The sequence below is a fragment of the Nitrospirota bacterium genome, assembly GCA_016178585.1.
Lineage (GTDB): Bacteria > Nitrospirota > Nitrospiria > JACQBW01 > JACQBW01 > JACOTA01.
This window is the reverse complement of sequence record JACOTA010000032.1, coordinates 1-53,180: the sequence shown is the minus strand read 5'-3', so window position 1 is coordinate 53,180 and position 53,180 is coordinate 1. Positions and strand designations below refer to the sequence as shown.

Here is a 53,180-nt window from a genome sequence, read left to right as displayed (position 1 = left end):
CCTTCTTTCACGACCTGCGCGTCCCCTTCACCAATAACCAGTCAGAGCAAGATATCCGAATGATCAAGGTGCGTCAGAAAATATCCGGATGCTTCCGAACCTTACAAGGCGCAAAAAACTTTGCCCGCATCAGAAGCTACCTATCCACAGCTCGTAAAAACGGCTGGAACCTCTTGCAATCCATTTCCCAGTCCATGACAGGTCAACCGTACTTGCCTGAAATGCTTTTTCCTCCCTGACACTCCTGAGTAGTTACAAAAAAATTTTCTTGCTGATTACAAATAAGAGATGCTTAACGATCAAATTCAAGTCTTAATTTTCCGCAGGAATGGTAACCCTTCAGTGAAGGGTGGGCATTGACGAAAGTGCCTGGTATGCCATGGATGGAGACTTCGATGAATTTTGCTTATCAACCTTAATGTCATCATCTAGAGATGAGGATAAATTCATCGGCGTCGGAGAACAGAGTTAGAAAGCTGTCATTGCGAACAAAGTGAAGCAATCTCAAGACTTTACGATAAGATTGCCACGCACCCTTCGGTGCTCGCAATGACATGATTAATAAGTGGGTGCGAAGTCTATCGCTGGTCTTGGGTGGAATGTATTGATTTTTTAACTCATTCAGGTTATGGTGATCAGGAGGAATATCTGCATAAAACCGGTACCCGGGCGATTTTAGAAAGAATGCTCCAAAATCTGATAGCCGTTTACTCCCGCAACAATCAGTCATCTGCCGTTTCTTTTATGACCGAACTCATTGAAATCCTTCACCGGCCCTGATCAATGGAAGCTCCTTCGTTATTTCTTAAAAAAATTCTAACCTTTCAAAAAAATGGAAAGGTTCTTGATCTCGCCATGGGCAGGGGAAGAAATTCATTTTTTTTAGCCCAGAATGGCTACGAAATCGACGGGATTGAACTTTCCAAAGAATCCATTGCCGAGTGTCAAAGAAAAATTGAAATAACCCATTTACCCGTTAAAATAATCGAAGCCGACCTCGAAAAGACGGCACTTCCTGAAAATACCTATGATCTGGTGATCTGTTTTTTTTATTTACAAAGAGATTTATTCCCGCAAATCAAGGCGGCATTGAAAAAAAACGGGTTTGTGGTTTATGAAACTTTTCTGATTGACCAGCATCTCCAGCATGGTTCTCCCCGGCGCGTAGAATTTTGTTTGGGGCATAATGAATTATTAAATTTTTTTAGAGATTTCAGGGTTCATTTCTACGAAGAAGGTAAAGGGGAAGGGGACAAAATTACGGCCAGAATTATTGCCCAAAAAAATTAATTTTTTTGTATTGATTTCAATCATAATCCCACATTATAATGACTTCATATTCTTCTTTATTTTCCTAAAAAGAAGAGTGACCCCTTGAAATTAAGTTATCGTCGTTTAGTAAATGGAGGATCAGAAAGATGGCTTTATATATTACCGATGAGTGTATTTCCTGTTCAGCCTGTTTGCCTGAATGTCCTAATGAGGCAATTTTTGAAAATCGCGCTGAGTCGGAAGCCAAAGGACATCCGGTAACTCCCGGACATGGAGAAAATGGTGATATTTATGTAATTTCACATGAGCTGTGTACGGAGTGCGTTGGATTTCATGACCAGCCCAAATGTGCGGAAGTTTGTCCGATTGACAATTGCTGCATTTTGGATCCCGCGCATCCGGAAAGCAAAGAAGACCTTTTAGCAAAAAAAGATCGGCTCCATCCCGAAGAAGCCGCTCATTAAAGTATTTTAAAACATCCTTTAGGATAAAAAAGGAGGAGAAAACTCCTCCTTTTTTATTTGGGTTTTAAGGGGGTCTTCCGGATTATCCCTGCAGAATCTTCAGAATGCCTTTTGTTAAAGTCCTAAAAACGTCTAATCTTCCCCCCGGCGGTAAAAAAATCATTGAAATTAACGGACTGGAAATTGCGCTTTTCAACATTTTGAATCAGGTTTATGCGATTTCAAACATCTGCCCGCATAATGGAGGTTCGCTTGGAGAGGGGATGTTGTTTGGCCAGACGCTTCTTTGCCCGCTTCATTTTTGGAAATTTAACGTCGTGACGGGAAAGTCCTCGAATCAGCCTGCCTATCGGGTTGAAACCTATCCGGTTAAAATAGAAGAGGAAACGATTTTTCTCGACCTGCCTGACGAAGACCCCGACGAAGAGTAGATTTTTGATCTGTTGAGAATGGGTCATATGCCCCGCACGGGACTTCCAGCATGGTATTGTTGAAGGTGGGTCGCAAGCCGCAGCCTTGAGGACGACTGAGGCGTACATAGTAGGTACGTTGAAAGAGGCCGAAAGGCGAGAACGCAGCAGAGGACTCTTTATCAACAAATCAGAGTTCCAATTCCATGTTCCAGTAGAGATAATCCCTCCACGACTCCGGCGTATGTTTTATTCCGATGGTAATGGTCAGAGAAGGACTCCACCTCGGCCGCTGAGGTTTCTTAATGAGTTTCATTCCCGCCTCCTCCGGAGTCCGCCCGCTTTTAATATGGTTGCACCTTATGCAGGCCGTGACGATATTTTCCCATGTTTTGCGGCCGTCTTTCGCGATCGGGATAACATGATCAAACGTTAATTCGTCTGACCTGCATTTTTTAGCGCAATACTGGCACGAATGTTTGTCACGGGTAAAAATATTAACTCGTGAAAATTTAACGACCCGGTGTTTATGGTTGGGATGAATCCGGTAAAGAAGGCGAACGACGGAGGGAAGTTTTATGGTCAGGGAAAAGGAATGGACCTCCCTATTGTATTCTTCAAGAACTTCTACTTTACCTTGAAAAAAGAGGACCAGGGCTTTTTTCCATGAAACGACCCGCAGAGGTTCATAGGTCGCGTTGAGAAGAAGTGTGTGTTCCATCCTGATTGAACTAAGTGAGTTCACCCTTTATTTTTTTCTTTCCTGTCATTTTGGTAAAACGGGAGTTCCGTGACGACGGCGGGTAGCTTTTTATCTTCATGATCAATTTCCACCGGAGTCCCCGTTTGGATAAACTGCCGCTGTACATAGGCCATGGCGATGACCTTTTGAAGCGAAGGAGAAAAGACGGCGCTCGTTACCGCTCCCAAAATCTTTTCACCTGATATTATTTTATCATCTTTTTGCGGAATGTCAGGGTGATTAACAAACAGCCCGACGAGAGACCGGTTGGTATGTCCTAAATAATGAAGCCGTGCAATCGTTTCCTGGCCGATATAACACCCCTTTGTGTAACTAAGGGCTTTGGCTTCTAAACCCGCCTCCTGAGGAAGAATCTCTTCTGAAAGTTCTTTTCCGTAAAGGGGAAGACCGGCTTCGATTCGAAGCGTTTCATAGGCTTCCATTCCAACCGGGACGATTCCATAGGGTTCTCCCGTCTTTAAAAGGGTCTCCCACACTGTTTCAAAATTTTGGAATGACGTAAGGATGTCAAACCCTTTTTCTCCGGACCATTCATGATGAATAATTTGAACTGGAACATCCCCTATTTTTGTGGAAAAAAAATGATAGGGGGGGAGAAGGGGAAAAGAATCTTGAACGAGGGATCTAAGAAGACTCTCGGTTTTTGGGCCTTGCACTGATAAAAGTCCTGTTTTTTCGGTCGCATCTCCAACCTGAGCATCTGTCCCAATTTTATAACGGTTCAAAATTTGGGCTGTTTTTTCTCTTAGCGCCGGTTGGACCACCAGCAGAAGGTGTTCGGGAAAATAAAAGACGATGGCTTCTGAAGCAACTTTCCCCTTTACCGTCGGAATAACGGTATAAAGCCCTTTTCCTTCAGAAAGTCCTTTGACGTCATTGGTCGTAAGTCCCTGAAGGAACTTCACTCTGTCGTTCCCTTTAATTTCAATTTTTCCATAGGAATTGAAATTAAAAAAACCCGCCCCGTTTCGAACCGCTTGATGTTCTTTCAATGGGTTGCTGTAATACGACGTCACTGTTCCCTGTGAAGGAATCGATTGTTCAGACGGGTTGGACATATTTTAAATCTACTTTCAATTCAAAGGTTTCAGGTTAAATTAGCTTGTTCTTTTATTTTTATCCAATCTTCCAAAGGGGTCTTTAAAAAAACAGAGGCCATTTCGGGATCAAATTGGGTTCCCGAATATGTTTTAATTTCTTCCAGGGCTCTTTCCATGGAGAGGGCTTTTCGGTAAGGCCGGTTTGAAGTCATGCAGTCAAATGTGTCACAAATCGAGAAAAGCCTGGCGCCTATGGGAATTTCCTCTTTTTTCAACCCTCTGGGGTAGCCGGTTCCGTCAAAACGTTCCTGGTGAGAAAGAACAATATCGGCACCCTCTTTAAGAAAAGAAATTTCTTTCAACATGGTGTAGCCAATTTGAGGATGTTTTTTCATTTCCACCCATTCCTCAGCGGTCAATTTTGCGGGTTTTAACAGAATGGCATCTGAAACCCCGATTTTACCGATGTCGTGGAGCAACGCCCCGTCCCCGATGAGAGGCATTAAACGACTATCCAGGCCTGCCTTTTGGGCAAGATGGAGGGTGTAATCCCTCACCCGTTTTGAATGACATTGGGTCTCGTGCTCGCGAGCATCGAGTGCGTTGACCAGAGCTTCAAGGGTTCCCTTATGGGAAATATCAACCACCTTTAAAGCATCGGTGAGCATGGCAGACTGGGTTTGAATCGCCTTCTCAATCGTCCGGAGGTAAATCCGTTCTTCGTTTTTTTTTCTTTGCGTCTCGATCGTTTTGAAAAGAGTTTCTCGTATCTCTTGGGCATGGAAGGGTTTGGTGATATAATCTGTCGCGCCAGCCTGGAACATTTTGGTGGCTGTTTTTGCGTCGGCCGAGGCTGTAATCATCACAAAGGCAAGATGCGGCTGACAGGGCAAAACCGATTTGATGAGCTGATAACCGTCTAACATCGGCATTCTGACATCGCACAAAACGACATCAAACGGTTCCTGATTCAGCAGCGTTATTGCATCAAACCCGTTTTTAACCGATTTGTAGGGATAGCCGAAGCTGTTGACAATACTTGTTAGAATTTCACGAATAGGTTCTTCATCATCTACGATTAAAATTCGCGGGACATCTTGAAAAGAGGGCCTGGACACAATCTACCTTTCTTAAAGGGATCTTAAAATAAAGCGGTTCAGAAGATTGCCGATCTCCAAATCGTTTAATCTTAAAAAGGGGTCGCCGGATGCGGAAAAAAGTTAAAAAATATATTTTAATTTATTTAGCGGTTAGTTTATCATTTCTAACCTATATTTTCTATTTAAAAATAATGATTACGACCAGGATTGAAGGTAAAAAATGGAACTTACCTTCGAAAGTTTATTCCGCCCCTTTTGGCCTTTATCCGGGACAAACGATTGAGGGGAGCCATATTTTCCCCAGGCTGGAACGTCTGGGTTATCATTTGAGTTCCGGGAAAATAAGCGTTAAAGGCGATTATTCCGTTCAAGGAGACCAGATCATCATTTATCTCCATGATTTTCCTTATCCGGAGGAACCCTTTCAAGGGTATGTTTTGCGATTAGAGGTCGACCGGGGAAAAATTTCCCGGATTTCTCGTTCTGATAACCTGGAAGATATCTATTTCCAGGAGATGGAACCGGAGTTGATTGCCGGATTTTTTGAAAATTCCTGGGAGGAGCGTATGCTCATAAAGCTTGACGAGATTCCTCCCTCGCTGGTCCAGGCGGTCATTGCCATCGAAGATGAACGGTTCTATCAGCATCATGGAATCGACGTAAAAAGTATTCTTCGCGCGTTTTTAACGAATATCCGATCGAATCAAATTGTCCAGGGGGGCAGTACCCTGACCCAGCAGTTGGTTAAAAATTTTTTTCTGAACCAGAAGAGAACCCTGACGAGAAAAATCAACGAAGCCCTCATGGCTCTGATTCTCGAGGCCCAATATTCCAAGAAGCAGATTCTGGAGACCTATCTGAATGAAATTTACTGGGGTCAAAAGGGTTCCGTCGGAATCTTTGGAATCGGAAAAGCGGCGCAGTTCTACTTTGCCAGGGACGTTAAAGATCTGACGCTTGGAGAATCGGCTCTTCTGGCCGGAATTATCCGCGCCCCAAATCACCTGGACCCCCATAAAAACTTTAAAAAAGCGGTTGAACGAAAAAACGTGGTCTTGAAAAAAATGCTGGACCTCCGCCTCATTTCAGGGGACGATTACCGAAAAGCCGTGAATGAAAAGATTCAGGTTCGGGAATCTCCTGAAGGAGGCCATTCCGCGCCGTTTTTCGCGGATCTTGTCCGCCAGCAGTTGTCCTCTAATTATTCCTCGTCCGTTTTAAATACCGATGGCTTAAGAATTTACACGACTCTGGATGTCGAAATGCAAAAAATGGCTGACGAAACGCTGAAAAAAAATTTGAATTTTCTGGAGAAAACTTATCCGCACCTCAAACATTCCGATCCTTCACGAGATCTGGAGGGATGCCTGATCGCCGTTTCTCCGCATACGGGTCATGTCGTTGCCCTGGTGGGAGGAAAGAACTATCAGATCAACCAGTTTAATCGGGCCACCCAGGCCCATCGCCAGCCCGGATCTATCTTCAAACCCCTTGTCTATTTAACTGCCTTTGAGCAGACGGTTAAAAAAGGTCCATCTCCGAATAGTATAACGCCGGCCACACTTTTGGACGACTCTCCGGTTACCCTGACACTGGACGACAAAAGCTGGTCCCCTCAAAACTACGACCAGACGTTTCACGGCCTGGTAACGGTGAGAAAAGCTCTCGAGAATTCCATGAATGTTCCCACGGTTAAACTTGCTTTAACGATTGGCCTCGACGCCATCATTCAAACGGCGAGAAGCCTCGGTATAGAAAGTCTTTTAAGGCCAAATCCGTCCCTTGCTTTAGGATCTTATGAAGTGACCCCTTTCGAAATAATTTCCGCTTACACCGTTCTCGCCAATCAGGGGATGAAAACGGAGCTGCAAACCATTAAAATGGTGACCGATTCAAATGGAAAGATTCTGGAAGGAAAAAACCTGGAGGTGACAGCGGCGGTTTCCCCTCAAGCGGCCTTTTTGGTAACTTATTTATTGAAAGGTGTTGTTGAAAATGGAACGGCCAAAAAAATCAGGGAATCAGGGTTCCAACGCCCGGCAGCGGGAAAAACGGGGACAACAAACGATTATAACGACGCGTGGTTTGTGGGTTACACCCCTGATTTGTTGACCCTGGTATGGGTAGGGTTTGACCAGGGTGAGAAGTTGAATTTAACGGGGGCCTCCGCAGCGCTTCCGATTTGGGTCGATTTTATGAAAGAGGCGCTGGAGGAGTTTCCCTATTCTGATTTTACTCTCCCGTCAAAGATTCGTTTTGAAAAAATCGTCCCCTCGACGGGACTTAAATGGGCGCCCGAATGCGGCCCGGAAGTCATTGAGGAGGCTTTTTTTGAGGGAACGGAACCGCTCCAATCTTGCCTGAACGATGGGAAGAAATAAAATGAAGAAAATACAATTGGCGGTGCTGATATTGGCCGCGAGTGTTTTTCTGTACTCAGGGTGCGCTCCTCTTCGGCACGAAACGCCTTCTCCGCCGCTTTCCTTCCCCCCTCCGGCACCTCCCCTTTCAGGGGAGGAAGGGGGGAGTGAATCTGAGACGCCCCGGCGGATGGCATCGCTTCATTTAACTGAAAAAGGAAAGAGTGAACTGGAACATGGCGATTTGAAAAAAGCGATGGACCGTTTTGAAAAAGCGATTGGATTGGACGCTCAGAATTCGGCCGCCTATTATTTCTTCGCAGAGGCAAGGTTTAAACAGAAGGAGCATTATCAATCTCTCACGCTGTTGGACCGGGCCGAGCAGATGTTGAATCAACAACCCGATTGGCTGGTGAAAGTCTATCTCCTTCAAGGAAAAAATTGGGAAGCGTTGGGGAATAAGAGGGAAGCGGTAAAAAAATATCAAAAAGTTCTTGCCATTGACCCGTCTCAACCAGAAGCCCTGGAGCGCTTAAAGTAATTCAGAGAAGGGGGAGTCTTCTCTGCTCGGGCTCCGAAGTTTATCCTCATCTCTAGAATTTTACATTATGGTGGGATAATCAAAACTTCGAAGAGGTCGCTGTTCAGGCTCCCCCTTCTCCGAATTACGACCTCTGGCGCGCCAAATTATTCCACTAAGCGATAATGATGATCCCCTTTATCTGCATAGTTCACTGCCCATCGAGCGCCGCCTTCAGATCCTGATGTTCAAATGCTGACGCCATGCGGTTGATCTCCCCTTTCGTGAGACCATACCGGGCGGCTTCGTCGCGCCATTTCGAGACGGCATTCCCTACCTGTGCCGCTATTTCGCGGGCTTTGGTGGCGTCGAGTTCGAAATACCCGGCAACTTCCATCGCCAAAGCGAGGGAGGCCGTGTTGTCATCCTCGTTGACCGCTGTGGTGAGGATTCGCGGCTTGATGTCGGTCGGCTGAGGGTTGAGGTCGTAGGCCGGTGAAAGGCGCCAGCCATCCGGACCTTCATAGAGAAACCCGTGATTGCGCAGGTGGTCGTCGGTATTGGAGATCAGAATATTGAAAACCATCCGCCGCCAAAGCGCCTCCATGTCCGCTTTCGGCGCAGCTCCGTGCTGGCGAAGCGCGTCCACGATTTCCAGATAGCTTCGTGTTTCGTTGTCTTTCGACCCCAGCATGCTCATGGCCGAGAGAAAGGGGATGCGCCGTGCGCCATCCCGGTCAAAACGCCGGAGCAGAAGCACAGGTTTGTTCCCCACGTTTTCGACGCGTCTCTCAGGCACCGCGATGCCGGCTTTTTTTGCCAGTGTGAGAGCCACCGCTTCCCACATCACTGTGTTGATTTCATCATCCCGGCGCGGAAACTTCGCAATCGCGAGATGTCCGTCCTTCTCCCTGACCGATGCCTTTGGCCGTGCGCCGCCAAGCGACGACCCCGGCGCAAACAGCAGGCGCAGATCTTCGTCGGTATCCTTCTCCTCCACGACGTGTTCCGCCGCCGAAAGCAGTTTCGGCAGTTCGACCAGCGGCGGTATGCGTTTGACGCCCTCCTCCCTCAGGAACGGTCCGCCTTCACGTTCGGCAAAGCGGAGCGCGCCTTGACGCGCCTCATCGTCCACCAGCAGCAGGTAGTCGATTTCCTGGAGCGTGCGCGGGGCTCCTCCCTCCCGTTCCGCGCGCCTGCGTTCCATGCGGCGCATCAGCGCCCGTCCCCAGCGGTCCGGCGCCGAGTCGCCGATAGCGCCGAACATCGGTGTATCGGTCGGCGTGTGAAATGGGCCGGGACCAAGCTTGAGGGCCGGTTCCAGAGAGAACCGCTCAGGATGTTCAAGCCAGGCCTGGTCGTATTCGAAGGTGGCGCTTTCCTTCCGCTTGCGCACGCGGGACCACAGTCGCCCCACGAGGCGGGGAACGCCATCCAGATCCACGTACACAAGAGCCTCTTTGTCCATCACTCTCCTCTGGTCCGCTTCTACTTCCGCGCTCCGCGAATTCGTTGCGGCAGTTGCTCCTCTACAAGCTGAAGGCCCACGGTGTCGTTTTTCGGATCGGCGAGGTCGGCGAGGCGCTCGACCATGCCCATCACAAAGAGGACCGTAGCATAGATTCCGATCGCAACGCCGGGATCGCCCTTTTCAATCTTGACCAGCGTTGTCCTGCTGATGGAGGCGCGCTGAGCCGCGATAGCCACAGGGATACGCCGCCGCCGCCGGGCGTCACGTATGTCGTGGCCCAGCTTGCGTAGCGCACGCCTGACCGGGATGGGCAGTATCACCGATGATCGACTCGTTCTCATATTTAGCGTCCATAATTATGGTCATTAAGTATTATAAGATATATTATTATGAACGTTAAGTCAATGGAAGCTTTCGTAGCAGATATTGGTCTTTGGCAACGATAGAGAAGCCCTGGATCATCTAAAGTAATTCAATGGGGTGTAGCCTGAACAGCGACCTCTTCGAAGTTTGGTCACCCTTCCTTAGTATCGTAAAAATAGCCGGTAAACTTCGGAGCCCGAGCAGAGAAGGCTGCACCCCATTGAATGACAAACTCTGAGCGTGACTCTTAGGGAATATAGCCTTTTCGCGCGGTGTTTTCGCCAATAGACTTGACCTGCATGAACTGCAGAAGATAATCCGGTCCACCGGCTTTCATTCCAACGCCCGAAAGTTGAAATCCCCCGAAAGGTTGCCTTCCGACGAGGGCGCCGGTTATCTTCCGGTTAAGATAAAGATTACCGACATGAAAATCAGATTTGGCCCTGGCGAGGTGGGAAGGTTTTCTTGAGTAGACGCCGCCCGTTAAAGCAAAGTTTGAATGGTTTGCAAGTGTGAGCGCCCGGTCGAAATTTTCTGCCTTAAAAATGGAGAGGACAGGTCCAAATATTTCCTCGGTTGCCAGGACAGAATCAGGGCGTACATCCTCGAAAATGACCGGCCCGATGAAGTAACCGGGAGATTCTTCCTTCCGATGGTATAAGACCGTGGCTTCCTTCAAGCCGATATTAATGTAAGATTGGATTTTGACCTTTGCCTTTTCATCGATGACCGGTCCCAAAAAAGTCGAGGGGGATTGAGGATCTCCTCTGACCAGGCCGTCTGTTGCTTCCACCAGCCGTTTGACAAAGTGATCGTAAACGGCCTGATGGACAATCAGCCTGGAACAGGCTGAGCATTTCTGCCCTTGAAACCCAAAGGCCGATTCAATCACCCCTAAAACAGCTTCGTCAAGGTTAGCGCTTTCGTCAATAATAATGGCATTTTTCCCGCCCATTTCCGCAATCACCTTTTTAAATTGTTTTTGTCCGGTCTGAAGACGAGAGGAAACTTCGAGGATGCGCCGCCCAACTTCGTTGGAGCCGGTAAACGTGATTAAGGGAATATCGGGATGCCCCGCCAGAAACTCCCCGATCTCTTTCCCTTCCCCGGGCAAAAACTGTAAAACGCCGGGAGGCACGCCTTCGGCAAGAAAGGCCTCGACGATCTTTGCTCCCAGAATCTGGCTTAATGAAGAGGGTTTAAAAATCACGCAATTTCCAGTGACCAGTCCCGCAGCCACCATTCCGGCAGCAAGGGCAAGGGGAAAATTCCAGGGAGGGATGGCGGCCATCACGCCGTAAGGGTGTAAAGAGAGGCTGTTTTCCTCCCCCGGGAACGAGAAAGCCGCCTTTCCAGATTTCGAAAAGGCGTCGAGCCGGATCATTTCATTGGCATAAAACGTCAAAAAATCAATTGCTTCGCAAACATCTCCATCGGCTTCCTTCCAGGTTTTTCCAATCTCCAGAATTTCCATCGCAATCAATTCATGGCGGATCTGTTGAAAATGCCGCGCGACCCTTAAAAGGAGCGCCGTCCGGAAAGAAGGAAGGGTCTGTTTCCAGGCGGAAAATGCCCGAAGGGCCGCTTCAACCGCCTGTTTCCCCTGCTCAAGGGATGCCTGGGAGACCCTTCCTAAAACCTGGGCATTCAATGACGGGTTTACGGCATTGAATGTCTTTCCGGTTGAAACTTTTTTTCCATTGAGGAGAAGCGGGTAAAGCGGGACTTCATGCTGAAGCCTGGAAACCATTTTTTTTAACCCATTTTGAACCTGATCACGGTTTTCCTGAATTGAAAAATCGAGTGGCGGTTCGTTTTTGAATCCGGCCGGAGGATCTGTTTTCAGAATTTCAGATTTTGCATTTAATTGAGGCGGGTTTAACAAATCCATTGACGCGGGCTTATCAGAAAAAGTTTGGTGGAGGATAGAGGTGTTGGCGCTATTTTCCATCAAACGTCTGATGAGATACGCCATCCCCGGAAGCAAATCCCCGATAGGCGCGTAAACCCGAAGCGAATATCCCATACCGGCAACCGCCTTCTGAAGCGGTTCGGCCATTCCGTAAAGCATTTGAAATTCAAGATGCTCTTTTGGAAACCCCAGAATGTCATTCAATGCCATGGCAAAGGTCATGTTCCTGATATTATGACTCGCGATGACCGGTTGAATGACCCGATTATTTTCAATTAAAAGTTTTAAACCTTCTTCAAACTGAAGGTCCGTTTCAGCTTTTTGAGCGAGAACAGGAATAGGCCACCCCCTTTGAAGGGCGAAAGCTGTTTCTGTGTCCCAATAAGCCCCTTTCACCAGGCGGACCAAAATGGGCCGGTTAATCGACCTGGCCCACGAAATCAGCCTGTTAAGGTCTTTAAGGAACTCTTTTAAATAAGCTTGAACGGCAATTCCCGCCGCCGGCTTTTCCCGGAACTCTTCCTCCTCCAATAGCGTCGTAAAGATTTTTAAAATCAGGTCTTTATAGTAAAAAGACTCCATATCGAGAATGATCCCGGTGTTGAGCTGTTTGGCTTTTCTAAAAACAGGCCGAAGCATTTTTAATGACATCTCGATTGAATTTTCCCAATCGAGAGGATCGAGCCGGTGGTAAAGGGAGGAGACCTTGACGGAGATTTGGGACTCTCCTTCTTCCTTGAGTGAAACGAGGTCATCCAGCAGGTTTAAATAACGGGTTTGATAATGAATCCCTTCAGAAGGGCAAACGGTCAGCTCTCCCAAAAGATCGAGGCTGACTTTCCGGTTGGTTTTTTTTAGGTGTTCAATCGCCGGTTTGGCCTGGTCGACGGTGTTCCCAAGAATAAAATGGGAGGACAAAGATTTGACCGCGGAACGGATCGACTTTGCAGCCAAAGGTCCCAGCCACTTCCCTTTCTCAACCTGTTGAAACGCCTGCCTAAAAGGCAAGGGAAGTTCTTTGATTGCGCCGCCGAGATATTCGGAAAAAATTTCAGCAACTTCCGTATCTGTTTTGATCGAGGGGAGCACGTCGATCAACTGAAAAAGGCCGGTTTTAACCCGGGAGTTTTTGAGGGAGAGAGAGATCAGCGAATCGCTCCACCCTTTAGGAGCGGCTGCGGACAAAAAAGAGGGTTTACTGTTTAACCGGTTGATGATTTCCGCGCCAAGTTCTTTTATTTTTTTTTCTAAATCAGCGGGAGAAATCGTCTTCATGTATAAAGTATGGGATGGACAACCCCCCTTGTCAAGATTCTTTATGAAGGGCCGGTAGTGGTCAGGGGGCTATCATTTTACGTTTTTTAAAGCTCTTTCATAGAGCTTCACATATTCCCGTGCGGAATGGTCCCAGGAAAAATCAACCGCCATGGCGGCTTGAACCATTTTATTCCAGACAGGACGGTCCTTAAACAGGCATAGGGCGAACCGAAGGGTCGTCAAAAGTGCGAGAGGACTCGCCGTTTCAAACATGAACCCGGTGGCATGGCCGGATAAAATATTTGAAGGGGTCGCATCGATGATCGTGTCGGCCAACCCGCCTGTCTTTCTGACCACGGGAATGGTTCCATATCGGAGGCTGTAGATTTGACTCAGGCCGCAAGGTTCGTATCTCGACGGCATGAGAAATAAATCCGCCCCTGCTTCAACGCGGTGGGCAAACGATTCATCAAAGGTCAGGTGAACCGAAAGCCTGTCATTGAACCTGCGAGCCTCTCTCAGCAGCTTTTTCTCGAGATCCGGCTCCCCAAGGCCGAGAATGACAACCTGAAGATCAAGACACATCAACTCTTCCAGGATTCCGAGGACGAGGTCGATTCCCTTCTGGGCTGTTAAACGGGAAATGATTCCGACCAGTGGAACATCCTTTTGAGGGAATTTGCATCTTCCCTGGAGCGTCTTTTTACAGATCGATTTTCCTTCCAAAGATTTGGCGTTGTAGCAACGGGGAAGATAGGGATCGCGGGCAGGATCCCACTTCTGGTAATCGGCTCCGTTGATAATTCCAAAAAGGTCGCCCCGTCGTTTTTGAAGGATTCCCTCCAACCCGCAGCCATATTCAGGAGTTAGAATTTCCTGACTGTAGGTAGGGCTGACTGTATTCAGGATATCGGCAAAAACCAGGCCGCCTTTGAGAAAGTTAATTTGTCCGTAAAATTCCAAAGTGTCGGGAGTAAAGGCGTCCCTGGGGAGGTCAAGTTTTGGAAAATCCGAACCGGGAAACAGTCCCTGATAAGCCATATTATGAATGGTAAAAAGGGTTCCCGTTTTTTGGTATAAGGGTTCTCCCCGGAGGCGGGTCTTTAAATAAGCAAAGATCAGCCCTGTTTGCCAGTCATTGGCGTGGAGAATGTCAGGCTTCCAGTTTAAGAGTTTTGGCACTTCCAGTACGGCGCGGCTGAAAACTGAAAATCCTTCCAGATTATCAGGATTATCCTTCCCGTTTTCGCTGTACAGGCCGTTATGGTTGAAGAAAAGAGGGCTGGATAGAAATAAAAACTCAACTGAAGTGCGGGGAAGGTGACTCTTCCAAAGGGTGAGGAAATGGTCTTTCTTCCCGATCCTGAGGGTAAAATCTTTCACCTTTTTAAATTCCCATTGATCCCCCGGAATGACGGCGTACTTTGGCATGATGACCTTCACTTCATGCCCCAGCCGTTCGAGGGCAGACGGAAAGGATCCGCCTACATCCGCCAATCCCCCTGTTTTGGCGAAAGGGAAAACTTCTGACGAGGCATACAGAATACGCATAGAATCGAACCTGAAAAAATAAAGTCTCTTGTATATTTTCATGGAAATCTAAAAAATTGCAAGGAGTAATTTTTACTCTCTCATTTCCGCCACTTGAAATTAATGTGTCAAAGGTTCATACTTTCTACGATCTTTCTCAAGCGTCAATTGCCGAAAAAATGTAACCGGAGGAGTTAAGCTTTGGCTTCAGAATCAAACGAAAAACCTTTTTTATATGAAAAAATCGGAATGGATCCCGCCTCTATCAAGCGTTCATTGGGCAAGCGGCTCCTCTATTCCATGGGCAAAGATCCCGGTATGGCGACAGAACGTGACTGGCTTACCGGAACGGCCTATATGGTGCGGGACCGGCTGATTCAACGCCGGATGGAAACTAAACCTCAGAATCATTTAAAAGACGCCAAGAGTGTTTATTATTTATCTTTAGAGTTTTTGATCGGGAGGTCTTTGACCAATGGTCTGCTCAATATGGGTTTAAAAGATGTTTCTCATCAGGTTCTGTATGAGATGGGCCAGGATTTGGAAAAACTCTGTGAGATTGAGGTGGAAGCGGCTTTGGGAAACGGGGGACTGGGAAGACTCGCTTCCTGCATTCTGGACTCCATGGCGACCCTCCATCTGCCAGGTTATGGGTATGGAATTCGGTATGAATACGGGATGTTCCAGCAAAAAATTGAGGAAGGCTACCAGGTCGAACACCCTGAAAACTGGCTTCGACTTGGAAACCCCTGGGAGTTTCCACGTCCTGAAATGCTCTACCCGGTCAGATTCTATGGCCGGGTCGAGAAGGATCATGTGGAAAACGGCGACCCTGTCTACCGCTGGGTGGGAGGGGACGAGGTGATGGCGATGGCCTATGACATCCCCATTCCCGGTTACGGAACAAATACCAATTCGGTGAACATCTTGCGGCTCTGGTCCGCGAAGGCGACCCGGGATTTTGATCTCAGATATTTTAACAAGGGCAACTATATCGAGGCGGTTAAGGACAAAGTGGCATCGGAGATTATTTCCAAGGTGCTCTATCCCAGCGATTCGACCGTTTCCGGGCGTGAGCTTCGATTAAAACAGCAATATTTTTTCGTTTGCGCCTCCCTGCAGGATATCCTCCGTCGTTTTATTCAAGATCATGGTTCATTGGAGCTCCTTCCTGATAAAGTGGCGATCCAGCTCAACGACACCCACCCCTCCATTGCCATCCCCGAGCTCATGCGGATTCTCCTGGACATCCATCACCTCGATTGGGATCGGGCATGGTCGATTACCCTTCGTACCTTTGCCTATACGAACCACACGCTGCTTCCTGAAGCGTTAGAGACCTGGCCTGTCAGTCTGTTTGAGGCGATGCTCCCCAGACACCTTCAGATCATTTATGAAATCAATAAACGTTTTCTTAAAGAACTGACCCAGCGTTATCCGGGCGACATGGATCTCGTTAAGCGGCTGTCGATCATACAGGAGGAGGGAGAACGACGAATTCGTATGGCCCATTTGGCCGTGGTCGGGAGCCATAAGGTCAATGGAGTGGCCAGACTTCACACCCAGTTGATGAGGGAGACCATCTTTGCAGGTTTTAATCGTTTTTATCCGGACCGTTTCCTCAGCATCACAAACGGGATCACTCCCCGCAGGTGGCTAAATCAGGCCAACCCTCGATTGGCCAGCCTGATCTCTTCCCGGATCGGACAAAAATGGGTCTCTGATTTGGACCATCTTACAGAACTCATTCCACTCGCGGAGGACGAGGATTTTCGCAATAAATTCTATGAGGTGAAGCGGGCCAATAAAGAGCGTCTGGCAGGGTTAATCAAAAAGCATCTCGGGATTGAGGTGAATGTGAGTTCCCTCTTTGATGTTCAGGTGAAGCGTATTCATGAATATAAACGACAGTTATTGAATGTGCTTCATGTCATTACTCTCTATAACCGCCTTCGCTCCAATCCCGGCGCCCAACGGATCCCCCGCACCGTGATCTTTGCCGGAAAAGCCGCGCCAGATTATGTTCAGGCCAAGATCATCATCAAATTGATTCATGACGTTGCAGACAGGGTGAACAACGATCCGATGATCGGGGACCGCCTGAAGGTGGTGTTCATTCCCAATTACAATGTTTCCACCGCCGAGGATATTATCCCGGCATGCGAGCTTTCCGAGCAGATCTCCACAGCCGGGACTGAAGCGTCCGGCACAGGGAATATGAAGATGGCGCTCAACGGCGGATTGATCATCGGAACCCTGGATGGCGCGAACATTGAGATTCAAGAGCAGGTTGGGGAAGAAAACATCTTTATTTTTGGACTGAATGCGGAGAAAGTTGCAAAATTACGACAGGAAGGGTATGATCCAAACGATTACTACTCGGCCAACTCGGAACTCAGACAGGTCCTGGATATGATCGCTTCCGGGTTCTTTTCTCCGGATTCACCCGGCCGATTCCGGCCGATTATAGATTCCCTGACCGGCGGGGGAGACCGGTATTTTTTGCTGGCCGATTATGATTCTTTTGTGGCCTGTCAGGAACGAGTGGAAGCCCTTTACAAAAATAAGCCCGAATGGACGCGTCGGGCCATTTTAAATGTGGCAAACATGGGGAAATTTTCAAGTGACCGCGTGGTTCGGGAATATGCCGAAAAGATATGGAACGTCCGTCCTGTTTTACCCAGCCTGCAGAAACGGTAGAGGTTCACCGTGTTGATTGTTGAAAATACCTTAACCATTATCATGGCCGGAGGGACAGGGACACGCCTTCATCCCTTGACCGCGAATCGGGCCAAACCAGCGGTTCCTTTCGGGGGAATTTACCGGATTATTGACTTTACCCTTTCCAACTGCCTGAATTCAGGTTTTCGCCAGATTTTGGTCCTGACGCAGTATAAGTCACACTCTCTTCAGAAGCACCTGAGAGATGGCTGGTCGATCTTCAATCCGGAAATCGGGGAGTATATTACAACGGTTCCGGCTCAGATGCGGGAGGGAGAGGGGTGGTACGCGGGAACAGCCGATGCGATTTTTCAGAATCGGTTTCTTCTTGAACGGAGCAAGGCCAAACGTGTTCTCGTTCTTGCCGGGGACCATATTTATCGTATGGATTATGCCCGGATGTTGGAGGAGCATGAGCGCCGCAAATGCGAGGTGACCGTGGCCTGTGTTTCGGTTCCCCGGTCCGAGGCCAGATTCTTTGGGGTAATAGAGATCGACGACGATCTTCGAGTCCGAAAATTTATCGAGAAGCCCCAAGCTCTTCCGCCCAGGGAGGGCGTTTCCGATAAAGCTCTTGTGTCGATGGGGATTTATGTTTTTGACCTCCCCCTCCTACTTGAAATCCTCCATCAAGATCATGAAGACAAGGCTTCCGGACATGACTTTGGAAAAAACATTCTTCCCAAAATCATCGGGACCCATACGGTAAGAGCCTATCGCTTCGGCGGGGTTGAGGGACGGGTAACCCAGGATGGGTATTGGCGCGATGTTGGAACGGTAGATTCTTATTATGAAACCAACATGGATCTGCTGAAGCCGGTTCCCCCTCTTAATCTTTACCAAAAAGACTGGCTGATCCGCACCTATCACGGCCAATATCCATCGGCCCGGATGGTTCCGTCTGAATCAGGGGAGGATGGCTCGGTTACGAATGCCATGTTGGCCGCCGGAGACGTGATCATCGGAGCCCGGATTAATCGTTCCATCCTTTCTCCCGATGTCTGGGTTCGTTCAGGCGCGTTAGTCGAAGATTCGATCCTGTTTGAAAGAGTGCGGGTAGGCTCCGGCGCCCGTTTACGGCATTGCATCATTGATAAAGACGTTCAGGTTCCGGAGAAAGAGTCGATCGGATGGGATCTCGAACGTGACCGCGCCCGGTTTACTGTTTCTGAAGACGGGGTCGTTGTGGTGCCTAAAGGCTACCGGTTTGAGTAGGTGGATTTTCTAATGACCGGGTATCCTTTCGTTCCCGGTTCTCCCATAAATGAGGGTCATTTGAGCCAGCCGGGCCGTCAATAACGGGGTAAGCTGATCGGGGAGAAGCCGCCACTCCCAGTTCCCATGCGTCGTCCCTGGTAAATTCATCCGGGCCTCTTCCCCGAGCCCCAGAAGATCCTGAACCGGGATAATGACTGTATTCGCCACAGACATCATCGCCAGCCGGATGAGTTCCAAAGGAATCGATTCCTCATTCACTTCCTTTCCCAGATAGGCAGAAAGCCGTTCCCTGTCTCCGGGGCTGGCCTCTTTCGTGAACCATCCCCGCGCCGTATTCGTGTCATGGGTGCCGGTATAGACCAGACAATTCCCGGCGTAATTATGGGGGGCGTAGGGATGGACAGGCAGATTGTCTCCAAAGGCGAAAACAAGAAGCTTCATTCCCGGAATCCTGAACCGGTTCATGATTTCGACGACATCGGGCGTGATGACGCCCAGGTCTTCAGCAATGACAGGAAGATCCGGGTTATGGCTAAAGAGGGTCTTGAAAAAATCTTCCGCCGGCGCCGGCGCCCAGGTGCCATGCTCTGCGGTCGTCTCCCCTGCGGGGACCTGCCAGTAGCCTGCGAATCCCCTGAAATGATCGAGCCTGACCAGGTCAAATAACTTTAAATTATGGGACAACCGCTCAATCCACCAGGCATAACGGGTTGTTTTAAGGGCCTCCCAGTTGTAAAGGGGATTACCCCAGAGCTGGCCGATATTGCTGAAATAATCTGGAGGAACCCCTGCCACAATCCAGGGTCTTCCTTCCGGGTCCAGGTGAAAGAGGCCGGGATGGGTCCAGACGTCCGCGCTGTTATACTGCACGTAGATCGGGATATCCCCGATGACCCGGATATTTTTGCGGTTACAATAGTTTTTCAACGAGAACCATTGTTTGAAAAAAATAAACTGCAGAAATTGTTCTGACAAGATTTGGTTTTTGAACGCCTCCCGGTACCGGTCAAGGATGTTTTTATCCCGATTCATCAGTCCTGCCGGGAAGTGGTTCCAGGACACCCCGTTAAAATGCTCTTTTAAGACTTTTAAAAGAGCATAATCCTCCAGCCAGGGCGCGTTTTCTTTACAAAAAGCGGCGAATTCAGGATCTTTTTCCAGGGAGGATTGATAGCTTTCATACGCCCGATGCAGGATTTTTTTCTTAAACAGAGTGGCGGCTTCATAATCGACCCTCCGGGCCGGGAGCGAAGGAAAGGCGTCGAGGTCGGATCTCGAAAGGAGGCCTTCTTTTTCAAGCAGTTCAGGGCTGATCAGCAGAGGATTTCCTGCAAAGGCAGAGTCGCTATTGTAGGGAGAGTTGCCCATGAACGTGGACGTGGGGTTGATGGGGAGAACCTGCCAGTAGCTTTGCCGGGCTTCAAAAAGAAGATCCGCAAACCGGTAAGCCGAGGGTCCCAGATCCCCAATACCAAAGGGAGAGGGGAGCGAGCTGACATGAAGCAGGAGTCCGCTTCCCCTCCGGTACAACCCTGTTGTCCTCTGATCCGTCAAAAAACCTTGTTCTTTCATCAGGAGACCTTGATGTGGAGATATTGTCCCAACTGGAGGAAAGTGTCCGTCCACTGTTTAGCGTGCCGGTTTCCCTCCTTTGTCTGTTCATCCATTTTTGTGTAAAAACTCTTTCCGATCGAAAAGTAGAGGTTTTGCGACTTCCACAGGTTCAGCTCAATTTGAAGAGGGGTCAGAATTTCAAGAATATTTTTAACGGACGCCATCAGGGCAACGTCTTCCGGGTGGAGGGAGGACCGTTTCAAAAGCGCTTCGATTTGAGCGCTGGCCAAAAATCCAATGGTGGCGGTGTCCAGTCTCACAGACCATCGCTTGACCTCCCTGATAAGCTTTTCCAAACGGACCAGGTCTATCTCCTTTTGCTGAAGAGTGTCCTGCAGGTTGGCGTTGATCACAAAATCCGTTGCAAGCAACAGCGGTTTGGGGATGGGGATTTGAAGACTCTGGAAGAAATTCATCAGAGTATAGTGGTTTTCATGAATCTGACCATATGCGGCGGCAATCTCTTTATAAGTAAGCTTTAAGATCTGTTTCAGAACCTGACGCTGTTCATCTTTAAACAGGTCTGAAACCGAAAAACTATGTTCTCCAAAATGTTTGTCCAGCAGGCGGATCACCTCGGGAACATCGCCTTTCTCAAAAGCGGGCCGGATCTCCTCCTGCAGGGTGGAAAAGATCTCCTCACCCTGGAACGGACAGGCCCCCCCCTTGATATTGTGATCTCCCAGGTGCAAAACGGCAAAACTGAGGAGACTCTCGTCCCAGGTGATGTCGGAGGCGACCCGGCTTTTCCCTATGACCAGTTTCAGTTTCCCGGTTGTCAGTCGTTCGTGCCCTTCATTGTAGATGGTGTAGCAATAAATCTTGACACAATCGGGACAGGAATCAAAAAGTGACATCATCGCATGGTGAGCCCCTGCCCGCAGCAGATTGACCTGTGCTGGTTTGACAAAATTCTCATAGACTACGGCGCCATCTTCATGCCGGTTACCGGGAGCCTCCTGAAGGATTCTCATATACTCCGGCTCGAGGGAGGCTCCCTGTGTCTCTTCCGCAAGCTGTATGACTCTGGCGGCATACTGCATCACCTGAACGGTCTCTATCCCCGAGATGTCATCGAAGAACCAGCCGCAGCTGGTATACATCAGCATGGCATGCCGCTGCATTTCCAGAAGTTTTAACATCCGGGACCGTTCATTCTGGCTCAGGGGTTTGGCCTCATGACGCCTTAAAAATTGCTCGACATGAGTTCTGGACCGGTTCGAGATCACTTCGATATACTCATCCCTTGCCCGCCACGGGTCCCGGAGATAACCAGCGGCGCTTTCTTCATAGATTGCCGAGGCACGGTCTCTCAGCCAATCCATGGCCTCGCGCAAGGGTTTCCTCCACGTCTGCGTCCATTCCGGTTGCATTCCTGAATTACATCCGCAATTGTCCCGCCACCGCTCAATGCCGTGAACACAACTCCAGGAGGTTTTTTCGCCGATCTCAATCATATGGGTGGGGGGATGTTTTTCAAGATATTCCCCGTAATTGGTTAATTCGGTCATCTTTTCCGACTCGATGGAATCGAGGCAGGTGGAGAGCGCCATATCGCCGTAGCGGTGATGGTGTCCGTAGGTTTCCCCGTCCGTGGCGATATGGACCAACTGGGGCCAGTCCCGGTCTTCATGAAAGGCCCCCAGAAGCCTCCTGGCAAAGGCCTCTCCATTGCTCAATAATCCTCCAAAGGCGACATCCCGCGAGATGGGCCCATCGTACACAAAAATATGGATCGCTTTTCCGGAGGGGAGCGGGCAGAGATAAGCCATGGTGGGATCAAACCTTCCCCCCTCGACCTCCTGCCATTTTTCTCCCGAAATTTTCTTGACCCTCCGGACCTGATGGGGAGCCAGGACGGTAAACCGGATGCCTGAATCGGCAAGGATCTCAAGGGTTTCAAGATCAACGGCGGTTTCCGGGAGCCAGAGGCCTTCGGGGTGCCGGCCAAACCGCCTGGCAAAGTCCCGTATTCCCCAGAGAACCTGCGTCGTTTTGTCCCTTTTGCCGGCCAGGGGCATAATCATGTGGTTATACACCTGGGCCATTGCCGATCCATGTCCCGAGAATCGCTTGATGCTGATTTTGTCCGCTTCTAAAATAGCCTGATACACCTCGGGTTGATGCCGCTCCAGCCAGGATAACAGGGTGGGCCCGAAGTTAAAGTTGATCCTGGCATAGTTATTCACGATATCGATAATCTTGCCCTCTGAGCCAAGGATACGGGAGGCCGTATTAGGGGCGTAGCACTCTGCGGTGATCCTTTCATTCCAGTCATGATAAGGATAGGCCGAGTCCTGGAGTTCTACTTCTTCAAGCCAGGGATTCTCCCGCGGAGGCTGGTAAAAATGTCCGTGGATGCAGATATATCTGTTATCGCTATTCATTTTCATCAGTGACCATGAGGGATGGGATCGATTCTTTGCTGGTGAAAAAAAGAATACCCAGCGGGGGTAAAGTCAGTAAGAGGGAGCAGGGTCGCCCGTGGGCCGGAGTGGAAGCGGCCTCCACTCCTCCAAAATTTCCGCCGCCGCTTCCGCCATAGATTGAAGCATCACTGTTGAGGATCTCCCTCCAGAAACCACCCCGGGGGATGCCAATCCGGTAACGGTTCCGGGCAACGGGTGTAAAATTGCACACCACAAGGAGGATATCCTTTGTCGTTCTGCCCTTTCGGATAAAACTGAGAACGCCCTGTTCCCAGTCCTGAAAATCTATCCATTCAAATCCCGCCGGGTCGGAGTCCAGCTCGTACAGGGCCGGCTCTGATCTGTAGAGACGGTTGAGGTCTTTAACCCAGCGCGAGATTTCCCGGTGATAGGGTTGGCGGAGGAGATGCCATTCAAGGCTTTCTTCATGGTTCCACTCCTTCATCTGGCCGAATTCTCCACCCATAAACAGAAGCTTCTTCCCGGGCTGGCCATACATGTAGCCATATAACAGTCTTAAATTGGCAAAACGCTGCCATTCATCTCCCGGCATTTTCCGAATGAGCGAGCCTTTTCCGTGCACCACCTCGTCATGAGAGAGGGGGAGAACAAAGTTTTCCGAAAAGGCGTACCAGAGGATGAACGTGAGGAGGTCATGGTGGTATTTTCGATAGAGGGGATCTATTGAAAAATACTTCAGGGTATCGTGCATCCAACCCATGTTCCACTTCATTCCAAAGCCAAGGCCGCCGAGATAAGTGGGTTTCGAGACCATGGGCCAGGCGGTGGATTCCTCCGCAACGGTTTGGGCATCCGGGATTTCTCCGTACACCGTTTCATTCAACCGCCTCAAAAAGGCAATGGCCTCCAGGTTTTCCCGCCCCCCATGTTCATTGGGAATCCATTCCCCTTTCTTTCTGGAGTAGTCCAGGTAGAGCATGGAAGCCACCGCGTCTGCCCGGAGGCCGTCGGAATGATATTTCTTTAGCCAAAAAATACCGCTGCTGATCAGAAAAGAACGCACTTCCAGGCGGCCATAGTTAAAGATAGAGCTTTTCCAGTCAGGATGGAATCCTTTTCGAACATCCGCATGCTCGTAAAGGTGTGTCCCGTCAAAATAGTAGAGCCCATGCTCGTCCGAAGGGAAATGAGAAGGGACCCAGTCCAGGATCACGCCAATTCCCTGTTGATGGAGAAAATCTACAAAGTACATGAAATCCTGAGGCGTTCCATAACGGCAAGTGGGAGCAAAATATCCGACAGTCTGATACCCCCATGAACCGTAAAAGGGGTGTTCCATCACCGGCAGCAACTGGACATGGGTAAAGTCCGTTTCCCTGATATACCCGGCAAGACCATGGGCGAGTTCCCGATAGGTCAAAAACCGGCGAGCCTCTTCAGGGTGTTGTTTCCAGGAGCCAAGATGGACTTCATAGATGGCTAAAGGGGCTGTGAGAGCATTGGCACGGGACCTTGTCTTCATCCATGCCTGATCCTGCCAGTCATAGCTGAGGTCCCAGACCACCGAAGCCGTCTTGGGAGGGGGTTCCCAAAAGAAGGCAAAAGGATCCCCTTTCTGAACCGTGTAACGGTTATGTCTGGAGATAAGGCGATATTTGTAGAGCGCCCCCTCTCCTACACCCGGAACGAAGCCTTCCCAGACGCCCGACCCGTCTTTTCTCACCCGGAGGGGATGTGAGCTGGAATTCCATTGATTAAAGTCGCCGATGACCGAAACCTCTTCCGCATTAGGGGCCCAAACGGCAAAGAGGGTTCCTTTTAGACCCTCAACCGTCATGAGGTGCGCACCCAGTTTTTCGTAAAGATGAAAGTGATTTCCTTGTTTAAAAAGGTAGATATCGTATTCCGTTAAAAGGCTCACAGAATAAAGGATATTTTGAATGGGCAAGAGCGGTTGGTCACCCAAGAACAGAGTTAGAAAGCTGTCATTGCGAACAAAGTGAAGCAATCTCAAGACTTTACGATAAGATTGCCACGCACCCTTCGGTGCTTGCAATGACATGATTAATAAGTGGGTGCGAAGTCTATCGCTGGTCTTGGGTCTTTTTCGCCGTTATTGAAAAAGCGCGGGTTCAGGAGTATATTTTAAACCTTCTCTATCCATCTTAAAAGACGAAGGAACTTCAATGATTCTGGCAGGGGACGTAGGAGGAACCAAAACCACGCTTGGAATTTTTGAGTCTCAACGGGCCGGGATTTTACTCAAGGAAGAACAAACTTTTTCAAGCCGGCGCTATTCCAGTTTTGAAACCGTTTTAAAGGCGTTTCTTCAAGACAAAACCGTGAAAGTGGACCGGGCGGCTTTTGGGGTGGCCGGGCCCGTATTCAGTGGCCGGTGTGAAACGACCAATCTTCCCTGGTTGATCGACGCGTCTCAAGTCAGCCGGCAGTTTGGAATTCCTTCCGTTTTCCTGCTAAATGATCTGGAGGCGGCCGCCTACGGCGCTCTCCTTCTGAAGGAGGAAGAAATTAAATGGCTCCAGTCCGGGGAGCCTGACCCATACGGCAACAGAGCCATTATTGCCGCCGGAACCGGTCTGGGAGAGTCGACTCTCTACCGGAAGGGCGCGAACTTCCGGACCATGGCTTCGGAAGGAGGGCATTGCGATTTTGCGCCGCGAACCTCCCTTGAAATCAAACTGCTGGAATATTTATGGAACCGTTTCGGGCATGCCAGTTATGAGCGGGTTCTTTCCGGTCCCGGTCTTTTGAATCTCTATGCTTTTTTAAAGGAGTCAGGTGATGGCGGGGAGCCGTCCCGGATAAGCCAGCGGATGGAAAAAGAAGACCCTGCCGCGGTGATTTCAGAGATTGCGCTCAAGGGAGACGACCCCCTCTGTATCAGGGCTCTTGATCTGTTTGTGTCGATTTACGGCGCCGAAGGAGGAAATCTTGTTCTAAAGAGCATGGCGACGGGCGGCCTTTATATTGCCGGAGGAATGGCATCTAAGATTCTGCCCAAACTGATGGACGGAACCTTTATCAAAGCTTTTCAAGACAAGGGACGGTTCTCCGCTTTAATGCGCCGGATTCCGGTCGGAGTGATTTTAAACGAAAAAGCTCCTCTTGCAGGGGCCGCGCAATTTGCCTTTTTAAACAATGACCCCGCCTTCTGAACTCAGAAAAACCGGATGATTAACGCCCGGCAGGTTTCAGACCCAAGAACAGAGTTAGAAAGCTGTCATTGCGAACAAAGTGAAGCAATCTCAAGACTTTAAAGATTGCCACGCACCCTTCGGTGCTCGCAATGACATGATTAATAAGTGGGTGCGAAGTCTATCGCTGGTCTTGGGTCAGATACCTGCAGAACCACTCCGCCGCCAGTTCCGCCGCCTTTTCCAGTGTTCCCGGTTCTTCAAACAGGTGTGTCGCGCCGGGAATCATGACCAGTTCTTTTTCTCCTTTAAGCAGATCAAACGCCATCCGGTTAAAACCGATGACCGGTAAATCATCTCCTCCCACGATTAAAAGAGTCGGGGCTTTTACATGAGGCAAAGATTCTCTTGCCAGATCAGGCCGTCCGCCCCGTGAAACCACCGCCCCTATTTTTGTTCCCAATTTTGCGGCCGCGTCAAGGGCCGCCGCCGCTCCTGTGCTTGCGCCGAAATAGCCTGTCGCATATTCCCGGCTCCGGGATCGGGAAGGCGCCGGTCTTTTCGGTTTCAGGTAATCGGCTAACCATTGGGTGGCTCCCATCAGCCTTGTGGTCAAAAGGTGAATATTAAAGCGTGTTTCATAGTTTTGGTCTTCTTCGCCGGTCAAGAGGTCCAGCAACAAGGTGGCGAGCCCTTCTTTACGCAGGACTTTTGCCACAAAATTATTTCTGGGACTATGCCGGCTGCTGCCGCTTCCATGGGCAAATATAACCACCCCTTGCGCCCCGGAGGGGATAGCCACTGCTCCTTCCAGGGTAACATCCTCCAGGGAAATCAACACCTCTCGAATTTCTTCTTTTATCGCCAAGAACAGAGTTAGAAAGCTGTCATTGCGAACAAAGTGAAGCAATCTCAAGACTTTACGATAAGATTGCCACGCACCCTTCGGTGCTCGCAATGACATGATTAATAAGTGGGTGCGAAGTCTATCGCTGGTCTTGGGTTCGGAGCGCTTCAAATAAAAATCAAATAAGTTTAGTCTATCATAAGGCCTGGATTTAAGGTAAAGCTTCTTTTGTAGGTAACCCTTCAGTGAAGGGTGGGCATTGACGAAAGTGCCTGGTATGCCATGGATGGAGACTTCGATGAATTTTGCTTATCCAACCTTAATGTCGTCATCTAGAGATGAGGATAAATTCATCGGCGTCGGAAGGAATGGCGTTCCAGGCGCTTGAGAACCGTTGACTGAACGATTACTTTTGTAGTTTGGTTAAAGGGTAAAATAAGGTTAATATGTCTCCAGCCCATTGGGAAATTTTTTTAATGAGGTTGGCTTCGTTCATAAACAGAGGAGGCGCCGATTGCCAAAATGGATGGTGGTTTTCATCATTTTGTTTTTTGTTTGGGTTGTTTTGTACAGTGTAAAAGAGGTCCGGGAGCAGAATCAACAGTTAAGGTCGGCAGGAATGGTTGTCATCCAGGGAGGCTGCTATGAGATGGGAGATCACTTCGGCAAGGGGGGCGAAGATGAACGCCCTGTCCATGCAGTCTGCGTGGATCCATTTTATCTGGGAAAATATGAGGTTACCACGGGAGAATTCCGCCAATTCGCGCAGGAGACAGGGTATCAAACTGAAGCCGAAAGATCGGATGGATGCGAGATTCGGGCCGGCGGGGATTTTATGAGAGACCGGAAAAAGAATTGGCGGAATCCTGGTTTTGCTCAAACTGAAAGAGATCCCGTGGTCTGTGTTTCCTGGAATGATGCCAGTCAATATATCGGATGGATGAAGAAGAAAAGTCCAAAAAAAGCCATGGAGTACAGGCTTCCGACGGAGGCAGAGTGGGAATTCGCCGCAAGAGAAAGGGGAAAACTGATTCAATATCCCGGGTTAAATGAAATGCCATCTGAAAACACAGCAGATGAATCGTTTAAACGGACGTTCCCCGATATGAAAATCTGGATCGGTTATAATGACGGTTATGTTTTTACCTCGCCGGCAGGGAGTTTCAGACCCGCTGAACAGGGTTTGTATGACATCGATGGGAATGTGAATGAATGGATCCAGGACAGGTACGGGGAAGATGTCTATAAAGAAGGTCCCAAAACAAATCCCGCGGGGCCTTCAACGGGAAGGTTCCGGGTGATTCGCGGCGGGTCCTGGGCGGATGAACCGGTGAAAATTCGTTTGTCCGCCCGCCAAAAGAAAGAACCGGGTTACCGGAGCAATACGGTTGGATTCCGTCTGGCGCTTCCCTTGACTGAGCGGTAAGTCTTTATAAAGCTCTTCCCTGTCAGCCTGTTACGTTAGTGTATGTATAAAATCGCGTGCTAAGCCTTTTTCTTTTTGGGTTTCTTTTTTTCTTTGCGAATCGTTTTCTCGCCCATTCGATTACCCCTCCTTTTTCTGTTCAATGTGAGTCCTGCGCCAACGGTGTCATAGTAGCATCCGTGACATCAAAAAAACAATGTTTTTGAAGCGCGGACGCGGAGTTTCACTGGAACGTCCCCAGAGGGGAAAGGATGCCATTTTGAGAAAGAAATTGTTTTATCAGGCGCCCGTTGATATTTGTCCTATCCTTCTGAGTCTAAGAACAGAGTTAGAAAGCTGTCATTGCGAACAAAGTGAAGCAATCTCAAGACTTTACGATAAGATTGCCACGCACCCTTCGGTGCTCGCAATGACATGATTAATAAGTGGGTGCGAAGTCTATCGCTGGTCTTGGGTTGAGTCCCCGGAAATGCGGAAAATTTTAAATATGGTAAGATTATTAGAATCAGGATCTTATCAAATCACACCATGGGTTCGTAAAGGCAAGCCGGCGGGCGCCCTCAAAAAACAGGAGTCTGATTGTTTTCCATTTTATTGGTTGAAGACAAAGAAAGCATGGCCCGGATGATCATGACAGCGGTTCGGTCAGAGGGTTACGAGGTGGTCTGGGCCTCCAATGGAAAAGAGGGGATGACCCGGTTTAAGGAAAGACGTTTTGACCTGGTTGTCAGCGATCTCAAGCTCCCTTTTTATTCCGGCCTGGAGATCCTTTCCAAGGTTAAGGAAACCCATCCGATGGTGCCGGTGATTTTAATGACGGCCTTTGGGAGTGTTGAAACCGCTGTAAAAGCGGTAAAAGAGGGGGCGTTTGATTTTATCACCAAGCCGTTTGAACCGGATCATCTCTTGTTGTTGATAAAAAAGGCGCTTGAAAACCAGAAATTATTAACTGAAAACATGATCTTAAAAGAAGAATACTCGGAAAATTTACAATTTCCTAAAATTATCGGTAAAAGCCAAAAACTAATGGAAATGCTTGAAATTGTTAAGAAAGTCTCCCAAAATAAGACGACGGTTCTTCTCGGGGGAGAAAGCGGAACCGGCAAAGAGCTGATTGCCCGGGCGCTTCACCTCCTCAGCCCTAGAAAAGAAGACCCTTTTATCGCGATTAATTGCGCGGCGATTCCACGGGATCTCCTTGAATCAGAGCTTTTTGGGCACGAACGGGGTTCTTTTACGGGAGCGACGGAAAAAAAGTTAGGAAAATTTGAACTGGCTGACAGGGGGACTCTTTTTCTCGATGAAATTGGCGATATGGACCTGGGGCTTCAAGGCAAGCTTCTCCGGGTCCTCGAAGAACATGCTTTAACCAGGGTCGGAGGGGTCAATCGGGTCATCATCGATGTCCGGGTGATCGCGGCAACGAACAAAGATTTAAAAGGGGAGATTGCCAGGAAAACATTTCGAGAAGACCTCTATTTCAGACTTAATGTTTTCCCCATTGTCATTCCTCCGCTCCGCGAACGGAAAGAAGATATTCTCCCCCTGGCAGAGTATTTTATCGATTATTACTGTAAAGAGATGAAAAAGGGGCCCAAGGTTCTTTCAACTGAAGCTAAAAATAAAATGTCTGAGCATCCCTGGCTTGGAAATATCCGTGAATTACAAAATTGTATCGAGCGGGCGGTTATTCTCTCTGACCACCAGATTCTTCCGCATCATCTCGGCTTAAGTTCGTTAGAAGTCAATGGGCTTGTTGAACTGGCCCAGGAATTTCCTCCGGACGGCGGCCTTATGGAAGCAAGCTCAAAAGCAGGAAAATTGGTGGAGTCGCAGATGATCAAAAAAGTTCTTGAACAGACCGACGGGAACAAAACCAAAGCGGCTGAAATTCTCAAAGTCAGCTTTAAAACTCTGCACCTTAAAGTTAAAGAGTACGGCCTGGAGTAACCTTTAATTCCGAAATATTTACGATAGCTCCCTGTTTGAGGAAGAAACCTAAAATTGAAGCAAAGCATGAATTTTTGCCAGGGTATCCGAAACAACCTGGCCGGCTGCTGCCCCTTTTTTTTGAGCTTTTCGCGTGATCCAATCAACTCTTTTCACTTGATCTGCCAGAATCACTCCATGAACATTTTGTTGATCTCCAACTGCCACTTCAAAAGGGTAATCCTTTATTTGACTGGTTATCGGACAGCATAACATTAAGCCTGTCCGGGCATTGTATTGCACAGGAGAGAGTACCAGCGCAGGACGTTGCCCCGCCTGTTCATGGCCTGCCTGAGGTGTAAAGTTGACCCATACGATGTCTCCCCGTTCAGGAACATAAGCCGGCTTCTTTTTCATAAGATTTCCTGACCCGCGGGGGTCCCAAGATCAATTTCTTTATGCAAATTCTCTTCAGAAATTCCAGCCAGGAGTTTGTTCAGGTCATACGGACGTTGGCAAGGAATAATTCTAATTTGACGATCAACCACATCAATGTTCAGTTCGTCATTTTCATGGATGCTGGCCTCGTCTGCAATAACTTTTGGAATTCGTACAGCCAGACTGTTTCCCCATTTTTGGGCCTTGGCTCTCATATTGAAAATCTCCTTACAACAGGTTGTTTTACTTAAGTCATGATCATAATATAGAATAATAAAGTATAAACAATGTGTCAACATTATTTTATTGATTGTTATTTTGTCGCGCAAGAGGCTCCAGGTATCGCACCCTTACCCTTCCTTCCGTAAAAATCTCACCCACTCTTTACTTAAATTATTCTAACGTATTGATTTATATGAGTAATAAATAATAAATGCCCTGGCATGTGAGTTGCAATTTAACTATCGTATTACGAATAAAGTCATAAAAAAGGCTCCTATCCTATTTGTTATATAAAAGGGTTTAATGAAAATTTTAAGAAATCAAAAAGGGTATACCCTGACTGAGCTGATGGTGGTGGTTGCAATTGTCGGTGTATTGGCCGCTCTAGCAGTGCCGACTTATCTGAGCTATTTGCCTCATTTGAGACTAAATTCATCGGCACGGGATATTTTTTCATACATGAGAACGGCAAGAGCTCAAGCCGCCGTTAAGGGACGAGTGATTACGTTGCAATTTAACCTGGCCGTTTATCCTAATCCAGACAGCTTTACTATTTTGGATAACGGAACCCAGATAGCGTCAACCATCACACTTCCTGCAGGGGTGAACATAGCCTATCTGGGTGTAACCGCCAATAACAATGGGGTGTTTACAGAGACATTTAACCCTGACGGGTCCATGACTAATAATTTATCTGTTTTTATATGTTCCATCGTTACGGGTATCGATTGTATGAATGGCGGCGGGGAAAGGCCGCTCATTACTATTTCAGCTCCAACAGCTTTTCCCACTATTACTACGCCGGGATGGTGAATATGAAAATATTAAAAAATAAAAAAGGATTTACGTTGTTGGAAGTCCTGGTTGCAGGGGCTATTTTATCGGTTGGCCTCCTTGGAATTGCCAATATGATGATCACGGCCATTAACGCGAACAGTTTTGCCCGAAAGATGAGTACTGCCAAGTGGCTTGCGGAAGAGCGGATTGAAAAATACCGGAATTTAACCGTTTTGTTTATGCCATCGGCCACCAATATGTTGGCCGATCAGGATAACTGTATCCCGGTGGGGACCGGGTCGGCTACCGATGCCACCGTAACCGAAGCTTATGGAACCATTACCAATACAGTTCCCATCGGTGTTTGTCCCCGGGCGGCGGATCAGAGATTCGTTCCGTTTCAGAGAGTGTCCAGAATTACCCTGCCGCAAATTGGAATCAACAATGTGGGAGTGGCCAATTTAACGGTTCAGGTTTTCTGGAGAGATACGGCGCAAAATGTTCATAGCGTCACCTTAAATACGATGTTGAGCAAATGAGTTTAAAGTCACCGCGAGGAGAAAATGAAGATCATTAAGCGATCCAAAGGGTTTACATTGATTGAAATTATGGTGGCGGTCGCCATTCTGGGGATACTTTTGGCGGGGATATACGGGCTATACAACTCGGTTTATAACAATTATTTGGGGCAAAATCAACTTTCCGATGTTGAGCAAAACGCGAGAGCCGGGATCGAGCAGATGATCAAGGAGATCAGACTGGCCGCTTACCAGCCAATAAAGTCGCCACCCGGTAATGGTAATGGTATTGGTATCTATATTGCGAATGCTTCGGATTTTGTTTTTGAAGAGGCTGATACGTCCGTTCCGGCTAAAAATTTTAAAATAGAATATCAATTGGTCGGAACAGACCTTCAGCGCGGGATAGAACAATATACCACAACCTATGCTTCCAACAATTCGGGAAATAGCATTACCCCCAAAGCGGTTGTTGCTTCAAATATTTCAGCGCTGACCTTTACCTATTATGATAAGAACAATCTTCAATTAACTTCACTCCCGTTATCGGCAACCGATCTTGCCAAGATTACCCGGGTGCAGATTAGTTTAACGGCTAAGGGAAATAAGCCGGCTCCCGATAAAGTCGGGGTTAAGATCGGCGGGACGATTTACAAACAGGTTCAAGTGGAGGCGGATATCCGGATCAGGAATATGGGGATTGGTCTGGGCAATGCCGATGCGACCCCTCCGGCCCCCCCCACCGGATTAAAAGTGGTGGATAGCGGGAATCCTTGTGGTTCGTTATATGTCTCCTGGAATGCCAACACCGAAACCGATCTGGCCGGATATATGCTTTATTACGGAACCAGCCCTGGGAATTATACCGCGATTAATTTGGGAAAAGTCACGACCTATACTCTTAACGGATTAAATAATGGAACGGTTTATTATGTGGCCCTCAAGGCGTATGATACCTCGGCGAACATGAGCAGTTTTGGGAGCAATGTTCTGAACAACGGTCTGCCCTATCTCTCTCAGGCGAATACGGCCAGCGATGGTGTTTCGGTAGATACCCAGCCCAATGTCAATACGTCATCGTTCCAACCGGCCGCTCCGACCATTAATACCGCAACGGCCAGTGCGCAAGCTTTAGTTGGCGGTGTGGCCAATCCTGCCAAACCTTTTGTGATTTTGAACTGGACCGATCCCTCTTCACTGACGGGTATCAACGGGTTTAATCTTTACCGGAGCAACAATGCCGGGTCAACCTGGCAACTGCTCAATGGCGGCACACCTATCGCCACGACAGCCGCTTCTTACACCGATAGTTTTCCCGACAGTTCCTGGAATTGCCCGCTGACTTACCAAACCCCGCAACCGTATTGGTATAAAATGCAGTCAGTAGATTGCGGCGGGAATGTTAGCGCGGCCGCTCCTTCCATTGTACATGGCTCGGCAGGGTCAATAAACACCTATCCGACCGATAATATTGCTCCGGCTGATCCGACTGGGGTCATCGGAAGCGCCGGGGTGAATCAGGTTTACTTAGGATGGACCAATCCGAATGTTCCGGATCTTTTTGGAGTGAAAATTCTTTCAAATGACAATAGTTTAAGTCCATTGATTACCAATTTCGGGAATAGAGGGGTTCCTTCAGACTATCCCCAAACCCCTACCACCGGGAGGTTGGTTTATCCTTCTCCTTTCCCTCCGACGTCACTTTTAACCCCCCAACAATCCATGACCTTTATGGATAACGGGTTGATTAATAATACGATTTATACCTATACTTTCTACGCTTTTGACAAGTGCGGGAATTTCAGCGCCGGACAAACTTCTCTCGTTTCGGCGATGCCCTGCGGTGATTTGACCTATCCTGGAAGACCTGGCCCGCCACTCAATGTAGCCGGTTCTTCCTGTGCTCTTCCAGTGGTCCTGAATTGGAATTCCCCGACAATAAACGGAGACGGCACGGCTTTTTCCATCATGCCCGGGGATGTGGTTGGATTTAATGTTTATCGTTGCTCCTCCTCCCCTTGCGGTCCGGGACTGGGTGGCACTTTATTAAATAGTACCCCAATCCCGGTTACACAGGCAGGGGGGTGGACAGGAAGCTGGAGCGATACGACGGCCCAGGTCGGCGTCGGGTACTATTACGCTGTCACCGCTCTCGATTGCGCTTCCCCCCGTCATGAAAGCGTGGCTTCCACGACGGTCAGCGTGTTTCCCGGAGGATTAACGCAGGATGTCTATTACGACCAGGGAACCTCTACAGGGTTTAATTCAACGACGGTTCTTAAAGATACGACTAAAAATTGGGGGGTAAATGTCTTTCCAAATGGATCTTTGGTGATGAAAAGCGGGGTGGATTCAGGCCAGGCCCGGCCGGTAGGATCCAATACGGCGAGCACATTGACAGCAGGTTATCCCTTTACCTCTGCGCCGGGTAATGACAATTATGAAATTGACCGGGCGTTGATTGCGACCACCACCGATGCGCCCGATGCGCCGCAGGCTCATGATGACGTGAAGTTTTTTGTCAAGAACACCAGCACAGGACCTATCCAGATCAGATCAGGGATCGATACCGCGGCCATTACCTGGTCTTATCCGACAAATGGGGCAGGCCTGGATCATTTTGGGGCGACGGCCTTGTTAAAAACCATTAAGATTGGGACGACGACTGTTTGGAGTGGGTCTGCAGTCACCTCCGGCACCAACGTGACTTTCTCTTCGACTGTGAATTTATCGGCTCTGCAAAAAGGGATTCCGATGGAACTTCTCTTTGTCAATAACGGCGGAAGTGCGCTCTCCGTGGATATGACCGGAGAAAGTATCGGGATTTCCATGACCTATGGAACGTCTACCGACGGTGGTTCAACCTTTAACAACACCTGCTCCTGGAGCACGGGGTCTTCTTCTATAATAGTCAGCGAGGGTCCGGTGATTAAAATCAAATCGCTTCAAATGCAGACAGCGATCACCCCTCTTGTTTATGGAGTTACCTCTGCAGGGACCTATACCCTCCCTCCGTATACGGTATCGACTTATTTCTCAACCGGCACTGTTTTCACGGCAGGAACCCCGGGAAGTATGATTTCCTCCGCAAAGGTCTATTATTGCAAACAATCGTGGAGTGTAATGACCTCAACCCCTCCTCCTCAAAACAGTGCCTGCTGGACGACTTCTCAACCGTCACTTTCACCTTTATCGATGACCCTGACTCCCAATCTAACGGATGGATCAGCAAACATTGATTGGTCAGCAACTAAAACTGCCGGTAAGGTGATTTTGGAAAATGGGAGTCCCTACAGAGTCTGGTATTATCTGCAGGTAACGGATAATCTGGGAAATATTTCGTCGGAACCGGTTTATTCTAATGGAACTTTCAATGCTTATACCTATGACCAGTATGATGGTTTTGTTCCCGGCTTGACTCTCACCTGGTCCAATAATGGCTCGGGACCCGGAAAGAAATCAGTGGTGATTTCCGGGTCTGTCCCGGATGCTTTAGGGAGCACCGCAACTACCTCCGGGGCGGCTGTGAGCGGAACATTTCAGGAAGTGTGCGCTGTGGGCTGCTCCTCTTACCCATTTACGACGACCTTACCCTTATCCAACTATACATCTGGGAAAGTTTTTACCGGAACGAACGATGTGATCGTGACACTGACCTTGACGATGGCGGGCTTTGTGACGAAAAACTGCACTGGAGATTTACCCGGAAATGAATCGTCGGCGACATTGATTTGTCCTTAGTATCTAAAAAGAAAGGCAGGGACTTATGAAAAACTGTATCAGTCAAGTCAACAATGAAAAAGGGGTTGCTTTGCTTATCGCCATGATGATGCTCATCATGATGACCCTGATCGGCATTGCGGCGATCATGACCTCAACCACCGATATCAATATTGCGAAAAATGTGAAAAACTCCTCGAATTCCCTCTTTCAGGCGGAAGCAGGGATTGAAGAGGTAAAAGTGAGGATGGTGGATAGTTCCGTAGCCCAATTGGCAGTAGATCCATTTAATGGTTTTAACATCAACTGGGTGGATTATCTTACCACCTCCTCCGCCGCCACCACCGTTCAGTTTAATTCCGCAGCTTCTCCCTATTATGATGTAACGTTCAATGCCAACGGGTCGAATAATATTTATGCCAGCGTCCAAAATCAATCCCAATGGCAATGGGTAAAAATCCAGCATAAAAAAGACTCCACGGGAACGATGCGGTGCTATCAGCCGGATACGAATCCTCCCTCGGATGTGCCCTGTGTCGCTGGCCTCCGTCCCATCGAGCAGGTCACGGCTTTAGTCAATGCGAACGGGACCTATAAGATGGTTCGGAATGAAATATTTCCCATTGTCAATGCCTTAAACAACAGGGCGGTTTCGCTGGTAGGCGGACTTGAGATGAATGGGAATGCCACGACAGGAACCTACACCTCTACGACCGTTGGTGGTCCCCCGACGACAGCTCCTAATCCAAATGCATGCGTGAATTCTGCAATGGGGGGTGTTCAGTCGAATACCACCGGGGCGGGCTCTATCAGCATAAGCGGCGCTGCCAATAATATTTGCGGGAACCTGAACTACGGGGTTGGGGGAACGTCGAGTGTGATTTCAGTTTCTGGGGGTTCTACTCCTAATATTCAAGGAACGAAAGGCCCTGCTTCGGCGAATATCAACTTTCCTCCCGTCAACTATCCCGGAACCTGTGCCACACCGACTCATGGTGGTGCGGCTTTTGCGACGACTGGGGGGGGTAAACTGGTTGCGGGTACGTTTACGGTTGATACGGCTGCCGGCAATTGTTATATCATCCCAAAATGGGATATCCAGCAAAATACTCAAATTTATTTTCCACCTGGAGCGACCCTCTATTTCACAAACGAACTTGAATTAAGCGGGAGTAATACCATTTTAGGGACAACCCAGGGGACTACGCCGCTTCAAATTAAAGGTTTGCCGACGGCGACAGAAGTCGAGGTAAAGTCGGGCGCAACCTTATTTGGAGCAGTCTATGCGCCGTCAGCGGAGGCAGAAGTCGAGAGCGGCGGAAAAATTTTTGGGGCATTGACCGCCAATTCTTTGGAAATGGGGGGAGATGGAACGGCCGGCGGCGTCTATTATGACCCCACTCAATCCACCGGAACAGGAACAGTCACAGGATGGAACAACTGGAACTGGAATCAGCTTCAATAGATCATCTATTTTCCGTTCCGTCTCTATGAGGGGGGTCGCCCATTTTGTTGTCATCCTTGTTCCCGGAAGGAACCCAAGAACATATAAAAAATAGAGGGTCAGTTCTTGACTTTACTTTTCCTTAGTATTTTATTTTCTCATGACAAGACCACTACATATAAAGTCAAGAACCCTACTAGACAGTAAAAGGAATTCGGCTGGTAGGGGAGCCCGGAGGCATGGGGTGGCGGAGGATATCTGCGCGGAATTAATCCTTCGATCACAAAAATAAGGTGCCGGTTTCCGCGTTCCATAAGCGGAAACGGCCAATGTAAAGACGAGAAAAGAGAAGAACCGGGTTGCCCGACTTCAGATTGACGACAGAATCCCATGGCGAGGGCGACAAAACCAGAGTTTGATAGACGATTCCTTAGGCTGTTCCCAAGCAAAATGGACCAGGCCTCCCTCCTTTACCAAGGGATCAGGTTTTTACCGGTTGTCTTTTTTTGGCCCTCATGGTTATAATAGTCCTGTTCAAATGAATATCGTATAGCCCTTAAAAAGGACCTTTAACAATTTGAAAAAGCCATCTCCTCCTTCTTCCGGCTCCCTTTCCATTAAACTTCCCAAAGGGTTTGACACTCTTAATTTATATGGCAGTTTCGATTCCCACTTAAAGCGGATTGAAAGTCTCCTCCAGGTCAAAATCATGGCCCGCGGGGAGGATATCCGGATTGAAGGGGCGCCTGAAAAGGTAAAAGAAGCCGGGAGAGTGTTGACGAATCTTCAAACGTCAGTTCAAAAAGGGCACCCTCTCAAACTGGAAGATGTCAATGAAGCGGTGGCGGGCGCCTCCATCCGTTCCGATTCCGGTCAAAAAAAATCTCAATTTTCCTTAATCCCGCTCCCGTCTAAAAAACAGATCATGCCGAAGACGGCCCGACAGCAGGCGTATATCGATTCGATTCTAAAAAATGAAATTGTCATCGGGATCGGCCCCGCCGGGACCGGCAAGACTTATCTTGCCATGGCGATGGCGGTTCTGGCATTCTCCCGCAGGCAGGTCAGCCGGATTATTTTGGCCCGCCCGGCCGTGGAGGCAGGGGAACAGCTTGGTTTTCTCCCCGGGGATCTGTATGCCAAAATGAATCCTTACCTTCGGCCGTTGTATGACGCTCTTTTTGAAATGATGGATATCGAAAAGGCGAATGGTTTGATCGAACGGGGGGAAATTGAAATTGCGCCCCTGGCCTATATGCGCGGCCGGACTTTAAATGACGCGTTTATCATTCTCGATGAAGCTCAGAATGCCACAGCCGAACAGATGAAAATGTTTTTAACCCGTCTGGGGTTTAATTCAAAAATGGTGGTCACCGGAGATATTACCCAGGTTGACCTGTCGGGCCAAAAGGTATCGGGATTGATTCAAATTCAACCCATTTTGACCGGAATTTCAGGTATTGACCTTTTTTATTTTACCCAGAAAGATGTCGTACGCCATCGCTTGGTGTCGGAAATTATCCAGGCGTATGAAAAACACGAAGTGAAAAAGAGCGGAAAAGCGAAAAATCCCGTAAGAGGTGAGGGGTGAGGGGCGGCCCCCAAATATGGATAGAGAATCGTCAAAGAAAATTTAAATTAAACGTCGCAAGCGCCAAAAGTACCGCCCGTTTAATTTTAGAGATCCTGGGAAAAGAGAAAGCAGCGTTAAGTCTTCTTTTTGTCAATGACAGGGCCATTCAAAAATTCAACCAGCAATTTCGAAAGATCAACAAACCCACCGACGTTTTGTCTTTTCCGATGGGAGTTTCACGGGTTCATCCGGGAGCGAATATCCTGGGCGACATTGTCATTTCACTTGAAACCGCTCAAAGACAGGCGGAAAGTCTGGGACATTCTTTAAAACGGGAGGTGGTCTTTCTCTTGATTCATGGGGTTTTGCATCTTTTAGGGTGGGATCATGAGCGCTCTGCCCAGGAAGCCAAGAAAATGTATAAAAAACAGAGAGACCTATTAGCAATGATTGAAAAATAAACGATATTAGGTTGCCCTGGCGGGTCAGTGGTAAACGTGCGTTGTGGGGCAGGGGGAGCCTTCACAGCGACCTCTTCGAAGTTTTGGTTATCCCACCATTATGTAAAAATCCAGAGATGAGGATAAACTTCGGAGCCGGAGTAGTGAGGGTTCTCCCTGCCCCACAACGCCCCCATAGCGAATATTTATCTTATTTAAGGACTCAATGGGATTATTTGATCATTTAAAAAAGGGATTGGCAAAGACTCGAAATCAGTTTTTGCAGACTTTCGGCGAGATTTTCCTTGAGGAAAAACCGGTTGACCAGGAGACGCTTCATCACCTGGAAGAAATCCTTATCATGTCCGACATGGGAGCTAAAACCGCAGACCGGTTGATGGAATCCCTTCGGCCCAAAATTCAAAAAAAAGAGTTAAAGGACTTAACCCAATTAAAATCAGCGCTTAAAGGGGAGATGAAGAGCCTTCTTTCCAGCCGAAAGGAGCACGCAGAGGTTTTCAAGGCGCCTTTCACAGGGTTTCCGCGGGTTATTTTGATGATCGGGGTAAACGGCGTAGGAAAAACGACTTCCATCGGGAAGCTGGCTCATTATTTTGTAAAAGAAGGCAAATCCGTTCTATTGGCTGCGGGGGATACCTTTCGGGCCGCGGCGATTGAGCAACTCGTGGTCTGGGGCGACAGGAATAAAATCGATGTGATTGCCCAAAAACATGGCGCTGATCCTTCCGCCGTGGCTTTTGACGCCTATGCCGCCGCAAAGGCAAGAAAGGTGGATGTCCTCATCGTGGATACCGCCGGCCGTCTTCATACCAAATCGAATTTAATGGAAGAACTCAAGAAAATAAAAAAAACCCTGGGTAAGGGAGATCCTTCCTCCCCCCATGAAGTGCTTCTGGTTCTGGACGCGACCCAGGGGCAAAATGCCTTAAGCCAGGCCAAAATGTTTCATGAAGCGATTGGGGTCACCGGGATTATTTTAACCAAACTCGACAGCACCGCGCGCGGGGGGATCGTCATTCCGATCTGGAGCGACTTGAACATCCCCATTCAATGGTTGGGCTTGGGAGAGAAATTAGACGATTTTGAGGCGTTTGAAGCCGATGCGTTCATCGACGCCCTTTTTTCTGATTAGGATATAGTAGAAGGGTAAGGTGTTTCTTTTTCAGCGATTGCTCAGGGGGCGTAGACGACGACGCGATTCTTCCCCGCCGCCTTTGCCATATAAAGCGCCCGGTCGGAGTGTTTAAATAAGTCCTCGATAGATTCCGCATCTTCAGGGAACGTGGCCAACCCAAGGCTGACCGTGATGCCTGGCCCTTTATGAAGGTCCTCGGTGATAAACTCGGTCTTTTCAATTTCCAGGCAGATCCTTTGGGCGATTTGTGTGGCGTCGACTTTGCCGGTCTGGGGAAGAATCACCGTAAACTCTTCGCCGCCATACCGTGCGGCAACGTCAATGGTTCTGATATTATTCCGAAGGCATCTTCCGACGATTCGAATGGCTTCATCTCCGGCCAGATGACCGTGCAGGTCGTTAAATTGCTTAAAATTGTCGATATCCATAATAATCAAAGACAAAGGAAGTTTATGGCGTTTTGACCTTTCCATCTCTTCCGCCAGACGTTCTTGAAAATATCTCCGATTGAGCAATCCGCTTAAAGGATCTGTAATCGAAATCTGACGGAGTTCCTCCGACCGGCGGTAAAACTCTGACCGCTCGATGGCCATCGACGCATACCCGCTGATGGTTAAGGCAATCTGCAGGTCCTTTTCAGTAAAAAAAGGTTCGTTGAATTTGTCTGCCACATTGAGAATCCCGATAGGCCGATGATCGAGAGTGATCGGAACGGAGATGAAAGAAGTGGTTTTATAACGCGACCGTTTGGGGAGCAAAACTCTGGGGTCGTTTTCCATATCTTGAACCAATAGCGGCACGCCCTCCTGAAGCACTTTTCCCGCGACGCCTTCACCCGCCTGTATCCGGCGGCCTTCCACAATTTTTTGATTGATGCCCTTTATCACTTTTATTTTCAGGTCGCCCGTGTCTTCTTCGACGAGCATCAGGGAGCCTTGTTCAGCATGAAGCATCGACGTCGCCTGGTCAATAATCGTTTTAAAAAGTTCTTCCGAGTCAAGAGTGGAAACGAGGAGATGGGAAAATTCGGTCAGGGTTTTTGAGTCCTTCCGATAATTTCTGAGGGCCTCGAATAAAAATTGATTTTCGAGAATGACCGAAGTTTGATGGGTGAATTGGGCAATGAGTTTTATGTCTTCCTCTGAAAGGTTTGTATCGAGGAAAACTAAAAGCGCCGGAGTTTTTTCAGGTTTTCCAACCGGAAATAAATGGAGCGAACCCGTCTCTTCCGGAAATCCCCCCTTTACAATTTCAAGAATATCCCGGGTCGCGTAGGGCCGGCGATTTTCAAGGACCTTTTTAAAAAGGGCGTTATCTTTTTTTCCCGTGAATTTTGCGATTTCATAAATTTTATTTCCGAAGGCTTCAAAAGTTTTGTATTCTTTTGTGACAGGATCGGGTTTTAAAACAGCGACGGTCTCTCCGTTAAACAGGATACCCAGCGCATTGAGAAATAATCCGTAAAAATCTCTTTCCCCCAGGTTTTGGTCCAGTTCCTGACAGAGATTGAAGAGGGTATTTAACTTGTTCAACCGGTTGTCCGATGTTTTTTTGACCGAGAGATTTTTAAAAAAAGGGAGAGCGACAGATTCGATAAGCTGGTTCGCGCTGAAAAACGCCTCTTTGTCGATGATTTTTATTTCATCCGCTTTTTCGGTTATGAAATGCGGAGTAAATTTTAGACCGGCGGTTTTTTTCTTAAAGTCTTCCAGTTCCTGGTAGGAAAAATAAACCTGTCCGCCCACAAGGACCTTCCGGTCAGAAGAGTCTGTCTGGAGAGGGATTGCAAACAGGTTGAGATTGGCGTAACATTTGAAATATTTTGATTGTTCTGATTTTTCAGCCTGCTGGATCTGAATTTCACGCTCGACTTCACATAATTTTTTCAATTCAGGATTTTTGTGAATAAGTTCACAAAGAGGGTTTTCCTGGCTGCCTTCACAGAAAAGCCTGGGGTCTTTTGCGGTATCGTAAGTAAAAAGAGAACAGCCGGTTAGCTTTGCAAGCTGGTCTTGGATAGCTTTCCAAGCTACAATGTCATAATGGGACATGGGGGAAACCTTGTCTGGTGGGGGATTAACTTTAAACTTAAGGATTGAACCTTGATTTTAAAGTTCTTTGGCCCATAAAGTCAAGGCATTTAGGTCATAAAAATGGGTATTTTTAAACTCTCTTCTGAATTCACGCCAAAAGGGGATCAACAACAGGCCATCGACCGGTTGGTTTCCGGCCTTAAGAGCCAAAAGAAATTTCAAACCCTTTTGGGGGTGACGGGTTCCGGAAAAACCTTTACAATGGCAAAAGTCATTGAAAAGATTGAAAAACCTACTCTGGTTATGGTTCATAATAAAACCCTGGCGGCCCAGCTTTGCCATGAATTTAAAACCTTTTTTCCTGAAAATGGGGTTGGCTATTTTGTAAGTTATTACGACTATTATCAACCCGAAGCCTATCTTCCGACCACCGATACTTTTATCGAGAAGGACAGTGCAATAAACGAGACGATCGATCAGATGCGCCATATGGCGACCTCCTCCCTTTTTGAACGGGATGACGTCATTATCGTGTCTTCGGTTTCCTGTATTTATGGTTTGGGTTCTCCCGAAGCTTATCATGGAATGTTATTGTTTCTGGAGGTTGGGAGCCGGATCGACCGGGAAGAGATTTTAAAAAAGCTGGTTGAAATCCAGTATGACCGAAACGATATTGATTTTTATCGAGGGACCTTCCGGGTCCGGGGAGATGTGATTGAAGTATTTCCGGCCTCCTCGGATACGAATTGCGTCCGCATTTCCCTGTTTGGAGATGAAGTGGAAGCGATTGAGGAAATTGATCCGCTCAGGGGGGAGGTGATTAAAAAACTTCCTAAAATCGCAATTTATCCCGGGAGCCACTACGTCATTCCTCCCGAAAGGCTTCAAACGGCTTTGCAGGGAATCGAACAGGAGCTGGAAGAGAGAATTTTTCATTTTGAGAAAGAGAAAAAGCTTGTTGAAGCTCAGAGAATTGAACAGCGTACGAGGTTTGATCTCGAAATGATCAAAGAAATGGGTTTTTGTCAGGGGATTGAAAATTATTCCAGACACTTTTCCGGAAGAAAGCCGGGAGAACCCCCTCCGACCTTGATTGATTATTTCCCGGACGATTTTTTGTTAATGGCGGATGAAAGTCATGCAACGATTCCACAGGTCAGGGGGATGTTTGAAGGAGATTTTTCAAGAAAAAAGAACCTGGTGGAGTATGGGTTCAGGCTTCCGTCAGCCTTTGATAACCGTCCGTTGAAGTTCGATGAATTCGAAAAATTATTGAACCAGGCCATCTTTGTCTCTGCCACGCCGGGATCTTATGAACTGGACAAATGTCATCACAAAGTCGTCGAGCAGATTATCCGGCCGACCGGGCTGATCGACCCTAAAATAACAGTCAAACCGGCCAAAGGACAGGTGGACGATCTGCTGGAGGCCATTCATCAGCGGGTTTCCAAAAACGAAAGAGTTCTGGTTACGACCCTGACCAAAAGGATGGCAGAGGACCTCACCGAATATTATCAAGAGCTGGGAATTAAAGTCCGGTATCTGCATTCCGAAATTCAAACACTCGAACGGACGGAAATTCTTCGGGACCTCCGATTAGGGAAATTTGATGTTCTGGTTGGAATTAATCTTTTAAGAGAAGGTTTGGATTTGCCGGAAGTGTCTCTGGTGGCGATTTTAGATGCGGATAAGGAAGGTTTTTTAAGATCCCATCGTTCGTTAATCCAGACCACCGGCAGAGCGGCAAGACATATCAGCGGAGAAGTCTTTATGTATGCTGATCGGATAACAGATTCAATGCAGTCTGCGATTCAAGAAACCAACCGGCGTCGGGAAATTCAGATGAAGCACAATGAAGAAAATCATATTGTTCCCGTTTCGGTCAAACGGGGAATTCCCCAGGCCCTGTACGAGGTATCCGAATCGGATTACTTTACCCTTCCTCTGGCCGCGGAAGCGGCCGTTCCTTATATCCCGCAGGAAGAACTGGGTCCCATCATTCAAAGTCTGGAAAAAGAGATGAGGTCGGCATCTAAAGATTTGAATTTCGAAAAGGCCGCCGAAATCAGGAATAAAATTAAAGCGCTTAAGGAAGCCGCTCTCAGTTTATAAAACGGGTTAGAGAAGAGTAGAAATTACGCTTGTTTGTAGATGTAGAGTCCTAAAAATATCCCGATAAACCCCAGAATATTAATTCTGATGGTAAATCCGATCGTGGCTGTAAAGAGCCTTAGATCCAGGATAAAGGGGGGAGAAATTCCAAAACTTAAACTTTTTAAAAAAAGATCCCTGACGGTGCCATCCGGAGAGATGGCTCTTAAAATCTCTCCCATGAGCGTGCCAAAAAACCCTCCGATGAAAATGAAAAAGATAAGCATCCATGGCGTTTTTTTAACCAGCGCCATTATGCCTGGCCTTCATAAGGTTCGTTTTCGATCATGGCTTCAGTTTCTCTTAACTCATCCAGGATTTCGCCAATTCCGTTTTCGACCCGGTCGAGGCGATGGACCAGCGCATTAATTTTAAGATCGATTTTGTCCAGCAGTTCTCCTTTTATTTGCTGGATGAGTTGTTTAACATCCTCGTCTTTTGCTTTTAAAACAGGAGGCTGTTTGGCAGAGATTTTTTTGGCGAGGGGCTTGTCAATGGTTTTACTTTTTTTCTTGGCAGCGGCGGCGGGCTGGGCTTTTTTCATTGATCATCACTCCAAAATGATATAATCAATATAGCAATATAGATGGAGAATCAAAACTTGTCAAATGATAAAAATGCAAACAATCAGGCGACGGCTCTGGATAAAAAAGGCCCCCTGTTTGACCGGGCAGTTTCCCTGATCGAAAAACTCCGGAAAGCAGGTTTTCAAGCCTACCTGGCGGGGGGCGCCGTGCGCGATCAAATGAGAGGGGTTGTCCCAAAAGATTTTGACATTGTTACCTCCGCCAAACCGAACGAGCTCCTGTCTTTGTTTCCTCAGGCGATTCCGGTAGGGGCAGCGTTTGGCGTTGTTCTTGTCCCCTTTGGAAAAGATGAAGAGGGAGGGGTTAAGGAGAAAATTGAAATAGCGACTTTTCGCTCCGATGGGGTTTATCTGGATGGACGGCATCCTCAGACCGTAACCTTTTCCGATGAAAAAGAGGATGCCTTTCGAAGAGACTTCACCATTAACGGGATGTTTTTTGATCCGATCGAAAACAGGGTGATCGATTATGTCGGCGGGAGAGAAGATTTAGAAAAAAAAATTCTCCGGACGATTGGAGACCCTGAACAGCGGTTTAAAGAAGATTATCTGCGGCTCCTCCGGGCCGTTCGTTTTTCCGCCCAGTTTTCTTTTCAGATCGAACAGAAAACCTATGAAACCATTCAGAAGATGGGAGGATTAATTCAAAAGGTCAGCGCGGAACGAATCAGGGATGAGTTGGAAAAAATATTAATCGGCGACGATCCTGTCAGAGGGCTGACCCTTTTGGATGAAACCGGGATGATGAAAGTTATTTTTCCTGAAATTTCTCAATTGAAAGAAATCCAAAAGGAGGGGAGGGATGAAAGTGTTTTTAATCACACCCTTAAGCTGTTTAAATTTATCTCCATTCGAAGCTTTGAGCTGGCGATGGCCATTCTTTTTCATGAACTCGAGGGGAAAAAAGCCGCAGCGGTCTGCCGCCGGTTAAAGCTTTCCAATGATCAAACCGAAAAAGTGGCAACGCTGGTTCGGGACCATCCGGTTTTTCAGGAAATTCCCGCCATGAATCAAGCGAGGTTTAAACGATTTTTGCGTCTACCCTGTTTTGAGGAGCTCCTGGAGCTCTATCGGGCGGATTCTCTGGCCCTGGGTCGAAAACTGGATCTTTGGGATCTCTGTGTTAAGAAATTAAAAGAGTTCAGTCAAGACGACCTCTTTCCTCTTCCTGTGATTTCAGGAAATGTGCTTATCGAGATGGGGTACTTCCCCGGTCCTCTGTTTAAACGGATTTTACATGACCTGGAAGACAATCAGTTAGAAGGAAAGATCAAAACCCGTGAAGAGGCTTCTGCCTGGATTCTAAAGACCTACCCTTTGACCGATCAAGATACGAAATGAAATAAGGATTTGACTCATAAGGAAGAGTCGAGATAATATACTGAAACCTTTGGTTTTGGGGACATGTGATCCCTTCTGCGCGGATCAAAGAAAGAGATGAAAGAGGAAAAAGTTACAGAACCCGGCGTCGAGGATCTATCCCTTCGGTTAAGCGTGTTGGTCCAGCTGGAAAATGGGACGATCATCCGGCTCCAGGAGGACAGGAAGAAAGAGCTTTTCATTGCGATTTCCCAGGGATTTGTCCATAAAAAATTGTTTAAGCGGGCCTCAAGCTACGGGAATCTAACCTTTTATCCCGATCCCTTGTTGAGTGATTCGGTTGATCTGATCAGCCTGATTGCCCGGTTTTTAATTACTTTTAAAGGGGTTGTCGAATGTTTAATCAGCGGGCCCTCTTTAAAAAGAAGAAGATTGAGGGATTTGTTAAAAAATGATACCTGTGCCACGGGACGAACGATTGAATGGGGCAACGCTAAAGTGGGTTCGATCGACCTGTCTTCTTTTATCTCGGTGACGCCTAAAAAAGGAATCATCACTCTCTTTGAGGCTCTTTACCCTCTTGAGATGATGAGGAATAAAGATGTTAAAAACCAATGCGATCGGCTTTTAAAGGAGCTTAAACCATTTGAATAAGCCGGTGAAAAATGAAACTTTTTTAAAAGCCTGTCGAAAAGAACCTGTTTCCTATACGCCGGTTTGGATCATGCGCCAGGCCGGAAGATATATGAAGGAGTATCAGGCGATCCGGGCAAAGGTGGACTTTCTAACTTTGTGCAAGACCCCTGAACTGGCGACGCAAGCGACTCTTTTGCCGGTTGATCTGCTGGAAGTGGATGCCGCCATTCTTTTTTCTGATATCCTGATCCCGGTTGAAGCCATGGGAATGGAAGTGGTATTTACCGAACATAAGGGGCCTCTTTTTCCAAAACCGATCCGGGGAGAGGACGATATCAAAGGGCTATGGGTTCCTGCTGTTGAGGAAAAAACCGCTTTTGTTTTTGAAGCGATTCGCATGCTTCGCAAAGAACTCAGCCAGAGAATACCCTTAATTGGTTTTTCGGGAGCCCCTTACACGCTGGCGACCTACATGATAGAAGGAGAGACCTCGCGTAACTTTAATTCCATTAAAAAATGGATGTACCGGTCTCCCGCGCTTCTCCATCAGCTTCTTGAAAAAGTTACCAAAACCGTTATTGCGTATGTCAATGCACAGGTTGAATCCGGCGCGGAGGCCATCCAGATCTTTGATACCTGGGCCGGCGCTTTGGCAGGCGATGAATATGAAACATTTTCTTTTCCCTATACCCGGCAGGTTATTGACCAGATCAGAAAGACAGGTGTGCCGGCGATCCTTTACATAAACGGCGGGGGACTTCTGCTCGACGATATGGTGGCCACAGGGGCAGATGTGATTAGTTTGGATTGGCGGTCGGATATTCGGAAAGTCAGAGAAAAGATTGGAGAGCGGGTGGCTCTTCAGGGAAACCTCGATCCCTGCGTTTTGTATGCAGACGCGAAAACCATTCGGACCCGGGTAAAAGGTATCCTGGAGAAATATGGGAAGGGATCAGGCCATATTTTCAATTTAGGGCATGGGATTTTGCCGGATACCCCTTTTGAGAACGCCAAAGAAATGATCCGAGCCGTCCATGAAGAGAGCGTCATCTACCATAAATAGAGAGCTTTGAGCCAGAAGGGTTGAAGAAGTCAATTTTAGATAAACGGTATGCCTGTTCAGGCTGTTCAAAAAGCTCCAGAGGCGAGGCCGCAGGGGCTGAGGGAGACCGGAGTGTACAAAGTGAGGACATGAGGACTCCGAGGAACCGAGAACGAAGCCTATGGAGCTTTTTGAACAACTTTTCAGCATGAAGGAGACTGATCAAAAAACATCAGCTGCAAGGCCGCAGCCTTGAGGGGCGACACAGACGTACAGAGTTAGTACGTCGAGGAGACCGAAAGGCGAGAACGCCGCAGATGAGTTTTTTCATCAGTCTAGACGGCTTTTTGGACTTTGCCCGACTTGATACATACGGTACAGACCCGGATTCTTTTTGGCGTGCCATTCACGATGGCACGAACCCTCTGTAAATTCGGGCGAAAGGTTCTCTTGGTTTTGTTGCTTGCGTGACTGACATTGTTGCCGACCGCTTTGGTTTTATTGCAGAGTTCACAATGACTTGCCATTTTTGCCTCCCACTAAGCTTGCTCGCGAGCGCATCCGCAGCGAAGCCAGGCTTTTTCTTTTACAATCTGGAATTCCCAGATAAAAATTTAAGTTAGGTAACTAAAAGTTCGTAAGAATACCATATGGCATTAATTAATGCAAAGGCAAAATGAATTCCACACTACGGTGGGAAACCCCTGTTCAATTCGTCAAAGGCATCGGCCCCTATAAAGCCGTCCTGTTAAAGAAGCTGGGGCTGGTTACGGTCGAAGATGTTCTTTTTAATCTTCCCTACCGTTATGAAGACCGGACGAAAATACAAAAAATATCCCGACTATCCCCTAACGAAAATCAGATGGTTTTCGGAGAAGTTAAAGCCGTCAGAACTCAAATCACCCCCCGAAAACATTTAAAGATTTTCGAATTAATCCTCGGAGATGAAACGGGGGTTTTAAGCTGTAAATGGTTTAATCAGCCCTATTTGGAAAAAGTCTTCAAAACCGGGCAAAAAGTTATCTTGACCGGAAAAGTGAGCCCTAACCGATTTGAGCATTTCAGGCTTGAAATGAATCCCGTAAGTTATGAACTCGTGACAGGTGACGAAGAGAATTTGACCCATCATGGAAAAATTGTTCCCGTTTATCATGAAACGCCGGGAATGACGTCGAACCAAATGCGCTCTCTGATCAAGTCATTGCTGGAAGAGAATCTCCTCTTGGCCCGGGAAAAGCTTCCTTTAGCCCTTGTCCGGAAATATGCTTTTCCTTCATTGGGGGAGGCCTTAAAAGAAGTACACTTTCCTTCGGGACCGGAAACGTTTTTTCAATCGTCCCTGGAAAAAAGCCTTTTTCACCGCAGGCTTGTTTTTGAGGATTTTTTCTTGTTGGAAATGGGGCTGGCTCTGAGGAAAAATAAAATTTCGCGGGAAAACAAAGGCTTCTCCTTTAAGATAGACGGAGGAATGGAAGGCGAGCTCTTGAGACATCTTTCTTTTAAACTGACTCCCGCGCAAGGCCGTGTTTTGGGAGAAATCAAAAAAGATATGCAGAGCCTTTATCCCATGAACCGTCTTTTGCAGGGAGACGTCGGGTCTGGAAAAACCGTTGTTGCTTTAATTGCGATGCTGATTGCTATCGAAAACGGATTTCAGGCTTGTCTGATGGTTCCCACCGAGCTTTTGGCCGAACAGCATTATTTCAATCTGACTCCCCTCCTTTTGCGGTTAAATATAGCCGCGGGATTATTAACCCACGGAATGGGAAAGAAGGAGCAGACCAAGGTTTTGGAAAGCGCGGCCGAAGGGAAAACAGATCTGGTCATTGGAACCCATAGCCTTATTCAGGAAAAGGTCCAGTTTAAGAGGCTTGGGATCGCCGTGGTCGATGAACAGCATAAATTCGGCGTTATGCAGAGGATGGAACTCAAGAAGAAGGGGGATTCTCCCGATATTTTGATCATGACCGCAACGCCGATTCCGAGGACCCTTGCCCTGACGGTTTACGGCGATTTGGACCTTTCCGTTCTCGATGAACTTCCGCCAGGGAGAAAGCCGATTCAAACCCGTTTGTTTTATGAAAGCCAGAGAAAATCGGTTTATTCAATGATCGAAAAAGAGGTCAACGGAGGGAGGCAAGCCTATATTGTCTATCCATTGGTGGAAGAATCCGAAAAACTTGATTTAAACGCCGCTGTAACGATGTTCAAAACCCTGGAAGAGACCGTTTTCCCCCAATTTAAAATAGGCCTCCTGCACGGCCGGATGAAATCGGGGGAAAAAGAACGGGTGATGAAACAGTTTAAAAATCAGGAAATCCATATTTTGGTATCGACAACGGTAATCGAAGTCGGGATCGACGTCTCAAACGCCTCCCTGATGGTGGTTGAACATGCCGAGCGATTTGGCCTGGCCCAGTTACACCAGCTTCGCGGGAGGGTCGGCCGGGGACCCTATCAATCCTATTGCCTTTTGGTTGCCAACACTCCGGTTTCTGAAGACGCGAAAAAACGATTAAAGGCTATGGTGAACACCACAGACGGGTTTAAACTGGCCGAAGAGGACCTTGCCATCCGGGGGCCGGGTGAATTTTTCGGGACCCGCCAGTCCGGCCTCCCTGAATTGCGGGTGGCCAATCTTCTTCGGGATGGAAAGATGCTGGAGGAAGCTCGGAGGGAAGCGATGGATCTGTTACAGAAGGACCCCTTGTTGGTTCACCCGGATCACGGGGGATTGAAGGAAACCTTGCTTCGAAGATGGAATGCCAGATTGGACCTCCAGGAACAGAGATAGGATTTGCAACTCCTTGTTTTGCCTGTCATCGCGAGCGCCCGCAGGGTGCGTGGCGATCTCGGTTCACGATGGCGAGATTGCTTCGCTTCGCTCGCAATGACAACTTTCTATCTCTGTTCTTGGGGGATAAAAACATGTTTAAAAAAATTAAAGAAGACAGTGAACTGGGTGTTCAGATTGTCAAAAACAGGCTCCAAAATCTTATCCACCGGTCGGTTGAAGAGATCGATGCCATTAAGGTCCGTCTGGAAATCAGAAAATTAGAAAAAGAAATTGATGAACTGATGCTTCAAGCAGGGAAAGTTTTATTTGAAAAACTTCAAAAAGGGGAAACCTGTATTGAAGAGACCGAACTTACGGCTTTGTTTTCGAAAGCGGTTCAAATGAAAGAAGAGCAAGATCTCTTGAAAAATGAGCTGACCGAACGTCTTAATCCCTCTCAAACATAGGATGAACATGATGATAAAATACCCCCATTCCCCTCGCTCAAACAAGCAAAGCTTGATTTTCGGTCGATTTAACATGGTGGCCCGTGCGGTTTCACTTCGTGAACTCCTCCGATGCCCCCATTCCCCTCGCTCAAACAAGCAAAGCTTGATTTTCGCTCTAGTATTGACTCTATTCGTGGGGGGGTGCGGTGTTGCCATAGTTCCCAAACCTGACCAGACGGGCGAAGTTGACCTTCATTCCAACATTATTACCAAAAAGGTCGGAGGGGCCGCTGTTTCTGTTCAAACTCAGGAATGGCAATTTTATCCGGGCGACCTGGAGCAGTACTATACACCCCTTCTTTTGTTGATTAAAAACGGAACCGAAAATAAATTAGAATTTGCGCAAAAATTTTTGAACCTTCTTGATAGCGGAGGCAATCAATTTCAACCTGTTCCGCCTGTAGAAGTTGAAAGGACCTTTATTGATCGAGGGTATCCGGTTTCTTCGTCAGCTCACATCGGAATCGGTTCGGGCGGCTACTCTTCCTTCTTCGGGTTCGCCTTTAATTTTCCATTTTATCCTTCGCCTCCTCCGGTATCCGATATCTCTCTCCTTGCGCTTCATGAGGGTGATATCCTGCCGGGGGCAACCGTCAGAGGCTTTGTTTATTTCCGGAAAGTTGTTCCTACGGAGGGCACGCTGAAACTTCATTTGGAAATCAACCAGGCTGCCGAGGATTTTTATTTCATCGTCAAGAGATAGAGTTTATCATCCTCACAACGACCTTTCAGGTCGGATTGCTTTGCCTTCGGCTCACAATGACACATTACGAGAGCGAATGATTTTAGCCAGCATCGATATTGGGACAAACACCTTAAGGCTTCTGGTTGTTGAATACCGTGATCAAAAATGGAAAGAGCTTTTTTCCGATCGTCAGGTGACCCGTCTGGGCGAAGGATTTTTAAAAAGTCGGACGCTAACCCTTTCAGCCGTTGAAAGAACGTTAAGCGCTTTAATATCCTTTCGGCAATCCCTTCGCCAATTTTCATGCGATCATATTTTATGGGTCGCAACGAGTGCGGTTCGTGAAGCCGAAAATAAAAAAGATTTTATCGAACGCGTCAAAGAAGAACTTGATCTGGATATTGAAGTCATTTCCGGTGAAGAGGAGGCGCGGTTAACCTATTTGGGAATCCGTTATGGCCTACCCGTTTCAAACGATTACCAGATGATGGTCGACATTGGCGGCGGGAGCACCGAATGGATTCTTGGACATCATCGGACCCTTTTATCTAAAAAAAGCACCCCGTTCGGGGTTGTGTTTCTTACCGAAAAGTATTTTTTCTCTGACCCCCCTTCTTCTTTCGAACTCATTCAGATGAAAAAAAAAGTTCGGGAATATTTCGCGGAAGTTAAAGGAGAGTTTAAGGAGGTTCTTGAAAAAAATCCTTCGGTAACCTGGGTCGGAACGGCAGGAACGGTCACCACTTTGGCGGCGATGGCGCAAGGTCTTGAAGCGTATTCATTTGAGAAAGTCCATCGTTTCGAGCTCACTCAAGAAACGGTTTCGGGTCTTTTTCAGGCCCTGATTTCTAAAACTAAAGATGAAAGAAAAAAAATAAAAGGTTTAGAGGCAGGGCGGGAAGATATTATTGTCGCTGGAGCGTTTATTGTTTTAGAGATGATGATGTTTTTTAATTTTAACAGGATGGTTGTGAGTGATTACGGATTGCGCGAAGGGATCATTCTGAATATGATTGACCAGATTTCCAAGAACAGAAAGTTGTCATCGCGAACAAAGTGAAGCAATCTCAAGACTTTACGGTAAGATTGCCACGCACCCTTCGGTGTTCGCAATGACATGAACAATAAGCAGGTGCGAAGTCTATCTCTTGGGAGATCCCCAAGAACAGAGTTAGAAAGCTGTCATTGCGAACAAAGTGAAGCAATCTCAAGACTTTACGATAAGATTGCCACGCACCCTTCGGTGCTCGCAATGACATGATTAATAAGTGGGTGCGAAGTCTATCGCTGATCTTGGGAGATCAGGGTGTGAGACAAATTTATGGGTAAGCTTCTCACCCAGTCGCCCGATTTCCCCAAAACTCCTCCCACCGGCCGCTGATCTGGCAGCAG

General features: G+C 47.9%; 44 protein-coding genes. 27 read left to right on the top strand and 17 right to left on the bottom strand.

The annotated features are described in order from the left end of the window. The 5 genes from HYR79_05950 to HYR79_05930 all read left to right on the top strand — a co-directional run. Positions 1-239 (top strand): transposase (locus HYR79_05950; protein ID MBI1821235.1); only part of this gene is annotated, 239 nt, incomplete at its 5' end. Between the two features lie 355 nt (positions 240-594). Next, complete coding sequence (locus tag HYR79_05945; protein MBI1821234.1) at positions 595-780, top strand: hypothetical protein; 186 nt, start codon at positions 595-597, stop codon at positions 778-780. A 3-nt stretch (positions 781-783) separates the two neighbouring features. After that, the gene (locus HYR79_05940) at positions 784-1,290 is read left to right on the top strand and encodes a class I SAM-dependent methyltransferase (protein MBI1821233.1); all 507 of its coding nucleotides are present in this window, start codon (positions 784-786) and stop codon (positions 1,288-1,290) included. A 128-nt stretch (positions 1,291-1,418) separates the two neighbouring features. Beyond that, entirely contained in the window at positions 1,419-1,736 is a 318-nt protein-coding gene (locus tag HYR79_05935) for a 4Fe-4S dicluster domain-containing protein (protein MBI1821232.1), read from the top strand. Positions 1,737-1,840: 104 nt separating this feature from the next. Next, the gene (locus HYR79_05930) at positions 1,841-2,167 is read left to right on the top strand and encodes a Rieske (2Fe-2S) protein (protein MBI1821231.1); all 327 of its coding nucleotides are present in this window, start codon (positions 1,841-1,843) and stop codon (positions 2,165-2,167) included. 169 nt (positions 2,168-2,336) lie between these two features. Here HYR79_05930 and HYR79_05925 read toward each other — a convergent pair whose 3' ends face one another. From HYR79_05925 to HYR79_05915, 3 genes are read right to left on the bottom strand one after another with little or no spacing between them, the layout of a single operon-like run. After that, on the bottom strand, positions 2,337-2,867 hold the full coding sequence (locus HYR79_05925; GenBank protein MBI1821230.1) for an HNH endonuclease: 531 nt from the start codon (positions 2,865-2,867) through the stop codon (positions 2,337-2,339). A 20-nt stretch (positions 2,868-2,887) separates the two neighbouring features. Continuing rightward, entirely contained in the window at positions 2,888-3,967 is a 1,080-nt protein-coding gene (locus tag HYR79_05920) for an aminomethyl transferase family protein (GenBank protein ID MBI1821229.1), read from the bottom strand. 29 nt (positions 3,968-3,996) lie between these two features. After that, positions 3,997-5,067 (bottom strand): response regulator, encoded by a 1,071-nt coding sequence (locus HYR79_05915; GenBank protein MBI1821228.1) that lies wholly within the window; start codon positions 5,065-5,067, stop codon positions 3,997-3,999. An 89-nt stretch (positions 5,068-5,156) separates the two neighbouring features. Between HYR79_05915 and HYR79_05910 the strand changes: the two genes are divergently transcribed. Continuing rightward, complete coding sequence (locus HYR79_05910; GenBank protein MBI1821227.1) at positions 5,157-7,430, top strand: PBP1A family penicillin-binding protein; 2,274 nt, start codon at positions 5,157-5,159, stop codon at positions 7,428-7,430. 1 nt (position 7,431) lies between these two features. Further along, a complete protein-coding gene (locus HYR79_05905) occupies positions 7,432-7,950 on the top strand; it encodes a tetratricopeptide repeat protein (protein MBI1821226.1) in 519 nt (172 codons plus the stop codon). Between the two features lie 190 nt (positions 7,951-8,140). Here the strand turns inward: HYR79_05905 and HYR79_05900 are convergent, their stop codons facing one another. The 4 genes from HYR79_05900 to glgA all read right to left on the bottom strand — a co-directional run bounded on the left by HYR79_05900 (position 8,141) and on the right by glgA (position 14,483). Beyond that, positions 8,141-9,397: a type II toxin-antitoxin system HipA family toxin gene (locus HYR79_05900; GenBank protein MBI1821225.1), complete on the bottom strand. Its 1,257-nt coding sequence runs from the start codon at positions 9,395-9,397 to the stop codon at positions 8,141-8,143. Between the two features lie 20 nt (positions 9,398-9,417). Beyond that, positions 9,418-9,741, bottom strand: coding sequence for a hypothetical protein (locus HYR79_05895; GenBank protein ID MBI1821224.1), 324 nt, complete (start codon positions 9,739-9,741; stop codon positions 9,418-9,420). Positions 9,742-10,010: 269 nt separating this feature from the next. Next, the gene (locus tag HYR79_05890) at positions 10,011-12,950 is read right to left on the bottom strand and encodes a bifunctional proline dehydrogenase/L-glutamate gamma-semialdehyde dehydrogenase (protein ID MBI1821223.1); all 2,940 of its coding nucleotides are present in this window, start codon (positions 12,948-12,950) and stop codon (positions 10,011-10,013) included. A gap of 72 nt (positions 12,951-13,022) precedes the next feature. Continuing rightward, the gene (gene glgA, locus HYR79_05885) at positions 13,023-14,483 is read right to left on the bottom strand and encodes a glycogen synthase GlgA (GenBank protein ID MBI1821222.1); all 1,461 of its coding nucleotides are present in this window, start codon (positions 14,481-14,483) and stop codon (positions 13,023-13,025) included. A 228-nt stretch (positions 14,484-14,711) separates the two neighbouring features. On the opposite strand from glgA, the gene HYR79_05880 reads away from it, so the two are divergent. Both HYR79_05880 and glgC read left to right on the top strand, forming a co-directional pair. Next, positions 14,712-17,162: a glycogen/starch/alpha-glucan phosphorylase gene (locus HYR79_05880; GenBank protein MBI1821221.1), complete on the top strand. Its 2,451-nt coding sequence runs from the start codon at positions 14,712-14,714 to the stop codon at positions 17,160-17,162. A gap of 15 nt (positions 17,163-17,177) precedes the next feature. Next, positions 17,178-18,398 (top strand): glucose-1-phosphate adenylyltransferase, encoded by a 1,221-nt coding sequence (gene glgC / locus HYR79_05875; GenBank protein ID MBI1821220.1) that lies wholly within the window; start codon positions 17,178-17,180, stop codon positions 18,396-18,398. A gap of 9 nt (positions 18,399-18,407) precedes the next feature. On the opposite strand, the gene malQ is transcribed toward glgC, so the two are convergent. From malQ to glgB, 3 genes are read right to left on the bottom strand one after another with little or no spacing between them, the layout of a single operon-like run. Then, positions 18,408-19,931, bottom strand: a complete 1,524-nt coding sequence (gene malQ, locus HYR79_05870) for a 4-alpha-glucanotransferase (protein ID MBI1821219.1) — start codon at positions 19,929-19,931, stop codon at positions 18,408-18,410. 41 nt (positions 19,932-19,972) lie between these two features. Then, positions 19,973-22,402, bottom strand: coding sequence for a DUF3536 domain-containing protein (locus tag HYR79_05865; GenBank protein MBI1821218.1), 2,430 nt, complete (start codon positions 22,400-22,402; stop codon positions 19,973-19,975). Then, positions 22,395-24,467: a 1,4-alpha-glucan branching protein GlgB gene (gene glgB / locus HYR79_05860; protein MBI1821217.1), complete on the bottom strand. Its 2,073-nt coding sequence runs from the start codon at positions 24,465-24,467 to the stop codon at positions 22,395-22,397. Before glgB ends, HYR79_05865 begins: the two co-directional genes overlap by 8 nt. 124 nt (positions 24,468-24,591) lie before the next feature. Here glgB and glk point away from each other — a divergent pair, with 124 nt between their 5' ends. Beyond that, on the top strand, positions 24,592-25,581 hold the full coding sequence (glk, locus tag HYR79_05855) for a glucokinase (GenBank protein ID MBI1821216.1): 990 nt from the start codon (positions 24,592-24,594) through the stop codon (positions 25,579-25,581). A gap of 160 nt (positions 25,582-25,741) precedes the next feature. Here the strand turns inward: glk and HYR79_05850 are convergent, their stop codons facing one another. Further along, on the bottom strand, positions 25,742-26,524 hold the full coding sequence (locus HYR79_05850; protein MBI1821215.1) for a dienelactone hydrolase family protein: 783 nt from the start codon (positions 26,522-26,524) through the stop codon (positions 25,742-25,744). A gap of 397 nt (positions 26,525-26,921) precedes the next feature. Between HYR79_05850 and HYR79_05845 the strand changes: the two genes are divergently transcribed. Together HYR79_05845 and HYR79_05840 are read left to right on the top strand one after the other, a co-directional pair. Next, positions 26,922-27,833, top strand: a complete 912-nt coding sequence (locus HYR79_05845) for a formylglycine-generating enzyme family protein (protein MBI1821214.1) — start codon at positions 26,922-26,924, stop codon at positions 27,831-27,833. A gap of 579 nt (positions 27,834-28,412) precedes the next feature. Then, positions 28,413-29,783, top strand: a complete 1,371-nt coding sequence (locus HYR79_05840; protein MBI1821213.1) for a sigma-54-dependent Fis family transcriptional regulator — start codon at positions 28,413-28,415, stop codon at positions 29,781-29,783. 48 nt (positions 29,784-29,831) lie between these two features. Here HYR79_05840 and mazF read toward each other — a convergent pair whose 3' ends face one another. Further along, the gene (gene mazF, locus HYR79_05835) at positions 29,832-30,179 is read right to left on the bottom strand and encodes an endoribonuclease MazF (protein ID MBI1821212.1); all 348 of its coding nucleotides are present in this window, start codon (positions 30,177-30,179) and stop codon (positions 29,832-29,834) included. Then, a complete protein-coding gene (locus tag HYR79_05830; GenBank protein MBI1821211.1) occupies positions 30,176-30,415 on the bottom strand; it encodes an AbrB/MazE/SpoVT family DNA-binding domain-containing protein in 240 nt (79 codons plus the stop codon). The genes mazF and HYR79_05830 overlap by 4 nt, the downstream gene beginning before the upstream one ends. Positions 30,416-30,725: 310 nt before the next feature. Here HYR79_05830 and HYR79_05825 point away from each other — a divergent pair, with 310 nt between their 5' ends. The 7 genes from HYR79_05825 to ftsY all read left to right on the top strand — a co-directional run bounded on the left by HYR79_05825 (position 30,726) and on the right by ftsY (position 40,047). Then, positions 30,726-31,235, top strand: coding sequence for a prepilin-type N-terminal cleavage/methylation domain-containing protein (locus HYR79_05825; GenBank protein ID MBI1821210.1), 510 nt, complete (start codon positions 30,726-30,728; stop codon positions 31,233-31,235). 2 nt (positions 31,236-31,237) lie between these two features. Beyond that, on the top strand, positions 31,238-31,738 hold the full coding sequence (locus HYR79_05820; protein MBI1821209.1) for a prepilin-type N-terminal cleavage/methylation domain-containing protein: 501 nt from the start codon (positions 31,238-31,240) through the stop codon (positions 31,736-31,738). Between the two features lie 24 nt (positions 31,739-31,762). After that, the gene (locus HYR79_05815) at positions 31,763-35,458 is read left to right on the top strand and encodes a prepilin-type N-terminal cleavage/methylation domain-containing protein (protein ID MBI1821208.1); all 3,696 of its coding nucleotides are present in this window, start codon (positions 31,763-31,765) and stop codon (positions 35,456-35,458) included. 25 nt (positions 35,459-35,483) lie between these two features. Then, positions 35,484-36,902 (top strand): hypothetical protein, encoded by a 1,419-nt coding sequence (locus HYR79_05810; GenBank protein ID MBI1821207.1) that lies wholly within the window; start codon positions 35,484-35,486, stop codon positions 36,900-36,902. Positions 36,903-37,590: 688 nt separating this feature from the next. After that, positions 37,591-38,472, top strand: a complete 882-nt coding sequence (locus HYR79_05805) for a PhoH family protein (GenBank protein ID MBI1821206.1) — start codon at positions 37,591-37,593, stop codon at positions 38,470-38,472. Further along, positions 38,469-38,915 (top strand): rRNA maturation RNase YbeY, encoded by a 447-nt coding sequence (ybeY, locus tag HYR79_05800; protein MBI1821205.1) that lies wholly within the window; start codon positions 38,469-38,471, stop codon positions 38,913-38,915. Before HYR79_05805 ends, ybeY begins: the two co-directional genes overlap by 4 nt. A 205-nt stretch (positions 38,916-39,120) precedes the next feature. Continuing rightward, complete coding sequence (gene ftsY / locus HYR79_05795) at positions 39,121-40,047, top strand: signal recognition particle-docking protein FtsY (protein MBI1821204.1); 927 nt, start codon at positions 39,121-39,123, stop codon at positions 40,045-40,047. A 41-nt stretch (positions 40,048-40,088) separates the two neighbouring features. Here ftsY and HYR79_05790 read toward each other — a convergent pair whose 3' ends face one another. After that, positions 40,089-42,101 carry a diguanylate cyclase gene (locus HYR79_05790; protein MBI1821203.1) on the bottom strand — a complete coding sequence of 671 codons (2,013 nt, stop codon included), beginning with the start codon at positions 42,099-42,101 and terminating at the stop codon, positions 40,089-40,091. A gap of 102 nt (positions 42,102-42,203) precedes the next feature. Here HYR79_05790 and uvrB point away from each other — a divergent pair, with 102 nt between their 5' ends. Next, positions 42,204-44,195, top strand: a complete 1,992-nt coding sequence (gene uvrB, locus HYR79_05785) for an excinuclease ABC subunit UvrB (protein ID MBI1821202.1) — start codon at positions 42,204-42,206, stop codon at positions 44,193-44,195. 23 nt (positions 44,196-44,218) lie between these two features. Here uvrB and HYR79_05780 read toward each other — a convergent pair whose 3' ends face one another. Both HYR79_05780 and HYR79_05775 read right to left on the bottom strand, forming a co-directional pair. Next, positions 44,219-44,488, bottom strand: a complete 270-nt coding sequence (locus HYR79_05780; GenBank protein MBI1821201.1) for a DUF4321 domain-containing protein — start codon at positions 44,486-44,488, stop codon at positions 44,219-44,221. After that, positions 44,488-44,778, bottom strand: a complete 291-nt coding sequence (locus tag HYR79_05775; protein MBI1821200.1) for a hypothetical protein — start codon at positions 44,776-44,778, stop codon at positions 44,488-44,490. The genes HYR79_05780 and HYR79_05775 overlap by 1 nt, the downstream gene beginning before the upstream one ends. A 57-nt stretch (positions 44,779-44,835) precedes the next feature. Between HYR79_05775 and HYR79_05770 the strand changes: the two genes are divergently transcribed. The 3 genes from HYR79_05770 to HYR79_05760 all read left to right on the top strand — a co-directional run bounded on the left by HYR79_05770 (position 44,836) and on the right by HYR79_05760 (position 47,839). Then, the gene (locus tag HYR79_05770; protein ID MBI1821199.1) at positions 44,836-46,161 is read left to right on the top strand and encodes a CCA tRNA nucleotidyltransferase; all 1,326 of its coding nucleotides are present in this window, start codon (positions 44,836-44,838) and stop codon (positions 46,159-46,161) included. A gap of 96 nt (positions 46,162-46,257) precedes the next feature. Beyond that, the gene (locus HYR79_05765; protein ID MBI1821198.1) at positions 46,258-46,794 is read left to right on the top strand and encodes a hypothetical protein; all 537 of its coding nucleotides are present in this window, start codon (positions 46,258-46,260) and stop codon (positions 46,792-46,794) included. Then, positions 46,787-47,839, top strand: coding sequence for a uroporphyrinogen decarboxylase (locus tag HYR79_05760; GenBank protein ID MBI1821197.1), 1,053 nt, complete (start codon positions 46,787-46,789; stop codon positions 47,837-47,839). Before HYR79_05765 ends, HYR79_05760 begins: the two co-directional genes overlap by 8 nt. 314 nt (positions 47,840-48,153) lie before the next feature. Here the strand turns inward: HYR79_05760 and HYR79_05755 are convergent, their stop codons facing one another. Beyond that, positions 48,154-48,345 carry a 50S ribosomal protein L28 gene (locus tag HYR79_05755; protein MBI1821196.1) on the bottom strand — a complete coding sequence of 64 codons (192 nt, stop codon included), beginning with the start codon at positions 48,343-48,345 and terminating at the stop codon, positions 48,154-48,156. A 149-nt stretch (positions 48,346-48,494) separates the two neighbouring features. Between HYR79_05755 and recG the strand changes: the two genes are divergently transcribed. The 4 genes from recG (at position 48,495) to HYR79_05735 (ending at position 52,848) form a co-directional block, all read left to right on the top strand. After that, a complete protein-coding gene (gene recG / locus HYR79_05750; protein ID MBI1821195.1) occupies positions 48,495-50,612 on the top strand; it encodes an ATP-dependent DNA helicase RecG in 2,118 nt (705 codons plus the stop codon). Positions 50,613-50,746: 134 nt separating this feature from the next. Beyond that, the gene (locus HYR79_05745; GenBank protein ID MBI1821194.1) at positions 50,747-51,061 is read left to right on the top strand and encodes a hypothetical protein; all 315 of its coding nucleotides are present in this window, start codon (positions 50,747-50,749) and stop codon (positions 51,059-51,061) included. Between the two features lie 7 nt (positions 51,062-51,068). Continuing rightward, on the top strand, positions 51,069-51,806 hold the full coding sequence (locus tag HYR79_05740; GenBank protein MBI1821193.1) for a hypothetical protein: 738 nt from the start codon (positions 51,069-51,071) through the stop codon (positions 51,804-51,806). A 76-nt stretch (positions 51,807-51,882) separates the two neighbouring features. Next, positions 51,883-52,848: a Ppx/GppA family phosphatase gene (locus HYR79_05735; protein ID MBI1821192.1), complete on the top strand. Its 966-nt coding sequence runs from the start codon at positions 51,883-51,885 to the stop codon at positions 52,846-52,848. Positions 52,849-53,180 lie beyond the last annotated feature (332 nt).

Coding starts and splice junctions, on each gene's coding strand:
- HYR79_05940 (MBI1821233.1), top strand. CDS start 784: ATGGAAGCTCCTTCGTTATTTCTTAAAAAAATTCTAACCTTTCAAAAA.
- HYR79_05935 (MBI1821232.1), top strand. CDS start 1,419: ATGGCTTTATATATTACCGATGAGTGTATTTCCTGTTCAGCCTGTTTG.
- HYR79_05930 (MBI1821231.1), top strand. CDS start 1,841: ATGCCTTTTGTTAAAGTCCTAAAAACGTCTAATCTTCCCCCCGGCGGT.
- HYR79_05925 (MBI1821230.1), bottom strand. CDS start 2,867: ATGGAACACACACTTCTTCTCAACGCGACCTATGAACCTCTGCGGGTC.
- HYR79_05920 (MBI1821229.1), bottom strand. CDS start 3,967: ATGTCCAACCCGTCTGAACAATCGATTCCTTCACAGGGAACAGTGACG.
- HYR79_05910 (MBI1821227.1), top strand. CDS start 5,157: ATGCGGAAAAAAGTTAAAAAATATATTTTAATTTATTTAGCGGTTAGT.
- HYR79_05905 (MBI1821226.1), top strand. CDS start 7,432: ATGAAGAAAATACAATTGGCGGTGCTGATATTGGCCGCGAGTGTTTTT.
- HYR79_05900 (MBI1821225.1), bottom strand. CDS start 9,397: ATGGACAAAGAGGCTCTTGTGTACGTGGATCTGGATGGCGTTCCCCGC.
- HYR79_05895 (MBI1821224.1), bottom strand. CDS start 9,741: ATGAGAACGAGTCGATCATCGGTGATACTGCCCATCCCGGTCAGGCGT.
- HYR79_05890 (MBI1821223.1), bottom strand. CDS start 12,950: ATGAAGACGATTTCTCCCGCTGATTTAGAAAAAAAAATAAAAGAACTT.
- glgA (MBI1821222.1), bottom strand. CDS start 14,483: ATGCGTATTCTGTATGCCTCGTCAGAAGTTTTCCCTTTCGCCAAAACA.
- HYR79_05880 (MBI1821221.1), top strand. CDS start 14,712: ATGGATCCCGCCTCTATCAAGCGTTCATTGGGCAAGCGGCTCCTCTAT.
- HYR79_05865 (MBI1821218.1), bottom strand. CDS start 22,402: ATGAATAGCGATAACAGATATATCTGCATCCACGGACATTTTTACCAG.
- glgB (MBI1821217.1), bottom strand. CDS start 24,467: ATGTCATTGCAAGCACCGAAGGGTGCGTGGCAATCTTATCGTAAAGTC.
- glk (MBI1821216.1), top strand. CDS start 24,592: ATGATTCTGGCAGGGGACGTAGGAGGAACCAAAACCACGCTTGGAATT.
- HYR79_05850 (MBI1821215.1), bottom strand. CDS start 26,524: ATGTCATTGCGAGCACCGAAGGGTGCGTGGCAATCTTATCGTAAAGTC.
- mazF (MBI1821212.1), bottom strand. CDS start 30,179: ATGAAAAAGAAGCCGGCTTATGTTCCTGAACGGGGAGACATCGTATGG.
- HYR79_05830 (MBI1821211.1), bottom strand. CDS start 30,415: ATGAGAGCCAAGGCCCAAAAATGGGGAAACAGTCTGGCTGTACGAATT.
- HYR79_05825 (MBI1821210.1), top strand. CDS start 30,726: ATGAAAATTTTAAGAAATCAAAAAGGGTATACCCTGACTGAGCTGATG.
- HYR79_05820 (MBI1821209.1), top strand. CDS start 31,238: ATGAAAATATTAAAAAATAAAAAAGGATTTACGTTGTTGGAAGTCCTG.
- HYR79_05815 (MBI1821208.1), top strand. CDS start 31,763: ATGAAGATCATTAAGCGATCCAAAGGGTTTACATTGATTGAAATTATG.
- HYR79_05810 (MBI1821207.1), top strand. CDS start 35,484: ATGAAAAACTGTATCAGTCAAGTCAACAATGAAAAAGGGGTTGCTTTG.
- HYR79_05805 (MBI1821206.1), top strand. CDS start 37,591: ATGGCCCGCGGGGAGGATATCCGGATTGAAGGGGCGCCTGAAAAGGTA.
- ftsY (MBI1821204.1), top strand. CDS start 39,121: ATGGGATTATTTGATCATTTAAAAAAGGGATTGGCAAAGACTCGAAAT.
- HYR79_05790 (MBI1821203.1), bottom strand. CDS start 42,101: ATGTCCCATTATGACATTGTAGCTTGGAAAGCTATCCAAGACCAGCTT.
- uvrB (MBI1821202.1), top strand. CDS start 42,204: ATGGGTATTTTTAAACTCTCTTCTGAATTCACGCCAAAAGGGGATCAA.
- HYR79_05780 (MBI1821201.1), bottom strand. CDS start 44,488: ATGGCGCTGGTTAAAAAAACGCCATGGATGCTTATCTTTTTCATTTTC.
- HYR79_05775 (MBI1821200.1), bottom strand. CDS start 44,778: ATGAAAAAAGCCCAGCCCGCCGCCGCTGCCAAGAAAAAAAGTAAAACC.
- HYR79_05765 (MBI1821198.1), top strand. CDS start 46,258: ATGAAAGAGGAAAAAGTTACAGAACCCGGCGTCGAGGATCTATCCCTT.
- HYR79_05755 (MBI1821196.1), bottom strand. CDS start 48,345: ATGGCAAGTCATTGTGAACTCTGCAATAAAACCAAAGCGGTCGGCAAC.
- recG (MBI1821195.1), top strand. CDS start 48,495: ATGAATTCCACACTACGGTGGGAAACCCCTGTTCAATTCGTCAAAGGC.
- HYR79_05745 (MBI1821194.1), top strand. CDS start 50,747: ATGTTTAAAAAAATTAAAGAAGACAGTGAACTGGGTGTTCAGATTGTC.
- HYR79_05740 (MBI1821193.1), top strand. CDS start 51,069: ATGATGATAAAATACCCCCATTCCCCTCGCTCAAACAAGCAAAGCTTG.
- HYR79_05735 (MBI1821192.1), top strand. CDS start 51,883: ATGATTTTAGCCAGCATCGATATTGGGACAAACACCTTAAGGCTTCTG.